Origin of the sequence: Paenibacillus amylolyticus (genome assembly GCF_001570725.1) — a bacterium.
GTDB classification, from domain to species: domain Bacteria; phylum Bacillota; class Bacilli; order Paenibacillales; family Paenibacillaceae; genus Paenibacillus; species Paenibacillus amylolyticus_A.
In genome coordinates this window covers 1-57,671 of sequence record NZ_BCNV01000013.1, presented here as the reverse complement: position 1 = coordinate 57,671, position 57,671 = coordinate 1, and the positions used below count along the sequence as shown (strand labels likewise).

56 protein-coding genes, 1 rRNA gene and 1 riboswitch (1 of these 58 running past the window's edge) are annotated in these 57,671 nt (G+C 47.7%); of the genes, 55 read left to right on the top strand and 2 right to left on the bottom strand.

The genetic code is table 11. The annotated features are described in order from the left end of the window. Positions 1–675, top strand: partial view of a 16S rRNA (cytidine(1402)-2'-O)-methyltransferase gene (gene rsmI, locus PAHA3_RS29160; protein ID WP_062838099.1) — the 3' portion only. The gene continues 210 nt to the left of window position 1, outside the view; only the last 675 of its 885 coding nucleotides appear in the window; its start codon lies off the left edge, out of view; it ends in the stop codon at positions 673–675. A 283-nt stretch (positions 676–958) separates the two neighbouring features. Here rsmI and PAHA3_RS29155 read toward each other — a convergent pair whose 3' ends face one another. Further along, entirely contained in the window at positions 959–1,213 is a 255-nt protein-coding gene (locus tag PAHA3_RS29155) for an AbrB/MazE/SpoVT family DNA-binding domain-containing protein (protein WP_024633700.1), read from the bottom strand. A gap of 317 nt (positions 1,214–1,530) precedes the next feature. Between PAHA3_RS29155 and PAHA3_RS29150 the strand changes: the two genes are divergently transcribed. From PAHA3_RS29150 to PAHA3_RS28895, 52 genes are all read left to right on the top strand, one after another. Further along, positions 1,531–2,808 (top strand): HD domain-containing protein, encoded by a 1,278-nt coding sequence (locus PAHA3_RS29150; protein WP_062838098.1) that lies wholly within the window; start codon positions 1,531–1,533, stop codon positions 2,806–2,808. Positions 2,809–3,140: 332 nt separating this feature from the next. Then, entirely contained in the window at positions 3,141–3,911 is a 771-nt protein-coding gene (locus PAHA3_RS29145; protein WP_175623837.1) for a TatD family hydrolase, read from the top strand. A gap of 241 nt (positions 3,912–4,152) precedes the next feature. Continuing rightward, positions 4,153–4,406, top strand: a riboswitch (cyclic di-AMP (ydaO/yuaA leader). Positions 4,407–4,679: 273 nt separating this feature from the next. Further along, a complete protein-coding gene (locus PAHA3_RS29140) occupies positions 4,680–5,870 on the top strand; it encodes a 3D domain-containing protein (protein ID WP_062838097.1) in 1,191 nt (396 codons plus the stop codon). Positions 5,871–6,025: 155 nt separating this feature from the next. Next, a complete protein-coding gene (gene rnmV, locus PAHA3_RS29135) occupies positions 6,026–6,571 on the top strand; it encodes a ribonuclease M5 (protein ID WP_062838096.1) in 546 nt (181 codons plus the stop codon). Between the two features lie 4 nt (positions 6,572–6,575). Next, the gene (rsmA, locus tag PAHA3_RS29130; protein ID WP_272907837.1) at positions 6,576–7,478 is read left to right on the top strand and encodes a 16S rRNA (adenine(1518)-N(6)/adenine(1519)-N(6))-dimethyltransferase RsmA; all 903 of its coding nucleotides are present in this window, start codon (positions 6,576–6,578) and stop codon (positions 7,476–7,478) included. Positions 7,479–7,537: 59 nt separating this feature from the next. Further along, positions 7,538–8,434 (top strand): sporulation peptidase YabG, encoded by an 897-nt coding sequence (yabG, locus tag PAHA3_RS29125; RefSeq protein WP_062838095.1) that lies wholly within the window; start codon positions 7,538–7,540, stop codon positions 8,432–8,434. A 153-nt stretch (positions 8,435–8,587) separates the two neighbouring features. Beyond that, entirely contained in the window at positions 8,588–8,863 is a 276-nt protein-coding gene (veg, locus tag PAHA3_RS29120) for a biofilm formation stimulator Veg (RefSeq protein ID WP_053778931.1), read from the top strand. Between the two features lie 251 nt (positions 8,864–9,114). Further along, on the top strand, positions 9,115–9,291 hold the full coding sequence (locus PAHA3_RS29115; protein ID WP_017691375.1) for a small, acid-soluble spore protein, alpha/beta type: 177 nt from the start codon (positions 9,115–9,117) through the stop codon (positions 9,289–9,291). Between the two features lie 149 nt (positions 9,292–9,440). Then, entirely contained in the window at positions 9,441–10,295 is an 855-nt protein-coding gene (ispE, locus tag PAHA3_RS29110) for a 4-(cytidine 5'-diphospho)-2-C-methyl-D-erythritol kinase (protein ID WP_062838109.1), read from the top strand. Between the two features lie 97 nt (positions 10,296–10,392). After that, positions 10,393–11,220 (top strand): pur operon repressor, encoded by an 828-nt coding sequence (purR, locus tag PAHA3_RS29105; RefSeq protein WP_062838094.1) that lies wholly within the window; start codon positions 10,393–10,395, stop codon positions 11,218–11,220. Positions 11,221–11,408: 188 nt separating this feature from the next. Beyond that, positions 11,409–11,693, top strand: coding sequence for a septation regulator SpoVG (gene spoVG, locus PAHA3_RS29100; RefSeq protein WP_017691372.1), 285 nt, complete (start codon positions 11,409–11,411; stop codon positions 11,691–11,693). An 83-nt stretch (positions 11,694–11,776) separates the two neighbouring features. Continuing rightward, the gene (locus PAHA3_RS29095; RefSeq protein ID WP_124118801.1) at positions 11,777–11,971 is read left to right on the top strand and encodes a hypothetical protein; all 195 of its coding nucleotides are present in this window, start codon (positions 11,777–11,779) and stop codon (positions 11,969–11,971) included. A gap of 77 nt (positions 11,972–12,048) precedes the next feature. Next, positions 12,049–13,440, top strand: coding sequence for a bifunctional UDP-N-acetylglucosamine diphosphorylase/glucosamine-1-phosphate N-acetyltransferase GlmU (glmU, locus tag PAHA3_RS29090; RefSeq protein ID WP_371327975.1), 1,392 nt, complete (start codon positions 12,049–12,051; stop codon positions 13,438–13,440). 100 nt (positions 13,441–13,540) lie between these two features. Beyond that, complete coding sequence (locus tag PAHA3_RS29085) at positions 13,541–14,494, top strand: ribose-phosphate diphosphokinase (protein ID WP_017691370.1); 954 nt, start codon at positions 13,541–13,543, stop codon at positions 14,492–14,494. Positions 14,495–14,824: 330 nt separating this feature from the next. Then, positions 14,825–15,010, top strand: coding sequence for a hypothetical protein (locus tag PAHA3_RS30765; protein WP_062838092.1), 186 nt, complete (start codon positions 14,825–14,827; stop codon positions 15,008–15,010). 115 nt (positions 15,011–15,125) lie between these two features. Next, positions 15,126–15,686: an aminoacyl-tRNA hydrolase gene (pth, locus tag PAHA3_RS29075; protein WP_062838091.1), complete on the top strand. Its 561-nt coding sequence runs from the start codon at positions 15,126–15,128 to the stop codon at positions 15,684–15,686. A gap of 97 nt (positions 15,687–15,783) precedes the next feature. Then, on the top strand, positions 15,784–16,014 hold the full coding sequence (locus PAHA3_RS29070) for an anti-sigma-F factor Fin family protein (RefSeq protein WP_017691368.1): 231 nt from the start codon (positions 15,784–15,786) through the stop codon (positions 16,012–16,014). A gap of 273 nt (positions 16,015–16,287) precedes the next feature. Next, positions 16,288–19,815 (top strand): transcription-repair coupling factor, encoded by a 3,528-nt coding sequence (mfd, locus tag PAHA3_RS29065; RefSeq protein ID WP_062838090.1) that lies wholly within the window; start codon positions 16,288–16,290, stop codon positions 19,813–19,815. Then, positions 19,799–20,947 (top strand): peptidylprolyl isomerase, encoded by a 1,149-nt coding sequence (locus PAHA3_RS29060; RefSeq protein WP_062838089.1) that lies wholly within the window; start codon positions 19,799–19,801, stop codon positions 20,945–20,947. The genes mfd and PAHA3_RS29060 overlap by 17 nt, the downstream gene beginning before the upstream one ends. A gap of 323 nt (positions 20,948–21,270) precedes the next feature. Further along, positions 21,271–21,813, top strand: coding sequence for a stage V sporulation protein T (spoVT, locus tag PAHA3_RS29055; RefSeq protein ID WP_036606123.1), 543 nt, complete (start codon positions 21,271–21,273; stop codon positions 21,811–21,813). A gap of 175 nt (positions 21,814–21,988) precedes the next feature. After that, the gene (locus PAHA3_RS29050) at positions 21,989–23,737 is read left to right on the top strand and encodes a putative polysaccharide biosynthesis protein (protein WP_062838088.1); all 1,749 of its coding nucleotides are present in this window, start codon (positions 21,989–21,991) and stop codon (positions 23,735–23,737) included. A gap of 158 nt (positions 23,738–23,895) precedes the next feature. After that, positions 23,896–25,389 (top strand): nucleoside triphosphate pyrophosphohydrolase, encoded by a 1,494-nt coding sequence (gene mazG, locus PAHA3_RS29045; protein WP_062838087.1) that lies wholly within the window; start codon positions 23,896–23,898, stop codon positions 25,387–25,389. A gap of 308 nt (positions 25,390–25,697) precedes the next feature. Beyond that, positions 25,698–25,970 (top strand): HU family DNA-binding protein, encoded by a 273-nt coding sequence (locus PAHA3_RS29040; RefSeq protein ID WP_017691362.1) that lies wholly within the window; start codon positions 25,698–25,700, stop codon positions 25,968–25,970. Then, positions 25,970–26,248, top strand: coding sequence for an RNA-binding S4 domain-containing protein (locus PAHA3_RS29035; protein ID WP_036606120.1), 279 nt, complete (start codon positions 25,970–25,972; stop codon positions 26,246–26,248). Before PAHA3_RS29040 ends, PAHA3_RS29035 begins: the two co-directional genes overlap by 1 nt. A gap of 174 nt (positions 26,249–26,422) precedes the next feature. Next, on the top strand, positions 26,423–26,707 hold the full coding sequence (yabP, locus tag PAHA3_RS29030) for a sporulation protein YabP (RefSeq protein WP_056697424.1): 285 nt from the start codon (positions 26,423–26,425) through the stop codon (positions 26,705–26,707). Further along, entirely contained in the window at positions 26,704–27,273 is a 570-nt protein-coding gene (yabQ, locus tag PAHA3_RS29025) for a spore cortex biosynthesis protein YabQ (protein WP_062838086.1), read from the top strand. The genes yabP and yabQ overlap by 4 nt, the downstream gene beginning before the upstream one ends. Positions 27,274–27,284: 11 nt before the next feature. Then, the gene (locus tag PAHA3_RS29020; RefSeq protein WP_062838085.1) at positions 27,285–27,620 is read left to right on the top strand and encodes an FtsB family cell division protein; all 336 of its coding nucleotides are present in this window, start codon (positions 27,285–27,287) and stop codon (positions 27,618–27,620) included. Positions 27,621–27,818: 198 nt separating this feature from the next. Continuing rightward, the gene (locus PAHA3_RS29015) at positions 27,819–28,349 is read left to right on the top strand and encodes a S1 domain-containing RNA-binding protein (protein WP_017691357.1); all 531 of its coding nucleotides are present in this window, start codon (positions 27,819–27,821) and stop codon (positions 28,347–28,349) included. Positions 28,350–28,829: 480 nt separating this feature from the next. Further along, positions 28,830–31,337 carry a stage II sporulation protein E gene (gene spoIIE, locus PAHA3_RS29010; protein ID WP_201028121.1) on the top strand — a complete coding sequence of 836 codons (2,508 nt, stop codon included), beginning with the start codon at positions 28,830–28,832 and terminating at the stop codon, positions 31,335–31,337. Positions 31,338–31,422: 85 nt separating this feature from the next. Further along, positions 31,423–32,175 (top strand): VWA domain-containing protein, encoded by a 753-nt coding sequence (locus tag PAHA3_RS29005; protein WP_062838084.1) that lies wholly within the window; start codon positions 31,423–31,425, stop codon positions 32,173–32,175. Next, complete coding sequence (locus tag PAHA3_RS29000) at positions 32,159–33,106, top strand: serine/threonine protein kinase (protein ID WP_062838083.1); 948 nt, start codon at positions 32,159–32,161, stop codon at positions 33,104–33,106. Before PAHA3_RS29005 ends, PAHA3_RS29000 begins: the two co-directional genes overlap by 17 nt. Positions 33,107–33,150: 44 nt before the next feature. Beyond that, on the top strand, positions 33,151–34,590 hold the full coding sequence (gene tilS, locus PAHA3_RS28995) for a tRNA lysidine(34) synthetase TilS (RefSeq protein ID WP_062838082.1): 1,440 nt from the start codon (positions 33,151–33,153) through the stop codon (positions 34,588–34,590). 52 nt (positions 34,591–34,642) lie between these two features. Continuing rightward, positions 34,643–35,182 carry a hypoxanthine phosphoribosyltransferase gene (gene hpt / locus PAHA3_RS28990; RefSeq protein WP_017691352.1) on the top strand — a complete coding sequence of 180 codons (540 nt, stop codon included), beginning with the start codon at positions 34,643–34,645 and terminating at the stop codon, positions 35,180–35,182. Between the two features lie 100 nt (positions 35,183–35,282). Then, the gene (gene ftsH / locus PAHA3_RS28985; protein ID WP_062838081.1) at positions 35,283–37,328 is read left to right on the top strand and encodes an ATP-dependent zinc metalloprotease FtsH; all 2,046 of its coding nucleotides are present in this window, start codon (positions 35,283–35,285) and stop codon (positions 37,326–37,328) included. Positions 37,329–37,627: 299 nt separating this feature from the next. Then, entirely contained in the window at positions 37,628–38,566 is a 939-nt protein-coding gene (gene nadA / locus PAHA3_RS28980; RefSeq protein ID WP_017691350.1) for a quinolinate synthase NadA, read from the top strand. Between the two features lie 35 nt (positions 38,567–38,601). Beyond that, positions 38,602–40,233: an L-aspartate oxidase gene (nadB, locus tag PAHA3_RS28975; protein WP_062838080.1), complete on the top strand. Its 1,632-nt coding sequence runs from the start codon at positions 38,602–38,604 to the stop codon at positions 40,231–40,233. Further along, positions 40,230–41,096, top strand: a complete 867-nt coding sequence (nadC, locus tag PAHA3_RS28970; RefSeq protein WP_062838079.1) for a carboxylating nicotinate-nucleotide diphosphorylase — start codon at positions 40,230–40,232, stop codon at positions 41,094–41,096. The genes nadB and nadC overlap by 4 nt, the downstream gene beginning before the upstream one ends. Before the next feature lie 6 nt (positions 41,097–41,102). Then, on the top strand, positions 41,103–41,873 hold the full coding sequence (locus PAHA3_RS28965) for a type III pantothenate kinase (RefSeq protein WP_062838078.1): 771 nt from the start codon (positions 41,103–41,105) through the stop codon (positions 41,871–41,873). 102 nt (positions 41,874–41,975) lie between these two features. After that, positions 41,976–42,866 carry an Hsp33 family molecular chaperone HslO gene (gene hslO / locus PAHA3_RS28960; RefSeq protein WP_268801836.1) on the top strand — a complete coding sequence of 297 codons (891 nt, stop codon included), beginning with the start codon at positions 41,976–41,978 and terminating at the stop codon, positions 42,864–42,866. A 23-nt stretch (positions 42,867–42,889) separates the two neighbouring features. Further along, the gene (locus tag PAHA3_RS28955; protein ID WP_062838076.1) at positions 42,890–43,840 is read left to right on the top strand and encodes a peptidyl-prolyl cis-trans isomerase; all 951 of its coding nucleotides are present in this window, start codon (positions 42,890–42,892) and stop codon (positions 43,838–43,840) included. Between the two features lie 345 nt (positions 43,841–44,185). Further along, the gene (cysK, locus tag PAHA3_RS28950; RefSeq protein WP_062838075.1) at positions 44,186–45,124 is read left to right on the top strand and encodes a cysteine synthase A; all 939 of its coding nucleotides are present in this window, start codon (positions 44,186–44,188) and stop codon (positions 45,122–45,124) included. A gap of 140 nt (positions 45,125–45,264) precedes the next feature. Beyond that, a complete protein-coding gene (locus tag PAHA3_RS28945) occupies positions 45,265–46,878 on the top strand; it encodes an anthranilate synthase component I family protein (RefSeq protein WP_062838074.1) in 1,614 nt (537 codons plus the stop codon). 55 nt (positions 46,879–46,933) lie between these two features. Further along, positions 46,934–47,509: an aminodeoxychorismate/anthranilate synthase component II gene (pabA, locus tag PAHA3_RS28940; protein WP_036606106.1), complete on the top strand. Its 576-nt coding sequence runs from the start codon at positions 46,934–46,936 to the stop codon at positions 47,507–47,509. A 1-nt stretch (position 47,510) separates the two neighbouring features. Next, positions 47,511–48,395 (top strand): aminotransferase class IV, encoded by an 885-nt coding sequence (locus tag PAHA3_RS28935; RefSeq protein WP_062838073.1) that lies wholly within the window; start codon positions 47,511–47,513, stop codon positions 48,393–48,395. After that, a complete protein-coding gene (gene folP / locus PAHA3_RS28930; protein ID WP_062838072.1) occupies positions 48,392–49,255 on the top strand; it encodes a dihydropteroate synthase in 864 nt (287 codons plus the stop codon). Before PAHA3_RS28935 ends, folP begins: the two co-directional genes overlap by 4 nt. Positions 49,256–49,371: 116 nt before the next feature. After that, positions 49,372–49,734 carry a dihydroneopterin aldolase gene (folB, locus tag PAHA3_RS28925; RefSeq protein ID WP_062838071.1) on the top strand — a complete coding sequence of 121 codons (363 nt, stop codon included), beginning with the start codon at positions 49,372–49,374 and terminating at the stop codon, positions 49,732–49,734. A gap of 9 nt (positions 49,735–49,743) precedes the next feature. After that, positions 49,744–50,292 carry a 2-amino-4-hydroxy-6-hydroxymethyldihydropteridine diphosphokinase gene (folK, locus tag PAHA3_RS28920; RefSeq protein ID WP_062838070.1) on the top strand — a complete coding sequence of 183 codons (549 nt, stop codon included), beginning with the start codon at positions 49,744–49,746 and terminating at the stop codon, positions 50,290–50,292. Next, positions 50,253–50,447: a helix-turn-helix domain-containing protein gene (locus tag PAHA3_RS28915; protein ID WP_235599598.1), complete on the top strand. Its 195-nt coding sequence runs from the start codon at positions 50,253–50,255 to the stop codon at positions 50,445–50,447. Before folK ends, PAHA3_RS28915 begins: the two co-directional genes overlap by 40 nt. Before the next feature lie 96 nt (positions 50,448–50,543). Next, positions 50,544–51,563, top strand: coding sequence for a tRNA dihydrouridine synthase DusB (gene dusB, locus PAHA3_RS28910; protein WP_062838068.1), 1,020 nt, complete (start codon positions 50,544–50,546; stop codon positions 51,561–51,563). Positions 51,564–51,809: 246 nt separating this feature from the next. Continuing rightward, a complete protein-coding gene (greA, locus tag PAHA3_RS28905) occupies positions 51,810–52,289 on the top strand; it encodes a transcription elongation factor GreA (RefSeq protein ID WP_062838067.1) in 480 nt (159 codons plus the stop codon). A gap of 116 nt (positions 52,290–52,405) precedes the next feature. Then, entirely contained in the window at positions 52,406–53,917 is a 1,512-nt protein-coding gene (lysS, locus tag PAHA3_RS28900) for a lysine--tRNA ligase (protein ID WP_062838066.1), read from the top strand. A 206-nt stretch (positions 53,918–54,123) separates the two neighbouring features. Continuing rightward, on the top strand, positions 54,124–55,461 hold the full coding sequence (locus PAHA3_RS28895) for a TrkH family potassium uptake protein (RefSeq protein WP_062838065.1): 1,338 nt from the start codon (positions 54,124–54,126) through the stop codon (positions 55,459–55,461). Positions 55,462–55,546: 85 nt separating this feature from the next. Here the strand turns inward: PAHA3_RS28895 and PAHA3_RS28890 are convergent, their stop codons facing one another. Next, positions 55,547–56,137, bottom strand: a complete 591-nt coding sequence (locus PAHA3_RS28890) for a TetR/AcrR family transcriptional regulator (RefSeq protein WP_062838064.1) — start codon at positions 56,135–56,137, stop codon at positions 55,547–55,549. Between the two features lie 88 nt (positions 56,138–56,225). Here PAHA3_RS28890 and PAHA3_RS28885 point away from each other — a divergent pair, with 88 nt between their 5' ends. Continuing rightward, positions 56,226–56,777 (top strand): hypothetical protein, encoded by a 552-nt coding sequence (locus PAHA3_RS28885; protein WP_062838063.1) that lies wholly within the window; start codon positions 56,226–56,228, stop codon positions 56,775–56,777. Between the two features lie 434 nt (positions 56,778–57,211). Next, a 16S ribosomal RNA gene (locus PAHA3_RS28880) occupies positions 57,212–57,671 on the top strand; the annotation flags it as partial.

Here is a 57,671-nt window from a genome sequence, read left to right as displayed (position 1 = left end):
TATCACGAGCATAATAAGGGAGCAAGTGGCCCTGAACTGATACGCTATATAATAGAAGGAAAAAATCTGGCACTCGTCAGTGATGCCGGTCTGCCAGCCATTTCGGACCCTGGTTCCGACCTCGTGCAGCTTGCGCTGGAAGCCGGAGTAACGGTTATTCCCATCCCTGGACCCAATGCTGCGTTGTCTGCTCTGATCGTGTCCGGATTACCGACGGAGCGTTTTACATTCGGCGGTTTTTTGCCGCGGGAGAAAAAGGACATGCGAAAAGTGCTGGAGGCTTTTGACGAATCCAACGGGACTTTGTTATTTTATGAATCACCTCACCGTATCCGAAAAACATTAGTCCACCTCGAAGAAATTTTGGGTGATCGCTCGATTGTCCTGGCTCGTGAACTAACCAAGCGTCATGAAGAGTTCGCAAGGGGGAGTGTGAAGGAATGCATAGACTGGCTTGAAGAGCACCCACCTCTTGGCGAGTACTGTTTGCTGGTAGAAGGCATTAAGGAAGAGGAGCGTAAGGCTGAGCGCGAAGCATGGTGGCAGCTCATGTCACTTGCGGATCACGTCAGCCATTATGAGGGTGAAGGACTTAACCGTAAAGATGCGATGAAAAAAACGGCAACCGATCGTGGTCTGACGAAGCGGGATGTATATAATGCGTTAATCGAGTAGCTAAACTAAACAAATATCTTCTGTAATGGGGAACATAACCTGAAAAGAACCTTATACCCAACCTTAGTGGAATCTTAAAAAAAGCAGAGCGGTTCAAAAAAACTCCAAATAAAATTTACCGCTCTCTCCCAGTTGGCGTGTGACAGACCCATTTTGGGTAATGGAACCCATAACAGGGCAAAAAAATACCTTCCACGGTGGGGTTCACACCGGGAAGGCCATTAAGGAATATTAAAAAGGTTAGAAATAACAATTTAGATAAGTCCAGTATACCTGTTTTTTCTTATTTTGTCACAGGTGCAGGGATTTCGGAAATACATTCGTTACAAACAATTTTACCTTTGAAGTAAGTAACGTTCTCTGCATTACCACAGAAGATACAAGCAGGCTCGTATTTTTTCAACATGATGCGCTCGCCGTCAACATAGATTTCCAGAGCATCTTTTTCACCAATACCGAGCGTACGGCGCAATTCGATTGGAATAACTACCCGTCCCAGTTCGTCCACTTTTCTTACAATACCTGTTGATTTCATCATTATAATCAGTGCTCCTCTCAGCTAACTATCATTGTCATTATTCGACATTATTTTATGTTTTATGATACTCATCATACCAACGATTCCCAAAACAGTCAACCTTAAAATTAGCTTAAAATTAAGGCTGTTTTTCACAAGGTTACTGGTGGTAAGGGATTGTAAGCCGTTTTTCGTATTTAAACATCAATGTCAGCTTTGTCGATTTGGAAAACGACAAAACTACGTTATTCGACAAAGTTCGTCATGTCGTGTCGAATCTTTGATGAATTGTAGAGATCAAAGCGTTAATATAAGAGAAATTAAAGGAGTGAGTCGATATGGAACAACGTTTAACGGAAGAGAAAGTGTTTAAAGATCCGGTACATAATTATATTCACGTGCAAGATCCAGTTATATGGGAGTTAATTAACACCCCCGAGTTTCAGCGTTTACGCCGGATTCGGCAGTTGGGAACTTCTTACCTTACCTTTCATGGGGCAGAGCATAGTCGTTTCTCACATTCACTGGGTGTTTATGAGATTACGCGAAAGATCATCTCTCAATTTGAAAGAAGTCATTATTCGGATTGGCCGAAGGAAGAAAAGATTGTAGCTCTGTGCGCAGCTTTACTTCATGATCTTGGGCATGGGCCATTCTCTCACTCCATCGAGGAAGCTTTTGACATGAATCACGAAGATTGGACTTGTCGCATCATTACAGGTGATACCGAAGTAGGGGCGATCTTAAGACGGTATGCTCCTGATTTTCCTGAAAAAGTGGCTTCTGTAATTCAAAAAACGTATGAGCAGCCGATTGTGGTCAATCTGGTGACCAGTCCTCTTGATGCGGACCGAATGGATTACTTGCTCAGGGATGCTTATTTTACAGGAGTAAACTACGGAACAATCGACCTTGATCGTATCCTTCGCATGCTGCGCCCTTATCATGGACGGATTGTAGTCAAAGATTCAGGCATGCATGCTGTAGAGGATTACTTAATGTCTCGGTATCAGATGTATTGGCAGATTTACTTCCATCCGGTAACCCGCAGTTCCGAAATTATATTGCGACAAATTTTCAAGCGAGCGAAAACACTGATACAGGAAGATTTTCAATTCCGCTTCATGATCGATCCACTACCTCAATTATTTGAAGGAGAACTTTCGGTAGAGGAATATTTACAGTTGGATGAAGCTTTGATTCAGACGGCATTTACGCAGTGGCGCAAGGAGGACGATGCTGTTCTGAGTGAGTTATGCGAACGTTTTATGGATCGCAAGTTATATAAGTATGTAGAGCTTGAACAGACCGACTTGACAATGATGGAAGAGATTCGGGAAGCTTTTGTTCAGGCAGGTCTCAATCCCGAATATGATCTTGAAATTGATTTTCCGTCGGATAATCCGTATGATGTGTTTCGTCCGGATGAATCCACGGATAAGCAGATTCTGCTGCTCGATCGACAGGACAAGTTACATGAGTTGTCAGAGGTATCCGACATTGTCCGTTCCATCAGTGGGCTGCATCGGGGAAAACATCATTTGTATTACCCGCAAAACAAGGTGGATGCGATTATTCACGAATTACCGTCCCATATACGCCCCTATTTCTTGTAATGGTGAAGATACAACTTGGTGAAGAATTTCGATATCAAAACACTTTCTAAAAGAGCTATTTTTCATGATACAGTAATCTGCTTTAATGGGGAGTATATGTAGATCGACATAATTTTGTAAAAGAAAGTAGGTTGAGTCATCATAAGTAGCGATATATAGATCTAAATATCCGTGTATCTTCTATATATTGTAGTTTGTGAACAAATGAGAGTAATGATGGGCAATCCACGGATTTTTAAAATTTTCTTTACGAAGCATTAAAATAATGGATTTTCTAAATTAAATTTCCAAGAGAAGATAGTCGTTAGTTCGACATGAAGGGAGATACAAACATGATGCTGTTCGACACACATACACATCTGGATGCACCACAATTCGACGAGGACCGCGAGGACATGATTCAGCGTGCTGTGGACGCCGGGGTTGGTCGCATGATCAACATTGGCTTTAACCGGGAGACGATTCCAACGACAATGAAACTGGCCGAAACGTATGACTTTATATATGCAGCTGTAGGGTGGCATCCGGTAGATGCGATCACGATGCAGGAGGGCGATCTGGAGTGGATTGCATCTTTATGCAAGCATGAAAAAGTAGTTGCAATCGGTGAGATTGGATTGGATTATCACTGGGATACTTCACCGAAGGAAGTGCAGCATCGCGTATTACGACAACAGATTGCATTGGCTCGTGAAGTGAACATGCCAATTGTCATCCATAATCGGGATGCACACGAGGATATTATAAGAATTTTGCGTGAAGAGAAGGCGGGCGAGGTTGGCGGTGTGATGCACTCGTTCTCCGGCAGCTGGGAAACCGCGAAAAGTTGTCTCGATATGGGCTTCCATCTGTCCTTCGGAGGTCCAATCACATTCAAAAATGCAAAGCAGCCAAAAGAGGTTCTGGAGAAGGTTCCTATGGACCGGTTTTTCATTGAAACAGATGCGCCATATTTGACACCTCATCCGTACCGTGGAAAACGAAATGAGACAGCGCATGTACGTCTGGTTGCAGAGGCAGCTGCGGAAATTAAAGGCATTTCGGTAGAGGAAATTGCTGCAATAACAACCAAAAATGCCATGGAACGATTTGGGATTCGTTAAAAAAACGAGTAAATCAGGTGAAAAAGGGAGTTAAGCGGAGTTAATTTGCTCTTTGATCCAAATAAATCAAGAATATTACAATATTTTAACCAAATATTCAGAAAAACGTACTTGATCAACGCTTTACAACATGCATCAAAACAGGATATCATCTTTTCAGTGAATTGTTGTGCGGAAAATTGGACAGATGTTCGGGGGATGAACAAAGGGACACTTTCCGAGGAAGCAACATTACTTTCATGAATCAGTCTCGCTGAGTCTCCGTTAACGGAGAGCGGGGGAACCAATAGGGCTTAAACATCGGTGTATTTGGCCGGTGCGCATCATTCGCTGACCCAAAAGCAGCGAAAGGATCTGCGAAGCCGTATTTGATTTCTTCTTTGGGTCTCGGGGTGAATTCAAGGGCGTCCGCCATGAGCGGGTGACCTAAGATAGGGCGGCTCTCTTTCGCCCGAACCCGACAGCTAACCTCGCAAGCGGAAAAAGAGAGGCAACCTCGTGCATGAATTTCCGATATTCAGAATCATTCGGAAGCCACGAAAGAGTTCCTCTTACACTCTTTCTTTGGCTTTTTTGTTTTTGAATAAAAGAAATGTTGTCATCATACGGTAGGTATTCAGGAGGATGACATCATGTTGCGAAGATTGATTCATGGTGCAGAACCGGATTATGTTGGTCCAATCTGTGTTCTGTAGAAAATTTGGTATAGTCACGTCAAAGACATCATGCATTACTTTAGACGACGAGGCTATGAAGGAGGACGGAGAAGTGGGCACATTCCAACCAGAAGAGACCCATGAGTCACGATCATCCAGTAAGTCTTTCGCGTTGCGGTGGAAGCATGAGAACATGCGTCAAATGGCATTGATCGCGATTTTCTCAATTGCGCTTACAATCATGATCTTGTTAGTCGTTTACGGTCAGGCCGGGAAACAAATTTCACTGGTTATTGATGGCAAAGCTCAGGTGGTAGAGACTCGTACAGGAATGCTTCAGGAAATGCTGGAGGAGCAGTCAATCACAGTCAGCCCTCACGATAAGGTATCCATGTCCATGAACGGGGCGATTACAGATGGAGACCGAATCGTTATTGAGCGGGCCGTTCCAGTTAACATTACGGCAGACGGAGACACCAAGACTCTGTATACAACCGATTCATCGGTACAAGAGGCAATTCAAAAGTCAGGTATTCAAGTTGCAAGTAATGACAAAGTGTATCCGGCGCTTGGAACTACAGTCAAAGCGGATATGAAAATCCGTGTAGTGCGGGTAACAAAGCGTACAGTGGATGTAGAACAACCGATCGCTTATAAAGTGATCAAAACGGCTGACCCTAGCTTGTACAAAGGGGATAACCGTGTTGTTGTAAACGGCAAAGAAGGCACACTTGTCCAGCATATCGAAAAGGTATTTCAGGATGGAGAATTGGTCTCCAAAAAAATGGTCGGCAAATCCGTCGCGAATAATCGTGTAGATAAAGTGATCGCAGTCGGCACCAAAGCAAAACCGGTCGTAAAAGAGCCTGTGATTCAGACCGTATCGGCTCAGACTTCAACTTCAACAACGAAACAGGCAACAACAACGAACTCGAAGAAAACCTCTGCCTCGGGCAGCAAAGTGATTACCGTATCCGGAACTTCTTTTAAATACTCCAAAGTACTTAAAAATGTATCCATGACTGCCTACTCTTCCGAAGAGCCTGGCATCGGCACTAAAACAGCTTCCGGTACTCGTGTAACGGAAGGGCGCACCATTGCGGTTGATCCCAAAGTCATTCCAATTGGCTGGTGGGTATATATCGAAGGTCTGGGCTTCCGTCGTGCGGAAGATACAGGCGGTGCCATTAAAGGCAACAAAATTGATGTATATTATGACAGTGTGAAGCATGCCCTGAATTTTGGACGCAAGAAAGGCAAGACGGTCTACGTGATCGGTCCGGTGAAGCCGGAAGCGAACTAAAATCGTTTTACTTTGAAATGGGAATGCTATAAAATAGTTGCATGAATGATTCATGCGGAATATGCGGCGGAGGGGTCTGAATTCAGTCTCCCCCGCCGTTTGGCAGAGAAGAGGATATTCCTCTTCTTTTTGCGTTAGAAAGGAAGAAATGGAACATGATAAAAGAAGTCATAGTGGTGGAAGGCCGTGACGATACGGTAGCCATTCGTCGGGCCGTGGAAGCCGATACAATAGAAACAGGTGGATCAGCCATCAACCAGCGCATTTTGAAGCGGATTGCGCTTGCTCAGGAGAGACGGGGAGTCATCGTACTGACAGATCCGGATCATGCCGGCGAACGCATTCGTAAAATTATTGCGAACAAGGTCCCTGGCTGCAAGCATGCCTTCATTCCAGAAGCGGATGCGACGCGCAAAGGGGACATTGGAGTGGAGAACGCCTCACCGGAGGCGATACGGCACGCGCTGGAACGCGTACATACTTCATACGAGGGTGCTCCGAGTCTGATCGATTGGGAGGACCTGATCGCGGCAGGACTTATCGTGCATCCACAGGCTGCCGCACGTCGCATGGAGATGGGCAATCTGCTAGGCATTGGATATTGTAACGGGAAGCAGTTCCACAAGCGTCTAAGTGTATTTCAGATTACACGGGAAGAGTTCTCTACAGCATTAGCGCAAATTGAACGTGAAGGATTGTGAGCATATGAAGGACATGGAAGAAACGATAGAAATTGCAACGCCCAAGCGAACCAAAGAGATTATTCAAAGACACGGATTCTCATTCAAGAAAAGTCTGGGTCAGAACTTTCTGATTGATCAAAATATACTAAACAAAATCGTGAATGCAGCCGATTTGGACGAGTCCAAGGGCGCGTTGGAGATTGGGCCGGGTATTGGAGCCCTTACGGAGCGTTTGGCTCGGGTAGCCGGTCCTGTCACAGCTGTAGAGATTGATCAGCGCTTGATCCCAATCCTGGGAGAAGTGATGCAGCCTTATTCAAATGTACGTGTTCATCATGGGGATGTGCTGAAGCTTGATCTGGCTGAGTTGTTTAATACGGATTTTGCATCCGTGGACAAAGTTAGTGTCGTGGCTAACCTGCCTTACTATGTAACGACCCCAATCATGATGAAACTGCTGGAAGAGAAGCTGCCAGTAGACAGCATCGTTGTCATGATTCAAAAAGAAGTGGCTGAACGCATGGCTGCTGCACCTGGATCAAAAGACTACGGCAGTCTGAGCATCGCGGTTCAGTACTACAGTATGCCGGAGCTTGTGTGTATTGTGCCTCCTACGGTCTTCATTCCGCAACCTAACGTGGAGTCGGCTGTTATTAAGCTGAAGGTGCGTGAGCAACCGCCCGTGGAGATTCCGGATGAAGCACACTACTTCGAAGTGGTACAGGCTTCTTTTGCCCAGCGGAGAAAAACAATCTCGAACAACCTGAAAGCACGTTTTTTCACGAAGGAGAACCGGGAACAGGCAGACATTCTGCTGGAGCAGGCAGGTATTCAACCGTCCCGACGCGGAGAGACGTTAAGTTTGCAGGAGTACGCTACACTCAGCACCGTGATGTGGGAAGCAGGGGTACGCGCCGCGCTGTAAAATTCGAATGAACCAAACCGGGTCTCTGCCCATACGATGGGGTAGAGGTGATTACGTTGATGAATATCGGAGACTTGGTCGTTCGGAAGTCATACGGCGGCGATGTGACTTTTCGGGTGGAAGGCCTTCAGTTGGATGCTGCGGTCATTAAAGGGACTGAGTTCCGGCTGATTGCTGATTCCCCGGTGGACGATTTGATACAGGTTCCCTACGAACCACAAAGCGCAAAGACCAGACAGGCGCATATTAAGGCACATCAGACCTTGTCCCGCCTGCAGCAGAATCGTATGGAACAGGCTGAGCGGAATCGTGAAGGTCTGGTGCAGGATTGGTCTGCCCAGCAGGAACCGGCTTATTTTGAAATGCCTGGCAAGGTGCTTCATCTGGACGGAGATCCGAATTATTTGAAAAAAAGTATGGATCTTTATGAGCAACTTCGTGTTCCCGCAGAGGGACAATATGTCCATGAATCGGCAATGGCAGATACCTTATACCGTTTATTACCCAAAGTACGTCCGGATATCGTGGTCATTACGGGTCATGATGGGGTACTTAAGACACGTCAGCCCTACGACTTATATAGTCTTGGTAGCTACAAGAACTCACAAAATTTTGTGTCGGCCATTCAGGTGGCCAGACAATACGAACGCCATCTGGACGCACTCACCATTGTGGCAGGAGCCTGTCAGTCCCATTTTGAGGCACTGCTGCGTGCTGGAGCGAACTTTGCCAGTTCTCCGGGCAGAATTCTCATTCATGCACTTGATCCGGTCTATGTGGCAGCCAAGGCTTCCTTCACATCTGTTAGGGATACCGTCAACATGAACGATGTCCTGCACAATACCATCAGTGGTAGCCAGGGTGTGGGTGGTGTGGAGACACGCGGGAGTTACCGGGTAGGCCTGCCGGGATTGAATGATTTATCAACGCTAAAAGTGAACCCATCGGCAGTCTGATGTAGGCCATTTAAAGTCCCAATTTGGGGCTTTTTTTGTTTGCAAAAAAATTCATTGACAACAACTTTTTGATGCTGATATAATAATTAGTTTTGATTTGACAATGACTGTAAAATCCGGTATAATGGACAAGAAAAGAGGTGGTCGTCGACAATGGCTAAAAACACGCTGTTGGATATCAAACGCAATCTCGACGCACATATAGGTCAGAAAATTATGTTGCGGGCTAATGGTGGCCGCCGTAAGACCATTGAGCGTACGGGTGTATTGGAAGAAACGTACCCTTCTGTTTTTATCGTTAAGCTTGATGAGGAGCAAGAAACCTTCAAGCGAGTATCTTATAGTTATGCGGATATACTTACGGAATCGGTGGAAGTCATGGTCTTTGACCCGGGCAGCCAGACGCATAGCTCCTACATGGAGACGTAAGTATCGTTTTACAGGCGATTCGCCCCACAAGGCGGATCGCTTTTTTGTTTTTACTAAATCCCCAATTCGCCTCCAAAGGTAAACGATACATACGCAGGAATGAGCGAGGAACGGTCGCGGCATACTACTTGGACAGGTGAAGGAACAGTTTCCTAAAGCAAATGCAGGAGCTGAACCTGGCCTGATGCTAAAATGTCCAAAACGTGAACGAACTCATTACATCATGAAATTACTTTGGAGGAGGATGGTTCATGAGTCGGAGAAGAAGAAGTGTCATGTCAGAGGATCTGAAGAATGAGCTGGCAAAAGACCTGGGTTTCTATGATACGGTGCAACAGGAAGGCTGGGGCGGAATTAAAGCCAAGGATGCAGGAAACATGGTGAAAAGAGCCATTCAACTGGCTGAGCAGGCTGCGCGCAAATCTTAATCCGGTTCAAGCAGACTGAAAAGCGGGGAAATCCGTCAGGAATAACCCCGCTTTTTCCCCTTAGATGCGGAATAGAAATGACTTGACAGCCCCATTTTGATATAATATGTTAAGTTGTCTTAGGGAAAAGGTGAGGACGGGTGAACGCCTTGAAAATTTACGAAAAAGCGCCTGCTAAAATTAATTTGATGCTGGACGTTTTACATAAAAGAAGCGATGGATTCCATGAGGTTGAAATGATCATGACCATGGTCGATCTGGCTGATCGCCTGGAAATGTCGGAGTTGCCGCGAGATACCATTTTCATCTCCAGTCAGGCTGGATATATCCCGCTGGACGAGAAGAATCTGGCCTTCCAGGCAGCCAGGCTTATTAAGGAGCGCTATAACGTGCGTACGGGCGTCCATATTCATCTGGATAAAAAGATTCCGGTTGCAGCTGGACTTGCCGGAGGCAGCAGTGATGCAGCAGCAGCGCTGCGTGGATTGAACCGTCTGTGGCGGCTGAATATACCGGATCACGAACTTCAGGAGCTTGGAGCTGAACTCGGTTCGGATGTTCCATTCTGTATCACAGGAGGGACTGCACTCGCGACAGGGCGCGGTGAGAAATTGACTCCCATACCTAATCCGCCGCAATGCTGGGTGATTCTGGCAAAGCCTCCGATCAATGTGTCTACTGCCGATGTCTACGGACGGTTCCGCAGTGACAAGATTGTTCGTCATCCGAGTGCGTCCAAAATGGAGCAGGCTATTCGTAACCAATCATTTACGGAAGTGTGCAACCAGATGGGCAATGTGCTTGAGGATGTAACGTTGAAGCTGTATCCGGAAGTTCAGCATCTGAAGGATGCCATGATTCGGCTCGGTGCAGACGGCGTGTTGATGTCCGGTAGCGGCCCAACGGTATTCGGTCTGGTCTCCAAAGAATCCAAGGTTGCCCGGATCTACAATGGTCTGCGCGGCTTCTGCAAAGAAGTATACGCTGTACGTATGTTGACGTAAAATTCGCTTTTATAATGTACAAACACGTATAAAGGTGGTATATTTTTAAATAATTATTCGGATTTGGATGTTTCCGTGATCGTGAGGATGGATCTCTGTGAAGAAGTTAAAACGAAGCGCAAGGCTGGTTGAAATGACGCAATACTTATTGTCCAGACCGCATACGGTTATTCCGTTGACCACATTTGCCGAACGCTATGGAGCCGCGAAGTCTTCGATTAGTGAAGATTTGGCGATTATCAAGGAAGTGTTCGAAGAAGGTGGGTCAGGAGAACTGCATACACTGGCTGGAGCAGCCGGGGGAGTAAGATGGATTCCGAAAGTGTCTCGAGAACTGGCACTGGCATTTGCGGAGCGACTGTCGACCCAGCTTGCGCAGCCTGATCGGATCTTGCCTGGAGAATACCTGTACATGTCCGATCTGCTTGGACAACCCGCATTGATGAATGAAGCCGGCAAGATCTTTGCAACGGCCTTTGGCAATATGAATATTGATGTGGTTATGACGGTAGAAACCAAGGGAATCCCACTGGCTTATGCGACCGGAGCCCAGCTCAACCTGCCTGTCGTGCTCGTACGCAGGGACCATCAGGCTACAGAAGGATCGGCCGTAAGTATCAATTATGTATCCGGGTCCCATAAAAGTCTGCATACCATGTCCCTGTCCCGCAGGGCAATGCGTGAGCATTCCAGAGTACTCATTGTGGATGACTTCATGAAGGCTGGGGGTACGGTGCAAGGAATGATCGATCTTTTGGCCGAGTTTAATGCTACGGTAGCCGGGGTAGGGGTACTGGTGGAATCTGGTTCTGTAGATTCAGAGGAACGCCTATTAACGGATTACGTCTCTCTGGCGAAGCTGACAGCGGTTGATGCCAAGAGCAGACACATTTCCGTCAAGCCTGGTAACTATTTCGACCTGTAGAAAGATGACGAATTTTGTGTCGGTAAAGGTTCTTTTCCATCGACCTGGCACTAACGTTGTCGAATTGTGTATTAAATAAAAAAATTCCTGAAATTAGGAAATTTTTGTGGTTATAAAAAGAAGGAGTTCGTATAGGCTGTGTGGAATTATACACCAAGTTCTGATGGAAAAAGGTGGTGAACACACACATGCAAATTACGGATGTCAGACTCCGCCGTGTTAACTCGGAGGGGAGAATGAAGGCTATCGCATCCATTACCATCGATAACGAATTCGTCGTTCATGACATTCGTGTCATTGATGGTAACAACGGAATGTTTGTTGCTATGCCGAGCAAGCGTACTCCTGACGGAGAGTTCCGTGATATCGCCCACCCGATCTCTTCCGGTACTCGTGAGAAGATTCAGGCAGCAGTTTTGACTGAATACGATCGTGCAGCAACTGAGGAAGAAGTCATTGAAGAAGGTGCCTGAGAACATTATTGGGGTTCGAAGGAAAAGAGAGCCATGTCTTATGGCTCTCTTTTCTTTTTGACCGGAATAAGATATATTCAGTATTGAGTTTATTAGCAGAGAACAAAAAGCGCATCGTGCGCTTGGTGGCAGGGCGGCATCTTAGGAATCATTGGGATTCGGTTAAGCTCGCAGGTACACGGCGTATACATATAGGTCACGATTCGTTGGTGTCCGCGTTGTTACGTGTGATTACAGAGACAGCAGGCGATGAACAGGACCGGCTTGAAGCCGGCTGAACGATACTCATTGGATATAGATCAGCAATGCAATTCAATGGGATTTTCAGAACAGGAGGTCGTTAATTTTGAAACGAATGGCAATCGTTCTTGCCGCAGGGCAAGGGAAACGAATGAAATCAAAATTGTACAAAGTACTGCATCCCGTGTGCGGTAAACCTATGGTTGGACATGTGCTGGATGCAGCACTCAGCGCAGGCGTTGAACGCAGTGTAGTTGTAGTCGGTCATGGTGCCGAAGCGGTGCAGTCATTTTTGGGTTCCAGAGCGGAGTATGCACTTCAGGCGGAACAACTGGGTACAGGTCATGCAGTGAAGCAGGTTAAATCCTTGCTTGGCGGTGAAACTGGCTCTACAATTGTAGTCTGTGGAGATACACCGCTTGTAACCAGTGAGACGTTGGAAGGTCTGATGAAGCTGCATGAGAGTAGCGGAGCAGCAGCAACAGTTCTTACGGCTCAGTTGGACAATCCCAAAGGCTATGGCCGCGTCATTCGCGGAGAAGATGGGTCTGTACAACGGATTGTGGAACAAAAGGATTGCACAGAGCAAGAAGATGCTGTGAATGAGATTAACACAGGCACATACTGTTTTGATAATGCAAAATTGTTCGCAGCCCTGGAAAAAGTGACGAACCAGAACGCTCAGGGAGAGTATTATCTCACAGACGTGGTTGGCATTTTCCGCAATGATGGAGAAGTCGTTGAGGCTTATATGTCAGATGACATCGCAGAATCCATCGGGGTTAACGACCGACTTGCACTTTCACAAGCCGAAGCCTTCATGCGTGAACGTCTCGCCGTACGCCATATGTTGAACGGTGTTACAATCATTGATCCGTCATCGACATATATCGGAGCGGATGTTACGATTGGATCAGATACCGTTTTGTATCCGGGGACGATCCTCAAAGGCACAACTTCCATTGGTGAAGCATGCCATATTGGTCCTCAGGCAGATGTGGAAGACAGTGTTATTCAGGACGGAGTTACGATTAAACATTCGGTAGTATCCAATGCCGAAATTGGTTCTGATGCAACGGTAGGTCCATATGCTAATTTGCGTCCAGGGACTAAACTGGGTCGCAACGTAAAAATTGGTGACTTTGTCGAAGTGAAAAATGCTACAATTGATGAAGGTTCCAAAGTATCTCATCTCAGCTATATTGGGGATGCCAAAGTAGGGAAAAACGTAAATGTTGGATGTGGGGCAATAACTGTCAATTATGATGGTTATAATAAAGCTGTGACAACGATTGAAGATGATGCTTTTGTAGGCAGCAACGTCAATCTGATTGCACCGATTACGGTAGGAAAAGGCGCTTATGTGGTTGCTGGTTCCACCGTTACCCATTCCGTTCCCGAGAATGATCTGGCCATTGCTCGTCCACGTCAGGAGAATAAACCTGGTTATGCGGAGAAGATTCGCGGACGTGCCAAAGCCAAGAAACAGAATGCCAAACCCCAATAAGGGGTTTTGATAACAAGATTGCCTCCCGAAGACCGGGAGGTGCCGACATGTCGCAGACGCTTATTGATTCCAATGAACCAGCACGGAGGGTTTTTATTTTATGACTTATTTTGATTCGAAATTAAAAATATTTACTTGCAATTCTAACCCCAAGCTCGCCCATCAAATTGCTGATTATATCGGGATTCCCATGGGTGAATCTCACACAACCAGCTTCAGTGATGGCGAGATTCAAGTGAAACTCTCCGAGAGTGTTCGGGGTTGTCACGTCTACATCGTGCAGTCCACTTGCTTGCCGGTTAATGACAACCTGATGGAAATGCTCGTTATGATTGATGCACTTAAACGGGCATCTGCCAAGACGATTAACGTCGTTATTCCTTACTATGGCTATGCAAGACAGGATCGCAAGGCACGTTCACGTGACCCAATTACGGCGAAACTGGTTGCCAACCTGATCGAAAAAGCGGGTGCAACCCGTGTTATCGCGATGGACTTGCATGCAATGCAGATTCAGGGATTCTTCGACATTCCGGTCGACCATTTGCTCGGCGTGCCGATTCTGGCTCAATATTTCCGGTCGAAACAGATCGAAAATCCAGTTGTCGTGTCACCTGACCACGGTGGCGTAGTCCGCGCACGTAAACTGGCTGATTTCCTGAATGCACCTCTTGCGATTATCGACAAACGTCGTCCTGAGCCGAATGTGAGCGAAGTGATGAACATTATCGGTAACATTGAGGGTAAAACAGCCATTCTGATCGATGACATTATTGACACGGCGGGAACGATTGTACTGGGAGCGAATGCTCTGATGGAAGGCGGCGTGAAAGAAGTATACGCGTGCTGTACTCACCCAGTATTGTCCGGACCTGCGATGGAACGTTTGGAGAATGCACCATTGAAGGAAGTCATCGTAACGGATACCATTCCAATTACGCATGCTAATCCGACAAGCAAACTCAAAGTGTTGTCTGTAGCGCCTTTGCTCGGAGAAGCAATTATCCGGGTTCATGAGGAATTGTCAATCAGCAAGCTGTTTGAAATTGAATAAGGATGTCTGCATAAAGTAGTAGAGGGGTTACGTTTTCCGGTTCAATGGAAAATGTAACCCCTGTCGGCGTGCCGTTTTATTAAAAGTGAAACAGACGCTGGTCAGTCCATATAAGTTTGAACTATTCATTTACACAATAACGGAGAGGGCAGAAAAGATCTGAAGAAGCGAAGTTAAAAGCTTTCTGAAAGAAAGCTGCTTCGGAAGCATATGCTTCGACTTAACAGCGATCGGAAGATGTTTCTGCACGCGCAGTGATCCAGTGTAAAATGGTTCGTTCATCTTATATGGTTAATACCCGGGGCGGGAGATAAATCGGAAACGACGCCGATGAAAGAGCGTGTCGGCAATCTCGACGAATTGATTATCGAAACGAGTGATGAGACCAATCTCAATATGGGTGTCGCGGTCGTATACCTGTACAGGTACGTGATATTCGAGATGATAGATAAAATCGCTATGTTGAGTCAGTTGTCCGTTGTCTTCGCGCAAAACCCGCTCACCTTCCTGGGTTGATAAAATATTAACTGTGAATACTACAGTAAATCGATCTTTACTTTCCTGATATTATATGAAATATAACATTCGAAGTCTATGCCTCACCTCAGGCTAATCCGAAGGAGGGAACAAGATGAAGTGGATTGTCGGACTTGGAAATCCAGGCTCGAACTATGCCAAAACCCGTCATAATATCGGTTTTATGGCACTGGATCGGTTGGCTGATCGTCATAGTATCTCCATTACACAGAGTAAATGTAAGGCGCTGATTGGAGAAGGCAACATTGGCGGTGTGAAAACTGTGCTGATTAAACCCATGACCTTTATGAACTTGTCTGGTGAATCAGTTCGAGCGTATATGGATTTTTATAAAGTTAGTCTTGAAGATCTGATTGTTGTGTACGACGACATGGATACAGAGATTGGCAAAGTCAGATTGCGTTATCAAGGCAGTGCAGGCGGACATAATGGGATCAAGTCCATTATTCAGCATACCGGTACACAGCAGTTTAACCGGGTACGCATGGGAATATCCCGGCCTGAACCAGGACATGCCATTGTTGATTATGTACTGTCGACATTTATGAAAAAAGAAAAAGAAGCCCTTGATCAGACCATTGAGCAAACGTGTGATGCCCTGGAGCATAGCTTGACTCATACGTTCGAACAAACAATGGCGAAGTTTAACGGTTAATTCTGTAAGACATACTGGTAAAATGATCAAAAAGACGGGTTCGATTCAGCCATACTGGACATACTGGACGTATAAACCATGTTCAGGAGGCATAAACATGTCAGTGAATTACGTATGTCGGCATTGCCGTACCTTTATTGGACGAATCGATTCTGCCCGGATAACGGAAGTAGAGCTTGGCTTTCATTTCTTGACCCCCGACGAGCGGAGGGATATAATAGCGTATAATTCCGGTGGTGACATTACCGTTCGGATTACATGTGATTACTGTAAGGAAGCCCTGGAGCACAATCCGGAGCTTAGTCTGCTCGCGAGTCCGCTTCAGTAGACATCGCCTGTAACAGGATCGAATGACAGTTGAGGGCGGTTGCGTAATAACGCTCCACCTTTTATAGCCTTGGCAGCCTGCTGAGGCTTCTTTTCAGTTGGAATGAAAGCCAGCGCTATCTCGAAATCAGGCTCAGCCACATCAACAGATGTGGCAATGTTGCGAGTAATCCTTTATGATGAAACAGGACAAAAAGGAATTTGTATCCATTTTAATAGTGATGCTACGCGTATGCGTGAGATAATCAAGTAAGTTATAAGAGAGGTGCCCCTTTTGTTACAAGCACTTATACAGGCTTTTTCCAAAGATCCGGACTTCGGGTCCATTACAGCCGGAATCAAGTCCGGCATGAAGGAACAATTGGTTTCAGGTCTATCCGGCTCGGCGCGTCAGATTATGCTGGCTGCTCTGCATCAGGAAATGAACCGACCATTGCTCGTAGTAACACACAATATGTTTTCAGCTCAAAAAATTGCAGAAGATTTACAGGAAGCGCTTTCACCAGATCAGGTGTTAATCTATCCTGCCAACGAACTTGTCGCTGCTGAAGCTGCTGTTTCCAGCCCGGAAACATTAGGTCAGCGTATTGATGTGTTGGTCCGCTGCGCCCAGGGTTTCAGGGGCGTTGTTGTTATTCCCTTTTCTGGCGTAAGACGTTATGTCCCGCTTCCGGAAGTGATGGCCAATGCTCGAATTTTGATTAAACAGGGCAACACACTTCAGCTAGATTCCTTCCTGTTGGAGATGGTAAAGCTCGGATATGAGCGTGTAGAGCGCGTAGAATCCCGCGGTGAGATGAGTGTACGCGGAGGTATCATCGACTTCTACCCGGTTACTTCATCGATCGCGTATCGAGTGGAGTTATTTGATGATGAGATCGACTCCATTCGGACGTTCGACCCAGCAGATCAGCGTTCGATTGAACGGATCGAAGAAATTACGGTTCTGCCATGCAAGGAGTTAATCGCAGACCGTGAACGGATGGAAAAGGCTGCCGATGCAGCTGCCATTTTACTCGAGCAACAGCTGGAGAAAATGACCGACCGGCAGGCGAAGCTGCGTCTTCGTGAAGAAATTCACCGGGAGATCGAGCTTTTGCGAGAGCACGTGTATTTCTCCGAAATGTATAAATATATTTCTCCGCTCTATCCGGAGAACAAAACGATCTACGACTATATGCCGGAAGATACCCTGCTGGTTCTTGATGAGCCTGCCAGACTATCGGAGACATCGAAACAGCTGGACCGTGATGAATCGGAGTGGAATCTGCATTTGATGCAAAACGGTAAAACACTTCCGGATCTTCCATTATCCGCAGACGGTGATGAACTCTTGTATGAGCGTCCATTCCAGACGCTGTTTATGTCGATCTTTTTGCGTCAGGTTCCACACACCCAACCACAGAACATTCTGAACTTCATTAGTCGTGGTATGCAGGATTTCCATGGACAGATGAACGTACTGAAGGCAGAGATGGAGCGTTGGCAGAAGGCTGGAGTTCAAGTGCTGATGCTGGCGAACGGTGAGGAAAGACTGGATCGGATGCGCCGCGTTCTGATGGACTATGATATTCCGGAGCCGGAGATGCTGATCGGTAACTTGCAAACTGGGTTTGAAATGCCGTCCATTCATTTGGCTGTCGTGACTGAAGGCGAGATGTTCTCGCAAAAACAGCGTAAAGTACGCAAACCAATTCGGAATGTAGACAACGCGGAACGGATCAAATCCTACAGTGAGCTAAAAGTGGGCGATTATGTCGTTCACCAAAACCACGGGATTGGTAAGTACCTCGGGATTGGTACCCTTGAGGTTGGCGGCATTCATAAAGACTACATGCATATTCTCTATGCAGGTGGAGACAAACTGTCTGTACCTATTGAACAGATCGATCTGATTCAGAAATATGTAGGTTCAGAAGAGAAAGAGCCTAAAATATACAAGCTGGGCGGCAATGAGTGGACACGAGTTAAAAATAAAGTCCGCACATCCGTACAGGATATTGCTGATGATCTGATCAAGCTGTATGCAGAGCGTCAGACATCCAAAGGATTTGGATTCGACAAGGATTCTGCAGAACAGCAGGAGTTTGAGGACATGTTCCCTTACGATGAGACACGTGACCAGGTGCGTGCGATCGAAGAAATCAAGAAGGACATGGAACAAAACCGTCCGATGGACCGTTTATTGTGTGGGGATGTTGGTTACGGCAAAACCGAGGTGGCTATTCGTGCTGCGTTCAAAGCAGCGATTGAAGGCAAACAGGTGGCTGTACTCGTGCCGACAACGATTTTGGCGCAGCAGCATTTTGAGACATTCCGTGAGCGGTTCTCCGGTTACCCGTTCAACATTCATGTGCTTAGCCGTTTCCGCTCGCGTAAAGAGCAGAATGAAACAGCCAAAGGCATCAAGGCAGGTACAGTGGATATTGTCATCGGGACGCATCGACTGCTGTCGCAGGATCTGGTGTTCAAGGACCTGGGACTGCTCATTGTCGATGAAGAACAGCGATTCGGAGTAACTCATAAGGAAAAACTGAAGAAGTTGAAAACCAATGTGGACGTGCTCACGCTGACGGCAACGCCGATTCCACGTACGCTTCATATGTCCATGCTGGGTGTGCGTGATCTGTCCGTTATCGAGACTCCACCAGAGAATCGTTTCCCGGTGCAGACCTATGTGGTTGAACACAGTCAGGCGCTTGTCCGCGAAGCGATTGAACGTGAGCTTGCCCGTGGAGGTCAGGTGTATTACCTCTATAACCGTGTTCAAGGAATTCAGGAGATGGCAGCCGAGATTTCTGAACTTGTGCCTGAAGCCAAGGTTGGTGTGGGTCATGGTCAGATGTCGGAGACCGAGCTGGAGAAGACGATTCTGGACTTCCTGGATGGTGAATATGACGTGCTTGTGAGCACAAGTATCATCGAGACCGGGGTAGATATTCCGAACGTAAATACGCTGATTGTACATGATGCGGATAAAATGGGGCTCTCCCAGCTGTATCAGCTGCGCGGACGGGTGGGTCGTTCCAACCGTATTGCGTATGCGTACTTTACGTACCAACGGGATAAAGTGCTTACTGAAGTTGCTGAGAAACGTCTGCAATCGATCAAAGAATTCACCGAACTGGGTTCGGGATTCAAAATCGCCATGCGTGACTTGTCGATTCGTGGGGCGGGAAATCTGCTAGGAGCAGAGCAGCATGGCTTCATCGCTTCCGTCGGGTTCGATCTATATTCCCAGATGCTCGCGGAGGAGATCAACAAACGCAAAGTTACGATGCTTGGCGAGGAGCCGGTACCTTCCGACCAGTGGAACACAACCCTGGATCTCAGTATCGATGCTTACTTGCCGTCCGATTATATCTATGACAGTATTCAGAAGATTGAGATCTACAAAAAAGTGGCGGTCATTGCATCCTTCGACGATGCGATGGAGCTGGAAGACGAATTGGTTGACCGATTCGGTGATCTTCCGGAGGCCGTCATCAACTTGCTGGCTGTTGCGCGGATGAAAGTATACGGCAAAATCTACGGTATTGAGTCTATTTCCCAACGTGGTGAGGACATTACCGTGAAGTTCTATGAAGGGCGCGAACATGCCTTTGAACTCTCGAAAATCGCGCACATTGGAAATCAGTTCGAAAGACGTGTACAATTTGAACAAGGACCCCATATGCTGATTCACGCTAAAGGCAAGGGGCTTGGGGATAAGCAACTGATGGAGCTGGTAGAGAAAATTCTGGAGTCCATGAAGACGGCTTTTAAATCAAAGGGGGAACTAAAAGATGTTACCAAAGTATAAAAAAGTAGGAAAAGTACTGTCTGTGAGCATGGTCGCAGTACTGTCCTTATCATTGCTTGCTGCTTGCGGCAAGAAGGAAGAAGCGAAAGCACCGGAATCGACAGATACGAGTGCTGTAGTCGCTACGTATGATGGTGGTACCATTACAGCCAATGAATTCGATATGGAACAACGCGTTATGAAATTCCTGTATCCAGAATATGCACAAATGATGGATATGGACGATTTCAAGGAGTATCTGGTGAAACAGGAAGTTGCTTATGAATACCTGAGTGGCAAAGCAAGTGAAGAAGCCAAAACAGCGGGTGCCAAAACAGCAACTGAGCAATTCGATAAAATGAAAGCTTCTGTTCAGGCAGATCAATGGACTGAGATGCTGAAAGCTCAGAACCTGACTGACCAGAACATCAAGGATTATATGACACGCATCATGACGGTAATTAAAGACAAGGAAACTGGCGTTACGGAAGATGCGATTAAGGCTGAGTTTGAGAAAAACAAAGATCAGTTCACAACGGCTTCCGTTCGTCACGTGCTGATTAACTTCACAGATCCAAAAACGCAAAAAGAGCGTAAAAAAGAAGATGCACTGAAAATTGCAAAAGAAGTAAAAACCAAGTTGGATGGCGGAGCTGATTTTGCTGAAATTGCAAAAGAATATTCCGAAGATCCGGGTTCTGCTGAAAAAGGTGGACTGTATGAAGAGACACCTGTGGGCAGCTGGGTAGAAGCATTTAAGGAAGCTGCAAAAACGTTGCCACTGAACAAAATCAGTGATCCGGTTGAAACGGAGTACGGTTACCACATCATGAAAGTGGAAGCTCGTACAGAAGCAGACTTTACTAAATTGACGGCTGAGCAAAAAGAAAGTCTGAAGAGCCAATTGGCAGCTGCTGAGATCGATACGTTCATGCAAAATGAATTGGACAAAATCGTAAAAGAAGTTAATCTGCCAAAAACAGAAAAAGCTGAAGAAGGTACGACTGAAGGCACAACAGGTACAGGAACTGAAGGAGAGCAAACAACCGAACCAAAAACGGATGACTCCACAGGTACAGATACCAAGACTGACCAAGGTACGACTGGAACAGATAAAGATGCAACGACAGACGAAGGTACAAGCAGTAAGTAATATGGCTGTGTTAGCATACGTTCAGGGGTAAATCCGCCCGAATGAGTGCCTTGTACAACAACAAATATGGACAACCATACAGAGAAGCAAGGGGAGGACTTAGGACCTCCTTCTTGCTTCTTCTTGTATATATTCAAGCCGTATGGGTATATGGTCGCCTTCTTCGAAAGTTACACAACTATATTCTCCGATGTATGTATAAGGAAATGGGAACAGATGAATACTATGGTCAAGATATCACACTAAACGTTCTGGGACTTTCCTCTACCCATTAAGGAACAGTAGTTGAAAAATCTTCTCGAGAAAGTGGGGCAACATGTGAAATGAAAGCTACTGGTATTGTCCGCCGTATAGATGACCTTGGTCGTGTGGTCATTCCAAAAGAAATCCGCCGTACGTTACGTATTCGTGAAGGTGATCCACTAGAAATTTTCGTGGACCGTGATGGAGAAGTTATTCTTAAAAAATATTCGCCGATTGGCGAGCTTGGTGATTTTGCCAAAGAATATGCAGAATCCCTGTATGAGAGTACAGGACATGTAACGATGATCTCTGACCGGGATACCATTATCACGGTGGCAGGGGGCTCCAAGAAAGAGTATTTGGACAAGCAGGTAGGCCAACTGTTGGAGGGCTGCATGGAAAACAGAAAGACCATATTGGAAACAAACAACGGTTCTTATGAGCTTAGCAAAGATCATGACGAGACGTTATCCTCTTTTGTTATTGCGCCAATTATCTCGGGTGGTGACCCCATCGGAACGGTTATCCTTTTCAATAAGGATGAATCGGTGAAGATGTCTCAGATGGAAGTGAAGATGTCTGAGACGGCTGCTGGTTTCCTTGGCAAGCAAATGGAACAATAGACAGCAGATCAACTCCTGGTGCCCTGATTTGGGCATACGGGAGTTTTTTGCTTTTTAAGGGGCAAGGTGTTGATCCGGATGATTGTCATGGGGGAGGGTTAGTCTGCGCGCCTTCAGGCAGGTATAATAGCAAGGTATGCTTAATTGAACGCAGGGACATACGCAGGAGGGAATTATGAAACAGCCGTCTACAGGCTCAAGGCTGCTACAGGGTGCATTTGTACTTGGGCTTGCCGCCATTATCTCTAAAATCATTGGTGCTTTTCAGAAGATTCCGCTGCAGAATCTGGGGGGAGACGGTGTATTTGGCATCTACAATACGGTGTATCCGTTATATATGCTCATTATCACGCTTGCTGCTGCAGGACTGCCGCTGGCCGTATCCAAATTCGTAGCAGAACAGAACGCACTCGGAAGACCAGACGAGAGCAGAAGAATTATTCGACTGTCTTCCCTACTGCTCGGGGGAATTGGAATTATAATGGCGCTCTTGATGTATGCAGGTGCGCCGCTGATCGCCGAGCTGATCGGCAACCGACATGTCGTTCCATCGATTCGCGCAGCTTCATGGGCGTTATTGTTCGTACCGGTGATGACAGGGCTGCGTGGATATTTTCAGGGATTACAGCAGATGGTGCCGACAGCGGTATCGCAGGTTGTGGAGCAGACGATACGTGTCACCGTCATGATTGTTTTGCTTCTCTGGCTGATGAGGCGGGATGCTTCGCTTGAAACTATCGCTGCTGGTGCCATGATGGGCTCCGTTGCGGGCGGAATGGTTGGGCTACTAGTCATGTTAGGGTACATGGTCCGACATCGACGGAAAGACAGGGAAGTGGTCACCGGACCATTGAATTCGGAATGGAGCAGTAGAGGTGAAGAGGTTGGAGCAGACAGGCATGAGCGTCAGGAGCATAGGCCGGTTACGTCGCTGAAGAAAACGGTGAGCGCTATTCATCCCGCTCTGGGAGAAAGGCCACGATCCAACGGGGAATGGATCAGGACGCTGCTCATGTATGCTATTCCTGTCTGTCTCGGGTCGCTGGCCGTACCGCTGATGAATCTGGTGGATACCTTCACTGTGCCCCGGCTGCTGCGGGGAGAAGGGCTGGATGAGCTCCAGTCGATGGTTTCCTTCGGCATCTACAACCGTGGATTGCCGCTGGTTCAACTGGTGACGATGCTGGCCACGTCACTATCTGTGCTGTTTATTCCGGCGATGGCGGAAGCCCGGTTAAAGGGCGGGCCAGAAGCCGTCCGGCAGCAAGCAGGCCTCGCGCTGCGCTGGTTCTGGTTGATCGGCCTGGCGGCATCCGCGGGTCTCGCGGTGCTGGCGGAGCCGATTAACCGCATGCTGTACGGAGATGCCGCAGGCACGGAAGCACTGCGGTATATGGCGCTGACGGCTGCGGGCAGCACCGTCAGCATTATTGCGGCGGCGCTGCTGCAAGGCCTCGGCGCCGTGCGTGCACCCGCGTTCAGCATGCTGGCCGCCGCAGGCGTCAAAGCGCTGCTGAACGTTATGCTTGTGCCGGCGCTGGGCATCAGCGGCGCGGCCCTGGCAGGCGCAGTCGCCTACATGCTGGCGGCTGGCCTGAATGTGGCGCTGCTGGCGCGACTTGTCGCCCTGCGCCCTGCCCCTGGCGCCGTCCTGGCGAAGCCGGCGCTGGTGATCGCCGCCATGAGTCTGGCGGCGGTAGGCACGGCCTGGGCCGCCGAAGCCGTGCTCGGCGGCATGGGCATCGCGGCCGACCGCCGGCTGGCCGCGATGGGCGTGAGCCTGCTGGGCATTGCCGCAGGCTCGGCCGTGTTCTTGCTGGCGGCGGCCCGGATAGGGCTACTGACCGCCGCAGAGCTGGCGGCCGTGCCCAAGTTGGGTCCGCGCCTTGCCAAGCTGCTGCGCAGACTGCGTGTGCTGCGCTAGCTTCATGCTCACGGTGCTTCTGCATCCAGCACTAAGAATATGCAATTATAGGATATCGAATGATTCTGGTATAATACGTGTAATTATAGAGCGCCATCCTGTTCCGATATGATGAATATGTGAGCTTGAACAGGATGGTTCGGATGGAGGTTTACGTAATGAGTGCAGCTTTAACCGTAGTTGGTCTTGGATCTGGAGATGCAGACCAACTGACCGTAGGTATTATCAAAAAAATGAAACATGCAGCTACGCTGTATGTACGCACCCTGGATCATCCCGTATTGAATGATCTGAAGCAAGAGGGGCTGGATATGACATCATTTGATGCCATCTATGAGGCGAAGTCTTCCTTCCCCGAAGTGTATGATGAGATCGCGAACCAACTGATAGAGGCCGCTCGCAAGGGCGAGGCCGGAACTGAGATTGTGTATGCCGTTCCGGGTCATCCCATGGTGGCAGAAGCAAGTGTACGTTTGCTCAAAGAACGTTGCCCACAGATGGGTATTTCACTGCGTGTCATGGGTGGAGAGAGCTTCCTGGACGAAGCCTTTATACGGCTTGGTTTCGACCCAATCGAAGGATTTCAACTCCTGGATGCCAGCAGCCTGAACACGGAATTGGTACAACCACAGCTACATACGTTGATCGGACAAGTCTACGATGTGTTCACTGCTTCGGATGTGAAGCTATGCCTGATGGAGGTTTACCCGGATGATTATCCCGTATTTGTGGGTCATGCGCTGGGTGTACAGGGTCAGGAGGTTATTCACAAAATTCCGCTACACGAACTGGACCGGATCGAAGGGTACGGCAATCTGTCACTGATCTATGTACCGAAGAACACCGATGATGCCTTGCGTCGCCGATCCTTTGCGCGTTTGCATGAGATTGTGAACATTCTTCGCAGTCCAGGTGGCTGTCCATGGGATCAGGAGCAGACACATCAGTCCATTCGCAAAAACCTGATTGAAGAGACCTATGAAGTCATTGAGACGATCGACGAGGATGACCCCGACCATATGAAAGAAGAGCTGGGTGATCTGCTGCTGCAGATTTTATTGCATTCCCAGATGGAAGAAGAGGTTGGCACATTTAATGTGTATGATGTCATCGAAGGTTTAAATGATAAGCTGATTTTCCGTCATCCGCATGTGTTTGGCGATAATCAGGCAGAAGATGCGAATGAAGCTCTTCAGAACTGGGAACAGATGAAGGCAGAGGAGAAAAAACGCAAGGGTCTGGATCAGCAGAAGGTTTCCGTGCTGGACGGCATACCGCGTGACTTGCCTGCATTGATGAAAGGATACAAGCTACAGAAGAAAGCAGCCAAAGTGGGCTTTGACTGGGATGATGTTGAAGGTGTGTTTGCCAAGATCGAGGAAGAGCTGGCGGAATTGAAAGAAGCGGTGCAACAAGGCCAGTCTGCAGAAGAGCGGAAGCTTGAACTGGGTGATTTATTATTCGCAGCTGCGAACGTTGCAAGATTCATCGATACAGACCCGGAAGAGGCACTCGCTGCCACCAACCGCAAGTTCGTTGGGCGGTTCCAATACATCGAAGAGCGTTTGCGCGAACAGGGAAGAACACCGGTAGATAGCAATGTAGAAGAGATGGAGCAATTCTGGCAGGATGCGAAGAAGGCAGGATTATAAGGGGTTCAATTTTCTGGAAAATACCGATAAACCTTATTCCATCATGCTATGCAGTGTGTTATGATATACGAACATGTGTTCATCTGTGTAAACTGGAGTTGTTGTTTAGCGACGGATGGTTTCGGGTACTGGTCTTAGACTGTCCCCTGCTGACCATCGACAAAAAGCTAAAAAAAGTCGCGGACCAAGGCAGGATTTCAGATGCCAAGCCAGAATACATGTGTAGTAACCTTACGCGAAACCAGTGGCAATCGAAGTATTGTCAGGAATCGCAGATACTTTTTTTTCAATTTGGGAGGCTTTTAAAAATGAACAAAACAGATCTGATTAACAACATTTCAACCAAAAGTGGTTTGACTAAAAAAGACGTTGAGTCCGTATTGAATGGCTTTTTGGGAGAAATTACAGATGCACTTGCCAGCGGAGACAAAGTACAATTGATCGGCTTTGGCACTTTTGAGACCCGCAAACGTTCCGGACGTACCGGACGTAACCCACAAACAGGGAATGAAATCGTGATTCCTGAGTCCACTGTTCCTGCATTCAAAGCAGGCAACAAACTTAAAGAAGCCGTAAAATAATGCGTCTTGATAAATTCCTGAAGGTCTCCCGGCTAATCAAACGCCGTACTGTGGCCAAAGACGTCTCTGAACAGGGACGTGTTCTGGTGAACGGACGTGAAGCGAAGCCCAGCGCCGCTGTTAAAGTAGGCGATGAGTTGACGGTTCAGTTCGGTCAGAAACTGGTCACCGTGAAGGTGGAACGAATTGCTGAGAGCACTAAGAAGGATGAGGCGAGTAGCCTCTACACCTTGGTTAAGGAAGAGCCGATCGCCAAGGATAACGGGATGAACTGGTAACAGTCCACCTGGTATGATTGAATACTCATTCAATGCAAGTTGAATCGAAACGTCCTCCTGTAACCGGGAAGGGCGTTTTTCTTTTATTAGATGCCGTGTTATTTGTTCAACAACGCTGGTTCTATTCCAACCTCTTCATCCATAAGCTAGGTGTAAGAAGGAGGGGTACATGCCATGGTTGAGCACGGTAAGGCCAAACAGCATCATCTGAGCATGCAGAATCGGAAACTGCTGGATCTGACAGGTGTCTCCAATGTGGAGAGCTTCGACAGTGAGGAATTTTTGCTGCAGACTGAACTTGGGCATCTGACCATCCGAGGGCACAATTTACATATCAAAAACCTGAGCCTGGAGGAAGGTCTGTTATCCATTGAAGGCACAGTCAGTTCACTCCAATATCTGGACCCCGGTTCCCAGTCCAAAAACAGTAAAGGCCTGTTTGGCAAGATGTTCCGATGAGTCCGGATACTCAATGGATCACATTGATGTGGATGCTTACTTCGGGGGTCGTGATGGGAATGGCCTACGACAGTTACCGGGTACTGTCCGGACAGCTGCGGTTTCCGAGATGGAGCATCCACACACTCGATCTGTTGTACTGGGTTGCTTCCGCGCTGTTCGTTTTTCGGATGCTCTACGCCGGAAATCACGGACAGCTGCGGTTTTATGTCTTTTTGGGGCTGATTATAGGGGTTTGCTTCTATTTTTGGCTTTTAAGTGTTACAACCCAGCGTTTTGTGGTAATGTTAATTAAACTCGCAAGAACGCTGATTCATTGGTGTGGACATATCCTTAACATCCTGATCGTTATGCCGGCTAAGGGGATTTATAAGTTAATTCGCGTATTATTCGGTTTTGTAATTGCGATACTATTATTCCTGGGCAGGCTGGTGCTGCAATGTTTGGTACCTTTCGGCAAGTTGTTCCGCTGGATGTTTAGGCCGCTCCTGAAATATTGGGTAACGCCGCATTGGATGATCCGTGTGGGTACAAGAATTGCAGCGATGTGGAAACGCTGGTTTTAAGGAGGTCCGTAATGGGTAAAACACCTGTGGGCAGATCAAAGGCTCCAACTAACCAAGGAAAATCTGCCGGTGCACGAAGGCGCCTCATGCTTTGGATGACGTTTATGATTGTATTTGTAATATGGGCAGGATATACATTCCTTGTGCAGAATGCACAAATTTCGGACAAGAGTTCTCATCTGGCTACTCAGCAAGCTTCAAAGGAAGATACGTTGAAGAAGCTGGAACAGTTGAAGTACGAAGTCAGCCGGTTGAATGACCCCGAATACATAGGACAGCTGGCACGGAAAAAGGGATATTATCTTCCTGAGGAAACGCCGATCCAGGTTGAAGAGTCAGGGAACTGATGGAATTCGGTCCATTACCGAGCTAGGTTTGTTATCCGTGTGTCTGAAGCCGTTAAACCGGAAAAAATAGGCTCTCTGATGGGGTAGTGTTCAGTTGACCTTGGTTTACGGCATAAGGTATAATTACATTAGCGCAGCATTGATTTTGGCATTCAAAAAATCGGGTTGTATATTTTTAAGGGAGGATCATTTTATTCTATGGCAATTGAAGTGGGCACCAAGTTAGAGGGCAAGGTGACAGGAATCACGCATTTTGGAGCATTTGTGGATCTGTCAGGAGGTGTCACGGGTCTCGTTCACATCTCGGAAATCGCCGACAATTACGTCAAAGATGTCAACGACCACCTGAAGCTGAATGACCTCGTTACAGTAAAGGTTATCAACGTTGACAAGGATGGCAAGATCGGACTTTCCATTAAGCAAGCTGTTGACAAACCGGTTGAGCAACAAACACAATCCAGACCCCCGAGAGCTCCTAGACCGGAACGCAGTGGAGGAGATCGCGAACGATTCAGCGGCGGAGGCCCAAGTGGTGGCCAAGGTCGTGGTGGCGGCGGCGGTGGATTTAACCGTGGTGACCGCGGAGGCCGTTCTTTCAAGCCCGCAGCAGGCAAACCTTCATTTGAGGATAAAATGTCACGCTTCCTGAAAGATAGTGAAGAGCGGATCTCTTCGCTTAAGAAGAACACAGAAGGCAAACGCGGTGGCCGTGGAGCTAAGCGTGTGTAATCTGTCTCAACCTGATCTAAACATATAAGAAAAACCGTTAGCCCTCGGGCTAACGGTTTTTTTGCGTTTACGTTCAACTTTCACAGATAAGTAGTTATTATCTTTTTTTGTAAGGTCAAGCTCCATATCCTCAGTTTTTCTGCACGGCAAAATGGAACCATAAGAACATTTGTCGTCTACCATTTTTTACCGACAGGTTTCCGTGGCATTCCACAGCTATCCTGCTCAAATGATGGCGAGGCCAAACCAACTCCGGTTCAAAATCAGACATTCCGCTTGTCGGAAACAGGTAGGAGAATGAATGAAACTACAATAAGGCCGGGGGTTTCGCACCACCGCGCCAAGCTCGTTTCTTTTGTCGTAAACTTTTTGGACCCTGCCCACCTATTCTGACAAACTACGTCTTCTAATCTATCTATAATCAGAACCATCGAGAACGAAACACGAAAATTCAAATTAATCGAATGGGGTGCCTTGAGGATGATGGAAAAGTGGAATGTCATTCAATTTCCGGGAATGAAAGCAGGTAAAGGAGGTACGGAAGCTCGGGAGGAGCTGTCGGTACGTCTGAAACAATGGCTTGGCTCCCGCAAGGCTGTCCAAATGGTTGCTTCCCGCAAATGGGTACTGCTGCTTACATTTATGGGGTTCCTGCTCGGAAAGGCGATGATTCTGAATGAATTATCACCCTTCGCCATTGCCTACTTCGCTGTGATTGCATTCATGCGCAGGGATTACATCATTCCGGTAGGTGCCGCGCTACTCGCAGGCAGTCTCTTTGCACCGTTCCCAGTACCGCTCATTGTTGCATCGGAGATCGCCATCTTCTATCTGCTCTTCCGTGGACTGGAGTCATATGATCGTGCTGAATTATCTTATGCGCCAACGATGGTGTTTACCACTACATTTATGGTGAAGTTATTCGCCGTCGTGATTGGACCATCCTTCAGCTGGTACGCAATGCTGATGCTCACGATGGATTCGGTACTAAGCTTCGTGCTCACCCTTGTTTTTATACAAGCCATACCGATCTTCACTTACCGCAAAAAAAAGTTCAGCCTAAAGAACGAGGAGATCCTCTGCCTGATCATATTGCTTGCTTCCGTCATGACGGGAGCTGTAGGGTGGACCATTCAGTCCTTGTCCGTCGAGCATATGCTCTCCCGTTATCTCATATTAATCTTTGCGCTGGTGGGCGGAGCCCCCCTCGGAGCCTCAGTTGGCGTCATTACCGGCTTGATTCTGAGTCTGGCTGACATGTCAGCAGTGTATCAGATGAGCCTGCTTGCTTTTGCAGGGATGCTTGCAGGTATGCTTCGAGAGGGTAAACGTGCGGCGGTTGCACTGGGAATGCTGCTGGGTTCGTCCATTCTATCCATATATCTGGGAGGACCGGGCGATGTCATGAACTCATTATGGGAGACGTGTGCAGCTATCGTACTATTCATGTTAACACCTAAAAGTCTGATGACGGCGATATCCAAATATGTACCGGGTACGCAGGATCATACCAAATCGCAGCATGAGTATGCCAAACGGATACGGGATATTACGGCAGAGCGGGTAACCCGTTTCTCACAGGTATTCCGTCAATTGTCCCGCAGCTTTGATCAGATGTCCGGTGCGGGAGAGCCGATACAGAAAGAAGGTGGAATGGATCATTTCATGAATGCGGTTGCCGAGGATACCTGTGCGAGCTGCTTCAAACGTGCGCAATGCTGGGATGCAAAGTTTATTCAAACCTACAAATATATGACGGACGTGATGAGTACGATTGAAGGAAATCCGGAGATCTCAGGCAAGCAGATTCCAGTGGACTGGAACAGGGTGTGTGCGAAACCGGAAGAGGTCCTTGAAGTCATGCGTGCCCAGTATGGACTGCATCAACATAACATGCAATGGAAGCGCCAGATTATCGATAGCCGGCAGCTGGTTGCAGAGCAATTATCCGGTGTATCTCAGGTCATGGAGGACCTGGCCAAAGAAATTCAGCGGGAAAGCGAGGAGATGGTACAGCAGGAGGAGCAGATTCGGGACGCATTGGAGTCACTGGGCCTCTCCATTCATTCTATTGAGATCATCAATCTGGAAGCGGGCAATGTTGAAATTGAGATTGTGCATGCATATACACGGGGATTCGATGAGTGCCGGAAAATGATAGCTCCGCTGATCTCGGATGTATTAGACGAGCATATTGCCGTCTTGCATGAGACCATGACAGATCCTCGTCAGGGACTGGCGACCGTTACGTTTGGTTCAGCCAAAACGTTCGAGGTAACCACCGGTGTTGCTGCTGCTGCCAAAGGGGGAGATGTGATGTCAGGCGACAGCTTCAGTACGGTTGAGTTAGGCAACGGTACATTCGCGGTGGCGCTCAGTGATGGAATGGGCAATGGGGAACGGGCGCGCATGGAGAGCAGTGCGGCGCTGAATATTCTGGAACAGCTGCTACAGTCCGGCATGGACGAGAAACTGGCGATCAAATCGGTGAACTCCGTTCTGATGTTGCGCTCACCTGAAGAGATGTATGCCACAGTGGATATGGCGCTGATTGATGAGTATACGGCGGAGACCACGTTTATGAAAATCGGATCGACGCCTAGCTTTATCAAACGTGGACAGGAGGTTATTCAAGTTTCAGCCAGTAATTTGCCAATCGGTATTATTAAGGATATCGAAGTGGATCTGGTGACGGTACAGCTGCAACCGGGGGATATCCTCATTATGATGACGGATGGCATCTATGATGCACCGGGGTATGCGGTGAACAAAGAGCTATGGATGAAGCGGCTCATTCAAGAGATTGATACAGATGATCCGCAAGATTTGGCCGATTGCCTGCTTGAGAGTGTTATCAGATATCAGCAGCATGAAATTTTGGATGATATGACCGTCGTTGTTGGAAAAGTAGAGCATTTCCGCCCTGAATGGGCCACACTACGTGTGCCTGGCATCAACCGGATGGAGCGTCCACGGACTGTCAGTTAATTGCATATTCTTCTGTTTGAAGTCTCTTCATTCTGGCAATGCTAGTCATAGAGTTGAAGAGTAACGAATAACGGAGGGATATCGGATGAAGCAAATCTTGTTGATCACCGACGGTTGTTCCAATGTAGGACCAAGTCCGGTGCTGGCAGCGGCCGAAGCGCAGGAAGAGGGGATTACGGTTAATGTAGTAGGCGTGATTGATTATGGAACCATTGGTGAGCTCGGTAGCAGTGAGATTGAGGATATTGCCAGAGCCGGAGGTGGAATCAGCCAAATTGTAGGTACACGGCAGCTTGCTCATACCATGCAGATGATGACAAGGAAAACGGTGGTTCAGACTATTCAGCAGGCGGTTAATAGAGAGTTAACACAAATTTTGGGAGAGAAGGAGCCCAAAACGGTAACGGATCTGGAGCCTGCTCAACGCGCCCGGGTCGTGGAAGTGATGGATGATATGGCTGAAACTACAGCCTTACAGGTGATATTGCTGATTGACGTCAGTGCCAGCATGAAGCCCAAACTGGCTGCGGTAGAAGAAGGCATTCGTGATTTAATGTTAAGTTTGCAGGCGCGTATTGGTCAGAGCAAGCTTTCCGTATTTCATTTCCCTGGGCGACACAGTGGAGAAGATGCGGTAATGGATATTGACTGGACAACGGATCCAAGCCGTGTTCGGTCCCTGTTTGGACGTTTGCAGATGAAGGGTGCAACGCCGACAGGTCCTGCAATTCAGAAGGTGATTGATTTTTATCGTTATGGTACACTGGAGAAACAGCAGGAAATAGAAGGGAACTATCGCATTGAAAGAGAAGGGATGCTCGGTGACAACGTTGTCTGACGCCTCTTTCCCGCCAGGAACAGTGGTTACAGGGAAATGGAATCGCAGTCGTTACACGATTCGGAAGCTACTGGGCAAAGGAGCCAATGGCATCGTTTTTCTGGTCCAACGGGGTGAAAATGGCAAACACTACGCGCTTAAAATGGGATTTGACCCGGTAGATCTGCAATCTGAAGTCAATGTGCTCAAATCTTTTCAACTACAGCGTAATCATGAGGCCCTTCGGCAGAGCGGCATTCCTTCCTATCTTAAAGATGTGGATGATTATGCCGTTCGTGGCCGGGATATTCCTTTTTATGTGATGCGTTACGTTCGAGGTGAGGCTCTTCATCACTTCATTCGGCGTCAGGGGACAGACTGGACACTTCTGGTTGGACTTAGACTCCTGCAGAAGCTGGCACAATTGCATCAGGCGGGATGGGTGTTTGGTGATCTCAAACCTCAGAATGTGCTGGTATCCGATTATGGGCAGGTGGAACTGATCGACTATGGCGGAGTTACGTCTATTGGTCGAAGCGTCAAACAGTTCACTGAATGGTATGATCGGGGTTTCTGGAATGCAGGTAGTCGAACAGCAGATGGTACCTATGATGTATTTGCTTTTGCATTATTGTTGATTCATGTACTTGAAGCAGACGCGCTCAAGGCATTGGCAGCCGAAGGGTTGCCGCAACTGCGAAGTGTAAATCAGCTTGTAGCGCTGGTGGAGCGCAGTGAACGACTGGGTCCTTTTCGTAACTGGACGATTCAAGCCTTGCGAGGTCAGTTTCGTGATGCAGGTCATGCGGCACAAGGATGGAAGGAAATGATGGCACGCCCCACGCCTCTCCGCCGTCGTTCCAACAGTACAACACCGCGCTGGCTTAAGAACGCATTTGCTGTATCTGTGATATTACTTATTGGGGTGCTCATCTATGCACTACGTTTCTGATCTGTGAGGGTGCATATACATAACGCAAGGAATGAGGAACAGGTATGGAGGCTTTACGCTGGAACATGCTGGTGAATAACGTGCTGGATGCAGCGGAAGAGCATCAGTTATGGGTTCCCGGGGATCGGATTGTCGTCGCAGTATCGGGCGGGCCGGACTCGGTGGCTTTTTTGCATATCATGCACGAGATCAGCAAGCGGCATGTGCCACTTGAATTGATCTGTGCCCACGTGCATCATGGCTTCCGGAGTGAATCTGATGATGAAGCGGAAAAAATGATGGAACTGGCACAACAGCTTGGTATTGCTTTTGAATGGATCAAGGCCGATGTTCCTTCATATATGGAGCTGACGGGTCAAGGACCACAGGAAGCGGCACGCAACAAGCGATATGCCTTTCTACATGAAGTGGCTGCCAAATATAATGCGGCAAGCATCGCTTTGGCACATCATGCCGATGATCAGGCAGAGACGGTCATGCTTCATTTGCTTCGTGGAACCGGCTTGTCAGGACTCGCAGGAATGAAGTTTAAAAGGCGAGAAAAAAATGTGGAACTTATTCGTCCATGCCTTCGTATAAACAAGACAGACCTTGTAGAAGCTTGTAATACCCAGGGTTTTATGTATTTCAATGATGAGAGCAACGCCTTGCGTAAATATCGGCGTAATGCCATTCGCTTGGATGTGCTTCCTTTTTTGGGGCAGTATAATGGACAACTCACGCCGTCATTGAATCGGCTTGCCGAAATTGTGGGTGATGAAGACGATTTCATGGAGCAGAGTGCATATGACACATACAGGTGTCTAGTGCAGGTGAACGGCGGAAGGCAAACCTTTGAGGTGCCTTCCTTCTTGAAGTTACATGTCGCTTTACAACGAAGGTTGATTAAACTAATATTGAATTATCTGCCTTTGGACAGTGATTTTGTCGACTTTACCCGTATAGAAACCATTCGGCGCAAGGTCATGGAGACCCATGTGACGACCTGGAGCCTGGATATAGGACAGACACTCGCCTGCACTCGGGAGTATAATCTGATTTCTTTTGGCATACGGACAGACGTACAGGATCAATCTTACGAGTATCGTCTTGCGCAATGGAGTGGAACTTATGAGCTTTCACTCACCCAAATTAACCGGTATATTCGGTTGATGTCGGTGAGTCCCGAGGACTATCATGTACCAGAATCGGCGGATCAAGCCGCGTTTGATGCGGATCAACTGCTTATGCCGCTGGTTGTGCGTTCACGGTTACCTGGAGATACCATGAAAGTGATGGGATTAAACGGAAGCAAAAAGGTGAAAAATATTTTCATCGATGAGAAAATCCCCCCATCTGTCCGTCCACGTATTCCTGTGGTATGTGATGGAGCAGGTCATATCATCTGGCTACCGGGTGTTCGACGGTCCAATGTGGCTCCTGTCAGGGATAGCACTTCCGCAATCCTGTACATGACTGTAGGCGATTCAGCGATTCAGGGGTAGTGGTTATGGTTCAGGTAAGGCTTTCATAGTATAACTTAGGGGGTTCGCACAGTTGCAGAACGACATTCAGGAAGTATTGATCAGTGAAGAAGAAATTCAGAGTAAAGTCAAGGAATTAGGCGCAACACTAAGTGCCGAATATGCAAATCGCAATCCTTTGGTCATTTGTGTGCTCAAGGGTGCGTTTATATTTATGGCTGATTTGGTTAAAAACATAACGGTACCTGTTGAAATGGATTTTATGGCGGTATCCAGTTATGGCGCTTCCACCAAGTCATCAGGTGTTGTCAAAATCATTAAGGATCTGGATGTATCCGTTGAAGGACGGGAAGTCCTGATTGTCGAAGATATTATCGACAGCGGACTTACACTCAGCTACCTGATTGAACTGCTAGAGAACCGCGGTGCCGAATCGGTGCGTGTGGTTACGCTGTTCGACAAGCCTTCAGGCCGTAAAGTGGAGTTGGAAGCTCATTACACAGGCTTTGACATTCCTGACGCGTTCATCGTTGGTTACGGTTTGGATTTTGCCGAGAAGTACCGGAACCTGCCCTATATCGGGATTTTGAAGCCGGAAGTCTACAGTAGCTAATATCCTGCCCGACCCAAGCCTTGAGCTGTTCTTGGCTTCTGTTGAGAAGCCATGTCGGGCTATGTTAAAATAATTAAAGTGTCTCGAGAGGAGGTAGGGGATGAATCGGTTCATCCGGAATTCTGGTTTTTATTTGATTCTTTTTTTAGTTGTGGTGGGGATAGTCCAGTTCGTCAGCAATGGCGGCGAAGCCACCGATAATCCTAGATATGATCAGTTGCGCACAGCGATCAAAGCCAACAATGTCTCTGAATTGACGGTTCAATTCAACGGTCAAACGTACCTCGTGACCGGTCAATACAAGAAGGCACCTGATGGCGCCAAATCAGAAAATTTCTCAACGTATATTCCTCCTACGGATGAGGCAATTAGTGAACTTGTAGCTGCAAGTGAAACTAACAATTTCCAATATCATCAGGAGCCAATGAAAGGTGACAGCATCTGGTTGACGTTGCTGACTTCCTTTATCCCTTTGATCATTATGTTCCTGCTGTTCTTCTTCCTGTTCAATCAGGCTCAAGGCGGCGGCGGTAAAGTAATGAACTTTGGTAAAAGCCGTGCTCGTCTCTATAACGAAGAGAAGAAGCGGGTTACGTTTGAAGATGTTGCGGGTGCTGACGAAGAGAAACAGGAACTTGTTGAGGTTGTAGACTTCCTTAAGGATCCTCGTAAATTTGCGGCAGTAGGTGCACGGATTCCTAAGGGCGTATTGCTCGTAGGTCCTCCAGGTACTGGTAAAACGTTGCTCGCTCGTGCCGTTGCCGGTGAAGCAGGTGTACCATTCTTCAGTATTTCAGGTTCCGACTTCGTTGAAATGTTTGTCGGTGTCGGTGCATCACGTGTACGTGATTTGTTTGAAAATGCGAAGAAAAATGCGCCATGTATCATCTTTATCGATGAGATTGATGCTGTAGGTCGTCAGCGTGGTGCTGGTCTTGGTGGTGGTCACGATGAGCGTGAGCAAACACTCAACCAGTTGCTCGTTGAAATGGACGGTTTCGGAGCTAACGAAGGTATTATCATCGTAGCCGCAACGAACCGTGCAGATATTTTGGACCCTGCCTTGCTGCGTCCAGGACGTTTTGACCGTCAAATTACGGTTGACCGCCCTGATGTAAGAGGTCGTGAAGCTGTCCTGAAAGTACATTCCCGTAATAAACCACTGACCAAAGATGTGAAGATGGATATTATCGCGAAGCGTACAACAGGTTTCTCTGGTGCAGATTTGGAAAACCTCTTGAACGAAGCGGCATTGCTTGCAGCACGTCGTAACCGTAAAGATATTTCCATGAAAGAAGTTGACGAAGCGATTGACCGTGTCATCGTCGGTACGGAGAAGAAAAGCCGTGTCATCAGTGATCGCGAGAAACGCATCGTTGCTTATCACGAAGCAGGTCATACCATTGTAGGATACTTCCTCGAACATGCTGATATGGTACATAAAGTGACCATTATTCCGCGCGGACGTGCGGGTGGATATGTAATCATGTTGCCAAAAGAAGACCGTATGCTGGTTACCAAGCAAGAATTGTTGGATAAAGTAACCGGACTCCTCGGAGGTCGTGTAGCTGAAGAATTGTTCATCGGAGAAATTGGTACTGGTGCATACAGTGACTTCCAGCAAGCGACAGGGATTGTTCGCAGCATGGTTATGGAATACGGTATGAGTGAGAAATTGGGACCTATGCAATTCGGAAGTTCACAAGGACAGGTATTCCTTGGTCGGGATATCGGTCATGAACAGAATTACTCAGATTCCATTGCTTACGAGATTGATCAGGAAATGCAACGCTTTATCAATGAATGTTATGAGAAATGTAAGGACTTGCTTGTTAAACATTCAAAAGAGATGCATCTGATCGCTCAAACTTTGCTTGAGGTAGAGACTTTGGAAATGGATCAGATCAAGCAATTGATCGAAACAGGTTCTTTGACGCCAAAAGCAGAGAATGACAATGATGGTGAAGGTACGCCAACTGAAGGCGGAGAGCCAATCATCGACAACATCGGTGATGTTCGTGTTCGCATTCAAGGTAAAGATGAAACGCCTGAGCCACCAGCCGGAGATATTCCGAACGAAGCTCCGAATCTGGAAAAGGGTAATAACAATAACCCGGATGATGGCGGAACGAAGCCAACGTCTTAATGAATATTACATCTGGCTAGGACAGCAGGTGAAATCAAGAGAGCCCGCGGGCTCTCTTTTTTTGTCCATTATTTTAAAAACGGATAGATAAAGATAAACGGGAGTTAGATGGCGAACCAGTTAGTAAACGGGTGGTTACGGTGCAGTTCTGGGCCTTTTTCATTTATTGACAGAGTCGTGAACGTTGTGTAAATTAGTTGTTAAACCGCTTGTGATTCGTTTCTCAAGCGAACATAACGACTTAGGATAGCCCTACGAAACAGCGCATGACGCTGTCCCGATAAAGGAGAGGATCAGAGGTGGAAGCTCTGGCTTTAGAGCGCAAGGCTGAGATGAACCGCGAGCTGCGTGAGCGGCTTATGGAGTTGAAGAAGGAACGTAATGCCATTATTCTTGCCCATTATTACCAACGTGACGAGGTACAGGAGGTTGCTGACTTCCGTGGAGATTCGTTTCTATTAGCCCAGAAGGCAGCACAAACAGATGCAGATGTGATCGTATTCTGTGGTGTTCACTTTATGGGTGAAAGCGCTAAAATTCTGGCGCCCAACAAAACCGTTATTATCCCGGATGAGCGTGCGGGTTGCCCGATGGCAGATATGGTAAATGTGGATGGACTACGCAAATTGAAAGCACAACACCCTAATGCCAAGGTGGTTACGTATATCAATTCCTCGGCTGAGATCAAAGCAGAGACCGACATCTGTTGTACATCGGCGAATGCGGTCCGGGTTATTCAATCGGTGGATTCTGACGAAATTATCTGGGTACCGGATAAAAATCTGGGACATTATGTGCAGCAGCATACAGACAAAAAAATGATTATCTGGGAAGGTTACTGCAACACGCACGATATGCTCACAGTCAAAGATGTGGTGGAGATGAGAGCCAAGCATCCGAATGCTGAGTTTGTTGTCCATCCAGAGTGTCGCCCTGAGGTTGTAGAGATGGGTGATTTTGTAGGCAGTACAACAGCCATTCTGGAGTATTGCAAAAATTCATCAGCGAAAGAATTTATCGTAGGTACCGAAGATGGTACCGGATATCAGCTGCGTCTGGATAGTCCGGATAAACAGTTTCATTTTGCGACCAAGTTCCTCGTATGTCCCAACATGAAGGTGAACAACTTGAAGAAACTGGTTAAATGCCTGGAAACGATGAAGCCGCAAATCTATGTGCCACCGGCCGTTGCCGACAAAGCCAGAGAATCACTAGAGCGCATGTTATTGGTGAAGTAGAATGCGCTACTCTTGCTCCAAGACAGGTGAATAACATGATACCGCAATATTTAGTTGATTTCGATCTGTCTGCGCTACCTATGGTAGAGACGGATGTACTGGTTATAGGCTCAGGAATTGCTGGTTTGTTCACCGCCATTAAGGCAAGTGAGCAACAACGCGTATTAATGATCACGAAGAAGTCATTACTTGAAAGTAACACCAGGTATGCGCAGGGAGGCATCGCTGCGGTTATTGCTGAAGATGATTCGCCTGCTTACCACTCGCAGGACACACTTGTAGCAGGAGCGGGCTTGTGCCGCTCCGAGGCGGTAGAAGTATTGGTGAATGAGGGTCCGGACGGAGTGAAGGAACTGATTCGTCTGGGTACGTTGTTTGACCTGGAGAACGGCGAGTTGGCGTTGACGCAGGAAGGTGCGCACAGCCACCGCCGTATTTTGCATGCCAACGGGGATGCAACGGGATATGAGATTGTACGTGCGCTTGCGGTCGAAGTGAATGAACACCCCGGAATTGAAGTATGGGATGAGCATTTTGTTATTGATCTGATTACGGATCGAGATCGAGGGGAATGCATCGGCGCTCTGATACAGAAGGATGATGGATCGAAGGTGTTCGTGAAGGCACAGGCAACCGTTCTCTGCTCTGGTGGGGCAGGACAACTGTACCGATACACGACGAATCCGGATGTAGCTACTGCCGATGGTGTAGCCATGGCCTACAGGGCTGGGGCTATCGTTCGTGACATGGAATTTATCCAGTTCCACCCCACATCTCTTTGTTATCCGGGTGCGCCACGGTTTCTTGTGTCAGAAGCCGTACGTGGCGAAGGAGCATATTTACGCAATGTGAAGGGCGAACGCTTCATGGATCGATACCATGCCCAGCTTGAACTGGCACCACGCGATATCGTGGCACGAGCGATTGTTAGCGAGATGGAGTCTACCAACAGCACTTTTGTGTATTTGGACATTACACACGAACAGCCAGAAATGATCAAGCATCGATTCCCTACCATATATGAGACTTGTATGCGTTATGGATTGGATATGACAACGGACTGGATTCCCGTTGCACCTGCTGCCCATTACATGATGGGCGGAGTGAAAACGGATCTTAGCGGAGAGAGCAGCATCTCCCGGTTATTCGCTTGTGGTGAGGTGTCTTCTACAGGAGTGCATGGAGCTAACCGTCTGGCAAGCAATTCCTTGTCAGAAGCGATTGTATTTGGCCGGAGAATTGTTGATCGCATTCGATCTCTTCCTTCGCTTGGTTCATTACAAGTAAGAGGAACTGCGACTGCATCTGTGGATATGAATAGCAAGATTATGAAAGAGCAAAAGCCAATATCGGAAAGACGCTTACGACTACAGAAAATGATGGTTCGTCAGGTAGGCTTGCGCCGGAATGGTGAGAACCTGCAGAAGGCTATGGACAAGCTGCAACAGGAATTGCAATTTTTTGATCAGACACTTACCCATAAGGAAGAGCTGGAGTATGCCAACCTTCTGACCTGTGCCTGGTTAGTCACTAGCGGAGCATTACACCGCGAGGAGAGTCGGGGAGCTCACTATCGAGAGGACTTCCCGGCACGTGACGATATCGTGTGGCAGAAGCATAGTCTGCAGCAGCGAGAACAAGCGATTGTGGAGGAATTAATGTCATGATACTGAACGGATATAATGATGGGCTTATCGAATCAATTAAAAACTGGCTTCGGGAAGATGTTGGTGCAGGTGACGTTACAACCAGTGTAACGATCCCAGCAGGAAACCAATCCAAAGCCATTATACATGCCAAAGACAATGGTATTATTGCAGGCATGACCGTAGCCGAACTCGTATTTCAGGTAGTCGATCCTGGTCTTGTATTTACACCAAAGGTAACTGACGGAGACAAGGTTAAGCATGGCACGATTCTGGCTGAGGTAGAGGGAAGTACACACTCACTGCTTACGGGGGAACGACTGGCACTCAACTTGCTGCAGCGTATGTCGGGAATTGCTACGCGTACGCGTACCTACGTGGATGTGCTGGATGGTCTTGAGACCAGGTTGGTGGATACACGTAAGACAACGCCTGGTCACAGGTTACTTGAGAAATACGCGGTACGCGTGGGTGGCGGAGCGAATCATCGTTTTGGACTCTACGACGCCGTTATGATCAAGGATAACCACATCAAGGGCGCAGGCGGAATTACCGAAGCGGTACAGCGTGCGCGAACCGTTATTCCACATACGATGACGATTGAAGTGGAGACGGAGAATATGGAGCAGGTGAGAGAAGCCTTGCAAGCCGGGGCAGATATCATTATGCTGGATAACATGCATCCAGAGCGGATGCGTGAAGCAGTTGAGCTTATTCGTGAACGGGCTCCGCATGTGAAGGTTGAAGCATCAGGTAACGTCTCTCTCCAGACCATTCGTGGAATTGCAGAGAGCGGTGTGGATGTAATTTCGGTTGGCAGGTTAACCTATTCTTTTGAGAGCCTGGATATCAGCCTGGATTTAAATGAAAAGAAAGAGGGGTGAACCTCTTTGATTCTAGTTGTAGACGTGGGGAACAGCAATATGGTGCTCGGCGTATATCAAGGCCGGGAGTTGCTGCACCACTTTCGTCTGAGTACATCACGTCAGTCAACAGTGGATGAATACGGCGTATTGATTTATAATTTATTTCATATGTCCGGCATCAGGGCAAGCGACATCGAAGGTGTCATCATCTCATCTGTGGTTCCGCCACTGGTGAATGTGATCGAAGCGATGTGTGAGAAATATGTGGGCAAAAAACCGTTACTCGTTGGGCCTGGTATCAAAACCGGCCTGAACCTGCGATACGAGAATCCACGTGAAGTGGGTGCAGATCGCATTGTTAATGCAGTGGCAGCCGTTGAGAAGTATGGCGGCCCTCTCGTCGTGGTCGATTTCGGTACTGCAACGACGTTTGACTGTATTGACGAGAAAGGTCATTATCTGGGGGGAGCCATTGTACCTGGAATTCACATTGCCACCGAAGCACTCTACGAGCGGGCGTCCAAGCTGCCTCGTATTGAGCTGGAGAAACCCAAGAAGGTCATTGGGCGTAATACTATTCATGCGATGCAAGCGGGCATTATCTATGGCTATGCAGGACAGGTAGATGGTATTGTAGAGCGCATTCGCGAAGAAATGGGAGCTAAGCCCAGAGTCATTGCAACGGGTGGTCTCGCTACACTAATCGCGGAAGAAACCCGTAGTATAGAGGAAGTTGATCCGCTGCTTACGCTTGAAGGGCTGCGTATTATATATGAGCGGAACCGGGAAAGGTGAGCATAAAGACGGCATACAGCGGCTGAGATTACAGCTTAAGTGTTGTGCCGTTTTTTCTGTGTTATTACTATTATGGCGATACGCCAAAGGAGGCTGAATGACTTGGAAAACAACAACAAGCATGACCGGTTAATTCGTGGTACAGCAATGAATGGAAAGGTAAGAGCCTTTGCTGTCCAGACGACACAACTGGTTGAGGAACTACGCAGAAGACATGATACGTTTCCCACGGCTACAGCTGCCATGGGGCGTACGGTTACAACAGCAGCTATTATGGGTGCGATGCTCAAAGGTGATGAGAAGCTAACGATACAAGTCAACGGTGATGGCCCCATTGGACAGATTGTAGCTGATGCCAATGCGAAAGGTGAGGTGCGGGGGTATGTTTCTAATCCGCATGTACATCTGCCAAGCAATAGTGTGGGAAAACTGGACGTTGCAGGCGCAGTTGGAACCGAAGGCTTCATCAACATAACGAAAGATTTGGGATTGAAAGAGCCATACCGTGGCAGTGTGCCTATTATCTCAGGAGAACTGGGCGAAGACTTTACTTACTATTTTGCCCAATCGGAGCAGACTCCTTCTGCTGTAGGCGTTGGTGTGCTCGTCGATACGGATAATTCCGTTATTGTCGCAGGCGGATTCATTATGCAGCTGTTACCGGGATTGACAGATCAAGAGATCACAGCGATCGAAAATGCCATTGGTACGTTGCCACCAGTGACAACGTTGCTGGATCAGGGACTTGAACTGGAAGAGTTGCTTCGCCGGTTACTACCGGATGTACAGGTGATGGAAGGGTTGGATATTCAATTCAGCTGTGAGTGTTCACGTGAGCGGGTAGAGAAGACGCTAATCAGCCTGGGCCAAACGGAGATGGAGCAATTAATTGAAGAAGAGGGCCGTGCTGAAGTAGTTTGCCAATTCTGTAATGAAGCTTATGACTTTAACAAAGAACAACTTGAGACCATCCTAGAGCAAGCCAAGAACTGATCTATGCGGGGACGGGATGCGGAATGACAAGACAGGAAAAAGGGTTGTGGACAGCTGTAATTGTCTTGACGCTGGGCATGCTGGTTATGGGAACGGTGATGGCTATGCATGGTCTCAGACAGGGCAAAGACGAGGCAGATGCATCCCATGATGCCAATACGGAAGAAGGAAGCACCGTAGCGACGATCAACGGAGAAGTCATCACGGACAAAGAGTGGACCGATGCGCTGAAACGACGTTACGGCAGTGAGTTATTACTCCAGATGTTAAACCGTAAAGCAGTATATGCCGAAGCAATTGAACGCAAGCTGATCGTCACTCCCCAAGAGATTGCAAGAGAACTTGCGGCCGCGATGGATGGGTACGATTCAGAGAAATCGTATTTTGATGAAATGAAGTCCCAGTTGGGCTTGTCGAAACAGGAGCTTGAATTGGAAGCTGGCTATAGGCTACTGCTTGAGAAAATCGCAACGATCGGCATACAGATCAAGGATGCAGATATTGAGCATTACTGGACTGAACACCGTGAGGATTACGTTTCCCCCGAGAAATATGACTTGTCCATCATCGTAGTGAAGGAAGAGGAGGAAGCCGATTCCTTACTGTATGCGTTGGAGAAGGGGGAAGATTTTGAAGCAGCTGCCCGCAGTCAATCGACAGACAGCTTCTCTCGTGATGTTGGTGGCAGGCTGGGATGGATTGAGCGCAATGATCCATTCCAGTCAGAAGAAATCCTTCAACTCGCTGCCGGGCTGGATATAGGAGATATGGCTGGTCCAGTTCAAGTGGAAGAGGGCTATGCTATTATCAGACTTAATGATAAAGAAGAACGCCAGGTGCAGTCGGCCGAAGAGGTCCGTGAGGAGATTCGAATGCAACTGGCTCTGAGTCAGGCTGATCCGTTGCCGCAGGTAGAGCAAATGCTGCGCAACAAGTATGAAGCCGTGATCCTGTCCGAGATTCCTGCCTCCTGAATGCAATGGAAAAGATTGTCTCGTACTACTGCATCTTGATAAAAATACTCTGTCTGCGGTCTTAGGGCCGAAGGCAGAGTATTTTTTTTGAGTACTCATATTGACAATAAGGGTTAACGTTGATAAGATGAAAATAATAAATACCTACTCGTTTACTCGGATATAAAAGCGTTATTTATGAACAAAGAAACTTTCGGAAACCTCCGCCCTGTCTAGAAATCTTAGCAGTAAGGGATAGGATCAACAGGATTTCCGCAGTTCTTCTATAACATCCAGAGGCTATCGGCCGCACAGTATAGGTTAACAGGACTCAAGTTTTATTCATCCACTAAGGAGGGCATTCATATGGCTAAAGTAGTTAATAACGTAACAGAACTCATCGGAGGTACTCCGCTTGTTCGTCTGAACCGTATCGTACCTGAAGGCAGTGCTGAAGTATTCGTGAAGCTGGAGTACCAGAATCCAGGTTCAAGCGTGAAAGACCGTATCGCAATTAGCATTGTGGAAGAAGCGGAAAAAGAAGGCAAGCTGAAACCAGGTGATACCATTATCGAAGCAACAAGTGGTAACACAGGAATCGGACTCGCGATGGTGGCTGCAGCCAAAGGCTACAAGTCCGTTATTGTAATGCCTGAGACGATGAGCTTGGAGCGTCGCAACTTGCTTCGTGCGTATGGTGCTGAGCTTGTGCTTACACCGGGAGCCGAAGGTATGAATGGTGCTGTTAAAAAAGCTGAAGAACTGCTGAAGGAAAACCCATCCTATTTCATGGCTGAGCAATTTAAAAATAAAGCTAACGTGAAGATCCACCGTGAAACGACTGGCCCTGAGATTGTTGACGCGATCCAATCTGTGGGCGGTACGTTGGATGCTTTCATTGCGGGAATCGGTACAGGTGGAACAATTACAGGAACAGGTGAAGTGCTGAAAGAAGCTTTCCCTGGTGTTAAAATTGTTGCAGTTGAGCCAGCAGCGTCGCCAATTCTGGCGGGCGGCAAACCAGGACCTCATAAGATCCAAGGGATTGGTGCCAACTTTATCCCTGAGATTCTGGATCAGGAAATCTATGATGAGATCATTCACATTGAGAATGATGATGCATTCGAGACGGCTCGTCAGGTAGCGAAGGAAGAGGGCATTTTGTCTGGTATTTCTTCCGGTGCGGCAATCCGTGCAGGTCTTCAGGTTGCGAAACAGTTGGGTGAAGGCAAACGCGTTGTCGTGATCGTGCCAAGTAACGGCGAACGTTACCTCAGCACACCACTCTACAACTTCGAAGCCTAAGCCTACAAATGACAAAACCAATCCTCCTTGCCCGTATGACGGGTATGGAGGATTTTTGGCGTAATGCTTTTAAAAGGGGCGGCGCTTTAGTATACTATCAGACAATAGAACTAGCGACAGATGGAGGGCGGCAAACCGCAATGACACACCTGATGACAACATACGCCGACTGGATGGAGTGGGCTGGACAAGGCTGGACCATGATGCCCTATATCACGAAGTCGGATGAGGGACCGTATCATGGCGGTTTACCGTTATCGTGGGAGGCAGCCTGGCAGCAGGCGTCACCATACGCAATTGTGCTGGAGAATGGCAAAGGCGGAAGATATACATTTCTGGGTCTGGACCCCGTATCTGTTATTTCCGGCAAGGGTCAAGAAGCGGTTATTCATGATGTGACGCAAGGAACCACCTCGACAGACAGCGGCAAGCCGCTTGATGTATTGAAGAGATGGACAGCGCCTTATAGCGCACCTAAAGTTACTGGGGCCCCAGACTTTGGGGGTGGCTACGCAGGTTATCTCAGCTATGATGTAGCAAGATCGTTGGAGAAGCTTCCAGCTTTGGCTGAAGATAACCCGGCTCTGCCGGATTATTGGTGGATGCGTTTTGAAGAAATATGGGCGTACGACCATCAGCAACAGGCGCTTTTCTGCATGGTTCATCTGGCTATAGAGCCTAATCAGAACGAAACCGATATCCGTGGTCTATATGCAGTGGCCGAAGCACGAGCGACAGCGATGCAGCAACGATGGCTTCATATTATGGGATTTGCACAGGCCGAAGAACAACAGCAGGCGCTGGAACGCCGCAATAGGCAGGTCAATCGTACCCCGCAGCCTGAGGATGCGGAAAGGGAATCCGAAGGGTGGGAAACCTCCTTTCCACAGGAAGACTTTGAAAAGGCTGTACGCACGGTACAGGAATATATCAGGCAGGGTGATGTGTTCCAGGTGAATCTGTCCTTAAGACAGGAAAAGCGGCTTCATTCAAGCGCTGAGCATATTTATGAATGGCTGCGTCTTGTGAATCCATCACCGTATATGGGTATGCTGCGTAGCCCGGACTTCCAACTGGTAAGCGGGTCTCCCGAACTTCTGGTCAAAGTGGAGAATGGCAAAGTCAGTGCACGTCCCATCGCAGGGACCCGAAGAAGGGGCCGTGATGAAGCAGAGGATAAAGCTATGGCGGATGAACTGCTCAGCAGTGAGAAGGAACGGGCAGAGCATATTATGCTCGTTGATCTGGAACGTAATGATATCGGACGGATTGCGGCCTACGGTTCGGTTCATGTGCCTGAATTGATGACCATCGAGAAGTATTCCCATGTCATGCATCTCGTTTCCCAAGTGGAAGGCAGGCTGGCAGAAGGGTTATCCGTATTTGATGTGATCGCTGCGACATTCCCGGGTGGGACGATTACAGGAGCGCCCAAAGTGCGTACCATGGAGATTATCGAGGAGCTTGAGCCTGTGCGGCGTGGGCCTTATACGGGTTCCATCGGTTGGATGGATTACAGTGGAAATATGGAATTGAACATCGTCATTCGTACGCTTGCCATCAAGGATGGTATTGGTTATGTACAAGCTGGTGCAGGTATTGTTATTGATTCCGACCCATATCGGGAATACAAGGAATGCCGCAACAAGGCAAGAGCGATGATGAGAGCTGTGAACTACAGCGAAGAGGCGAAAGCGGACAGAGCTGTCGAACAAGAACAAGCGAAACGAACGGAAGCTGTTAAACTAAACTAAAATAAAACGAAGCAACCGTCACTTGCGTTGACGGAAGATGAGGAGGAGCAGGCATATGATACTGGTTATCGACAATTACGATTCCTTCACGTACAACCTGGTTCAATATCTGGGTGAACTGGGTGAGACGGTGGAAGTTCGCCGCAACGATGAGATTGATTTGGCAGGTATAGAGGCATTGGCGCCTGATCATATTCTGATTTCTCCGGGTCCTTGTACACCGAATGAAGCGGGCATCAGTCTGGCAGTCATCGATCACTTCAAGGGAAGCATTCCGATCTTTGGTGTGTGTCTGGGACATCAGTCCATTGGACAAGCGTTTGGTGGCAATGTTATTCGTGCGGAGCGCATGATGCATGGCAAAACATCCGAGATGCACCATAATGGAACATCTGTATTTGCCGGATTACCTTCCCCATTCACAGCTACCCGTTATCACTCCCTGATTGTGGAGCGCAGCAGCTTGCCTGACTGCCTGGAGATTACAGCGGAGACAGCTGAAGGTGAAATTATGGGTCTACGTCACAAAGAATATGCGATTGAAGGGGTGCAATTCCACCCGGAATCCATTATTACAGACCACGGACATCAGATGCTTCGCAACTTCCTGTCCCAACAGGTGAAGGTATAACATGCAATATGCCGCGATAAACGGAGAGTTGGTCAATATGGCGGCAGCCGTGGTTCCTGTAACGGATCACGGCTTTTTGTACGGACTTGGGTTGTTTGAGACGTTTCGGACGTATCAGGGGGTTCCTTATCTGCTGGAACGGCATCTGGAGCGGATGGCTTCAGGGTGTGAAGAACTGGGCATTCCTTTCATAACGACTGCGGCAGAGGTGACAGATTGGATTCAACGCTTGATGGATGCGAACGGACTTCAGGATGCGTATGTGCGATACACGGTATCAGCCGGTGAAGCACCGCTAGGCTTACCTTCTGGTGATTATTCGAAGCCGAATCATATTGTACTGGCAAAAGCATTACCTGAACCTTCTCCCTCTTTATATGAGAGCGGCAAAATGCTTCAACGGTTGTCTACACCTCGCAACACGCCTGAAGGAGAAGTGCGGTTCAAGTCGCTCCATTACATGAACAACATTCTGGCGAAACGGGAGCTGAACCGGTACGGGCAGTATGTGCAGGGGGCAGAAGGGCTACAATTAACCCGTGATGGTCATGTCGCTGAGGGTATTGTGAGTAATGTATTTTGGGTACGGGAAAATGTGCTCTACACGCCAGCGCTCTCAACCGGCATTCTGCCGGGCATCACGAGAGCCGTGGTACTTGAGATCGCTATGCAGCAAGGAATTCCCTGCATAGAAACGCTAGCGGCTTGGGAGGATCTCCTGCAAGCCGATGAAATATTTTTAACCGGCTCGGTGGCTGAACTGGTTCCGGTTACAACTCTGCGTGATCAGGAAGGAATCGAAACGATAATCAGCAACGGACATATAGGCCCGGTTACAGCAGTCCTTCTGGGTATGTACCGGCAGAAAGCGGGGTATACTTCATGACACTTACACCTGTCATCTATGAACGGAACTATGCATGGGGGCCAGCTGAGTTGAAGCTGGGTACAAGAACACAGATCATGGGCATTCTTAACGTCACGCCTGACTCGTTCTCGGATGGTGGACGTTATACCAACGTGGAGCGGGCGGTTACCCATGCCAAGCAGATGATGGAGGACGGGGCGGACCTGATTGATATCGGTGGGGAGTCCACCAGACCTGGTTCAGCAGTCGTCAATGCCGATGAAGAGCTGAGCCGGATCATTCCGGTTATCGAAGCATTACATCAGCAAGCCCCGCACATTCCAATATCGGTGGACACGTATAAGGCTGATGTTGCGCGTCAAGCTATTCTAGCGGGTGCCCATATCATTAATGATGTGTGGGGTGCCAAGGCAGACCCAGATATGGCCCGCACGGCAGCAGAGCTCGGGTGTCCCATCATTCTGATGCATAATCGGCAGGAGAGAGATTATACCGATTATCTGAGTGATGTCGTGAGCGATTTGCAGGAGAGCATACAGATTGCGTTAACAGCCGGAGTGAAAGCAGATCAGATTATCCTGGACCCCGGCATTGGTTTTGTGAAGGATCTGAAGGAAAATCTGGCACTCATGTCATCACTCGGTTTGCTCAATGAAATGGGATATCCCGTGCTGTTAGCCACCTCACGCAAAAGATTCATCCAGAACACCCTGGATGTCACTGCGGATGACGCGCTGGAAGGAACGGCTGCAACCGTTGCATTCGGCATTGCCCAAGGCTGCCAGATGGTTCGGGTTCATGATGTGAAGCCGATTCGGCGGACGGCAGACATGTGTGATGCCATGTTGTATGCTTCTCCGGGTATACGGAGGAAATAATGCTGGCGGGTCCGAGTGACCTGTCCAGTGGAAGCGCAGCGTTTTTCAAAGGCGAAGCAAAGGGAGAACTTCAAATAGATTAAAATTTCAATATATATAGAGGGCAGGCGGATCGTATGGATAGAATGGTATTGCACCGTATGGAGTATTACGGATATCATGGCGTTTTTGCAGAAGAACGGAAGCTTGGGCAGCGGTACTATATTGATCTGGAGATTGATATGGACCTCAGTGAGGCTGGACGTAACGATGATCTGACCAAAACGATCAACTACGCAGAGATCCATGAGCTGGTAAAACAGATTGTTGAAAATAAATCATTCCAGTTAATTGAAGCTTTGGGCGAACATATTGCATCTTCTTTACTAGACACTTATACTATTATCAATGCATTGACAGTCAAGGTGACGAAGCCACATCCCCCATTCGATATTCATTTTGAGGGCGTAACGGTAGAGCTTCGCCGCACAAGAAAGTGAGAACCGATCATGATTGCACATTCGACCTCTGAATTTTCAGAGGCTTATATTGCTTTAGGGGCCAATTTGGGTGACCGGGAACAGACGCTGCTTGAAGCATTGTCTTTGCTGGATGAACACCCTCATATATCCGTTCTGCGCTGTTCTGCGCTATATGAGACGGAACCTGTAGGATATGTAGATCAGCCCGCTTTTCTGAATATGGCAGTCGCCGTAAAGGCGATGCTGACACCGGAGCAGTTGCTCACGGAATTATTGGATATCGAGAACCGACTCGGTCGTGTTCGTGATATTCGCTGGGGACCGCGCACTGTTGATCTGGACCTGCTCTGGATGCACGGGGAGACGAGAGATACCGAATTGCTACAATTGCCTCATCCCCGTATGGGCGAACGGGCTTTTGTGCTGGTACCGCTGTCGGATATCGTACCGGAGGGCGAGGAATCAGGTCTATATACCTTTGTACACTCATCGTTGTCTGTACTGGATGGAAAGGATGGAATACAGCTTTGGAAAACATGCAATTGGCCAATCGAATCCGGGCATTCCGGAAGCTGAAAGGTTTAACACAACATGAACTTGCTGCCGAGACCGGCATCTCGCTGGCCATTCTGGGAACTATTGAGCGGGGAAACCGTAAGGTAACACCGCAAGAGTTGGATCGAATTGCCGGAGTGCTGGCGATCAGTATCGAGGAGTTGCAGGGCAAGTAAGACCGTTTTGTTTTCGTCTAGCTACAACAACAGAGACATCGATCGATCTTTATATCGTGATATATACAGAATTAAAAAAGGAGTGGAACGACTACCGTGCTTAACATTGGTGGCATTGAAATGAAAAACCAGGTCGTACTTGCGCCGATGGCTGGCGTATGTAATCCGGCTTTTCGTTTGATCGCAAAAGAATTCGGAACAGGCCTCGTATGCGCGGAGATGGTGAGTGGCAAAGCCATCGTCCATGGTAATCAGCGTACACGCGAGATGTTGTTTGTAGATGAGCGTGAGAAACCGCTGAGCCTTCAGATTTTTGGGGGAGATCGTGATTCCCTTGTAGAAGCAGCCAAAATCGTGGACAAAGAAACGAATGCAGACATCATCGACATCAACATGGGATGCCCTGTGCCAAAAGTGACGAAATGTGATGCAGGTGCACGTTGGTTGCTTGATCCGAATAAAATCTATGAGATGGTATCCGCTGTCGTGGACGCGGTCGAGAAGCCGGTGACGGTCAAGATGCGTATCGGCTGGGATAACGAGCATATCTTCGCGGTTGAGAATGCGCTCGCGGTTGAACGTGCTGGTGGACAGGCGGTAAGTGTACACGGTCGTACGCGTGAGCAACTCTATACAGGGACAGCTGACTGGTCACACATCAAAGATGTAAAAGAGGCGGTCTCTATTCCCGTGATCGGCAATGGTGATGTCCATACTCCAGAGGATGCACGCCGTATGCTGGATGAAACAGGTTGTGACGGAGTTATGATTGGTCGTGCCGCCCTGGGTAATCCATGGATGCTGTATCGTACCATTCAATACTTAAGCACGGGTAAATTGCTTCCTGACCCGAATGGTGAAGAGAAGATCCGTGTTGCCATCCTTCATATGGATCGCCTGATCGCACTCAAGAACGAGACGGTTGCTGTACGGGAGATGCGTAAACATCTGGCTTGGTATTTGAAAGGCTTGAAAGGATCTGCCCGCATCAAGGATGTTATTATGGAAGGAACCAAGCGGGATGAGATGGTACAGATTCTGGAGAACTTTGTGGGTCAGTTGAGAAGCGAAGGTAATTTGGAGTCAGAACCGGTAATTGCCGGAAATGCATCTTAATTAAGACTGTAAAACGTTTACAGCTATAGAGGACGTAACATTGACTTTTCGAGATCGTTCCCCTATACTTTCACAGTATAAATTCGCCATGTGCGTTAATTAAAGGCTAGTCATCAGGAGGAATATTCTATTTCTCTGGAGAACTTCATATAGTTTTGAAGATGTATGCGGGCGGAGCTATGTAATTAGAACTGATTCCGTTGCCGTACAATCCAAATTATTCCCATGACAGGAGAATCGGTTGAGATGAGCGACAAGGAAGTTATCCTTACACCAGAGGGACTTAAGAAGCTGGAAGAAGAACTGGAAACATTGAAATCAGTGAAGCGCCGCGAAGTGGCTGAACGGATTAAGGTAGCCATCGGGTATGGAGATATCAGTGAGAACTCTGAATACGAGGATGCCAAGAACGAACAGGCCTTCATTGAAGGTCGTATTATTACTTTGGAGAAAATGCTTCGGAACGCACGCATTATTAACAGTGATGAGATTGACACCGATGTCGTGAGTGTAGGTGCAACAGTTACTGTGGAAGATTTGGAATTCGGTGATATCACAGAATATACAATTGTAGGTTCTGCTGAATCTAACCCGCTGCAGAACAAGATCTCAAACGAAAGCCCTGTTGGTAAAGCGATCCTGGGCAAGAAAAATGGTACAGTTGTTGATGTAAGTGTGCCTGCTGGCGTAATTCAATATAAAATTATAGACATTAAAAAGCTATAGCAACGAAGCAGTTGGGCACGGTAAACAAAAGCTTCCTTAGGGAAGCTTTTTCAACATTTGAGGAATAGCGTCCTCTCGCGATGCCTGCAATGTAAATAAGGAGATGAATACAGATCATGACGGATGAAGTCTTGAATCAGGAAACCGAACTTAGCGAGCTTTTACAAATTCGCCGTGACAAATTGGACGAGCTCCGCAAATTGGGAATCGACCCTTTTGGCCAAAAATACGTACGTACCGAAGAAGCCGGCTCCATTCTGAAGAAGTATGAAGAACTGACCAAGGAAGAGCTGGAAGAGAAGCACATCGAAGTCAGTATTGCCGGACGGATTATGGCGAAGCGGGGAATGGGTAAGGCAAGCTTCGCACATATTCAGGACCTGAGCGGCAGAATCCAGATCTATGTTCGTCAGGATACCGTGCCTGAAGACAAGTATGCGGCATTCAGCCTGCTGGACCTTGGCGACATTGTTGGGGTAACAGGCGTGATCTTTAAGACCAAAACAGGTGAAACTTCTGTCAAAGTTAAAGATCTTGAAGTGCTGTCCAAATCGCTCTATCCGCTTCCGGATAAATTCCATGGTCTCACGGACGTTGAGCTGCGTTACCGCCAGCGTTACGTTGACCTGATTATGAGCCCGGACGTACAACAGACTTTCATCACACGTTCCAAAATCATTCAATCGATGCGTCGTTACCTCGATTCCCTTGGATATCTGGAAGTGGAAACACCTACGTTGCATACCATTGCCGGGGGAGCCGCAGCACGTCCGTTCATCACGCATCACAATGCGCTAGATATGGAACTGTACATGCGGATTGCGATTGAGCTTCACCTGAAACGTCTGATTGTTGGCGGACTGGAGAAGGTATATGAGATTGGCCGTGTATATCGAAACGAAGGTATGTCCACACGTCACAATCCGGAGTTCACGATGATTGAATTGTATGAGGCATATGCTGACTACAAAGATATCATGCATTTGACGGAAAATTTGGTTGCTCATATCGCACAAGAAGTACTGGGCACACAAGTGATTCAGTATGGAGATTATGAAGTGGATCTTAAACCGCAGTGGCGCCGTGTTACGATGGTGGATGCAGTTAAGGAAGTTGTTGGCGTAGACTTCTCTGTACACATGACGGATGAGGAAGCACACAGCTTGGCGAAGGAGCATAAGGTTCCGGTGGAGAAGCATATGACATTCGGTCATATTCTGAACGCATTCTTCGAAGAGTTTGTAGAAGAGACGTTGATTCAACCGACATTCATTATGGGACATCCTCTTGAAATCTCACCGCTGGCGAAGAAAAACGATGTGGACCCACGCTTCACGGATCGCTTCGAGTTGTTCATCGTTGGACGCGAGCATGCCAATGCCTTCACAGAGCTGAATGATCCAATCGATCAGCGTCAGCGTTTTGAAGCTCAGATGCTGGAGAAAGAACATGGGAACGACGAGGCTCATGAGATGGATGACGACTTCATCCGTGCGCTCGAGTATGGTATGCCGCCAACAGGCGGACTGGGAATCGGGATCGATCGTCTGATCATGCTGCTTACGAACTCCCCGTCTATTCGTGACGTACTGCTCTTCCCGCACATGCGTCCTCGTACACAAGATTAAATAAGGAACGTAGTATACGTTCATAATAGAAGAGGAACCTGCCGTTCAGTATCATGCTGGGGCAAGTTCCTCTTTAGGTTTACATAGGCGCTAAAACGGAAGTTTGTCAGTAGGTCTTCCTGTTCATATTGCGCCACTATGGGAGCACAGCTTCTTGCATTTGTTTAGATTAACCTGTTCGTATTTTGTTAAAAGAGGTGCCCTTCATGAAGTTCAGGCTTCACTTTGCCAAATTCTTATCACCCCCGTTAATCCTGGTCGGCGGATTTCTGCTTATTATTGCGATTGGAACGGTGCTTCTCATGTTGCCCATCTCCAACCAAAGCGGTGAGCATTTGGCGTTTATTGATGCTCTCTTTACATCAACCTCTGCCGCATGTGTGACTGGATTAGTCGTTGTGGATGTTGGGACGACGTTTAACTTGTTTGGTCAGATCGTCATTATGGTGTTGATGCAGCTCGGTGGACTCGGCTTCATGACCATGGCTACCCTCTTTGCGCTAGTATTGGGCAAGCGAATCTCGCTCAAGGACAGGCTGTTGCTCAAAGAAGCCATTAATGCAGACAGTATGGAAGGGATTGTACGCATTATCCGCAAGGTGCTAATTTTCTCCTTTACCATTGAAGGGGTGGCTGCTGTCATACTGGCGCTGCGCTGGGCAACGGAGATGCCGTTTGGCCAGGCCGTATACTATGGAATATTCCACTCCGTTTCATTGTTTAATAATGGCGGTTTTGATTTGTTCGGCAACAGCTTTCAATACTACACCGGAGACTGGATATTCAATTTGACCGCTTCTGTGCTCGTTGTCTCTGGTGGACTTGGCTTTGTTGTGTTAAATGATCTGTTTGAGTATCGCAAACGTCGGCGTCTATCCCTGCAGTCCAAACTGGTGCTGTCTGTGTCGGGAGCTTTGATTGGTATAGGAGCGGTTGTACTGTTTGTTTTTGAATTCACCAACGGACACACACTGGCTTCACTCACCTGGAGCGAGAAGATCTATGCGTCCTTCTTCCAGTCTGTCTCTACACGTTCGTCCGGAACAAGTACCATCGATATCACGGAGATGAGGCAGGCTACCCAATTCTTCTTCATCCTGCTGATGTTTATCGGGGCTTCCCCGGGATCGACAGGGGGCGGAATCAAGACGACTACATTCCTGATCATGATCGGTGCAGTGTATGCCATGATTCGGGGGAATAAGGATATCGTATTTTTCCGCCAACGTGTCCCGAAGGAGCTGCTTATGCGGGCGTTGACCATTATTATGGTTTCGCTGATCATATTCATGATCGTGGTGATGCTTCTGCTTACGACAGAGGATGCACCATTCCTTTCACTGATGTTTGAAGCTGCATCGGCAATTGGTACGGTGGGGCTTTCGGTGGGAGTAACTGATGAGTTGACCAATTGGGGAAAAATCATTATCACCTTTACCATGTTTGTAGGTCGGATTGGGCCATTAACCATCGCGTATGCCCTTCGTCCGCGCAAAGAGAAGAAACTGTATCGTCATCCGGAGGGCCGGATCATTATCGGATAAAAAGAAAAACCGTCAGACATTCAGAACTAACTCCTGTGATCGTAACAGGCTTTAGTCAAAGCGAATGTACTGCGGTTTTTTTTGTTTAACGACACAAGGAAGCAAGATGCAAGGTGAGAATATCGTCCATGAGCTTGGCATTCATCTGATCGGGTCTAAGCACAGTATGTATACCCAAGCCATCCACCAGTGCATACAATCTCTCGATCTCCAGTTCTTTGTCCAGATCAGGTCTGGAGAGATCAAGCTTAATCAGGTAAGTGATAACAGAGCCTACAGCTTGTCTGAGTTCATCATACACTGTATCGGCAAGTTCCTTGAGTGTAGAATCCGTTTTGGATCTGGCTGTAAAAGCGTACCACACCTCCATTTCGGCCAGTTTTTCTTCCGTGTTTGGTAAGAATTCGAACAATAGGCATTTCATATTGTCCATGGGAGAGCCGGTGAAGGACATTTGTTGGACTCGATGGGATACCCGTTCGGATACCAGATTCATAGCATATAGTAAGAGTTCCGACTGTGTAGAAAAGTAGTGACGCATCGAACCGACCGAAATTCCTGCTTCTTCAGCGATATTCCGAACAGAGGCCTGTTCCATACCATCTCTTCGTATAATACGCCAAGCTGCTTCGGCCACGAGCACACGTTGTTTATCATGATCAACAATTTTAGGCATAGGAAGATTATATCACTGTTGATTATTATAATACAAATGTGCTAAATTGTATTTAATACAATTGTATTATAAAAGGAGAGAACGATAAATGATTGGTTATTTCATTATAGGGTGTGAGATTGCCTTCTGGGTGTTTGTGTTTGCGGGTTTGAGTGTCAGGTATCTTCTTGGTATGAAAAGATTAGGCATCGGTTTGTTGATGGCAACACCTATTGTGGATCTCTTGTTGCTGGTAGCTACAGTGATGGATCTTCAGCGCGGAGCTACAGCGAGCGTGATTCATGGTATTGCCGCGGTGTATATAGGGGTAAGTATTGCTTATGGTCATCAGATGATTGCTTGGGCAGATCGATACTTCCTATATTGGTTCAAAGGCGGAGAGAACCCTCGTAGTAGCAAGTTATATGGCAAAGAACATGCAAGTCGTGAGCGTAGTGGATGGTTTAGACATCTTTTGGCTTGGGCTATAGGCAGCGCATTTCTATTCGCCATGATATGGTGGATTGATGATGCTGAACGGACAGCCGTCTTCTATAATTTGATTAAGGTGTGGGGAACCATACTTGGTATCGATTTTCTGATAAGCTTTAGCTATAGTTTATGGCCCCGAAAGGTTCCAGTCCGAAATATTAAACAATAAAAAACATATGGACGTGCATACAAACATTCTAAATTGGGAGAATACTACATGTACGTCCAAGTAGTATCATCATAGATAGTTTAAATTCAAAAAAAGACTTGCAATCAAAATCTGTACATGGTATATTCTAATTCCGGCCAAGAAAACACGGTTTACACGGTGCGGTAAGCGAATGAAATAAGCTTCGAAAGAAACTTAAAAAAAGAGCTTGCAAAGTTGGTTCGGATGTGATAAGATATAAAAGTTGCTGAAGAGAACGACATTCGGTAACGAAACAAGTTTGATCTTTGAAAACTGAACAACGAGTGAGTAAACATTCTGCTTGCAGAATAAACGCGAAAGTTGAGACAAGCCTTGGCTTGGATCGGCTGGAGCACAAATGAGATTTTTAATCTCGTCAGATTCAAAATGAGCTTATCGCTCTTTTCAATACTTTATTGGAGAGTTTGATCCTGGCTCAGGACGAACGCTGGCGGCATGCCTAATACATGCAAGTCGAGCGGACTTGATGAGAAGCTTGCTTCTCTGATAGTTAGCGGCGGACGGGTGAGTAACACGTAGGCAACCTGCCCTCAAGTTTGGGACAACTACCGGAAACGGTAGCTAATACCGAATAGTTGTTTTCTTCGCCTGAAGAGAACTGGAAAGACGGAGCAATCTGTCACTTGGGGATGGGCCTGCGGCGCATTAGCTAGTTGGTGAGGTAACGGCTCACCAAGGCGACGATGCGTAGCCGACCTGAGAGGGTGATCGGCCACACTGGGACTGAGACACGGCCCAGACTCCTACGGGAGGCAGCAGTAGGGAATCTTCCGCAATGGGCGAAAGCCTGACGGAGCAATGCCGCGTGAGTGATGAAGGTTTTCGGATCGTAAAGCTCTGTTGCCAGGGAAG

Bases quoted from the DNA above. Each gene is read 5' to 3' on its own strand.
- PAHA3_RS29155 (WP_024633700.1), bottom strand. From the start codon at position 1,213: ATGATGAAATCAACAGGTATTGTAAGAAAAGTGGACGAACTGGGACGG.
- PAHA3_RS29150 (WP_062838098.1), top strand. From the start codon at position 1,531: ATGGAACAACGTTTAACGGAAGAGAAAGTGTTTAAAGATCCGGTACAT.
- PAHA3_RS29145 (WP_175623837.1), top strand. From the start codon at position 3,141: ATGATGCTGTTCGACACACATACACATCTGGATGCACCACAATTCGAC.
- rnmV (WP_062838096.1), top strand. From the start codon at position 6,026: ATGATAAAAGAAGTCATAGTGGTGGAAGGCCGTGACGATACGGTAGCC.
- rsmA (WP_272907837.1), top strand. From the start codon at position 6,576: ATGAAGGACATGGAAGAAACGATAGAAATTGCAACGCCCAAGCGAACC.
- yabG (WP_062838095.1), top strand. From the start codon at position 7,538: ATGAATATCGGAGACTTGGTCGTTCGGAAGTCATACGGCGGCGATGTG.
- veg (WP_053778931.1), top strand. From the start codon at position 8,588: ATGGCTAAAAACACGCTGTTGGATATCAAACGCAATCTCGACGCACAT.
- PAHA3_RS29115 (WP_017691375.1), top strand. From the start codon at position 9,115: ATGAGTCGGAGAAGAAGAAGTGTCATGTCAGAGGATCTGAAGAATGAG.
- spoVG (WP_017691372.1), top strand. From the start codon at position 11,409: ATGCAAATTACGGATGTCAGACTCCGCCGTGTTAACTCGGAGGGGAGA.
- glmU (WP_371327975.1), top strand. From the start codon at position 12,049: ATGGCAATCGTTCTTGCCGCAGGGCAAGGGAAACGAATGAAATCAAAA.
- PAHA3_RS29085 (WP_017691370.1), top strand. From the start codon at position 13,541: ATGACTTATTTTGATTCGAAATTAAAAATATTTACTTGCAATTCTAAC.
- PAHA3_RS30765 (WP_062838092.1), top strand. From the start codon at position 14,825: ATGAAAGAGCGTGTCGGCAATCTCGACGAATTGATTATCGAAACGAGT.
- pth (WP_062838091.1), top strand. From the start codon at position 15,126: ATGAAGTGGATTGTCGGACTTGGAAATCCAGGCTCGAACTATGCCAAA.
- PAHA3_RS29070 (WP_017691368.1), top strand. From the start codon at position 15,784: ATGTCAGTGAATTACGTATGTCGGCATTGCCGTACCTTTATTGGACGA.
- PAHA3_RS29060 (WP_062838089.1), top strand. From the start codon at position 19,799: ATGTTACCAAAGTATAAAAAAGTAGGAAAAGTACTGTCTGTGAGCATG.
- spoVT (WP_036606123.1), top strand. From the start codon at position 21,271: ATGAAAGCTACTGGTATTGTCCGCCGTATAGATGACCTTGGTCGTGTG.
- PAHA3_RS29050 (WP_062838088.1), top strand. From the start codon at position 21,989: ATGAAACAGCCGTCTACAGGCTCAAGGCTGCTACAGGGTGCATTTGTA.
- mazG (WP_062838087.1), top strand. From the start codon at position 23,896: ATGAGTGCAGCTTTAACCGTAGTTGGTCTTGGATCTGGAGATGCAGAC.
- PAHA3_RS29040 (WP_017691362.1), top strand. From the start codon at position 25,698: ATGAACAAAACAGATCTGATTAACAACATTTCAACCAAAAGTGGTTTG.
- PAHA3_RS29035 (WP_036606120.1), top strand. From the start codon at position 25,970: ATGCGTCTTGATAAATTCCTGAAGGTCTCCCGGCTAATCAAACGCCGT.
- yabP (WP_056697424.1), top strand. From the start codon at position 26,423: ATGGTTGAGCACGGTAAGGCCAAACAGCATCATCTGAGCATGCAGAAT.
- yabQ (WP_062838086.1), top strand. From the start codon at position 26,704: ATGAGTCCGGATACTCAATGGATCACATTGATGTGGATGCTTACTTCG.
- PAHA3_RS29020 (WP_062838085.1), top strand. From the start codon at position 27,285: ATGGGTAAAACACCTGTGGGCAGATCAAAGGCTCCAACTAACCAAGGA.
- PAHA3_RS29015 (WP_017691357.1), top strand. From the start codon at position 27,819: ATGGCAATTGAAGTGGGCACCAAGTTAGAGGGCAAGGTGACAGGAATC.
- spoIIE (WP_201028121.1), top strand. From the start codon at position 28,830: ATGATGGAAAAGTGGAATGTCATTCAATTTCCGGGAATGAAAGCAGGT.
- PAHA3_RS29005 (WP_062838084.1), top strand. From the start codon at position 31,423: ATGAAGCAAATCTTGTTGATCACCGACGGTTGTTCCAATGTAGGACCA.
- tilS (WP_062838082.1), top strand. From the start codon at position 33,151: ATGGAGGCTTTACGCTGGAACATGCTGGTGAATAACGTGCTGGATGCA.
- ftsH (WP_062838081.1), top strand. From the start codon at position 35,283: ATGAATCGGTTCATCCGGAATTCTGGTTTTTATTTGATTCTTTTTTTA.
- nadB (WP_062838080.1), top strand. From the start codon at position 38,602: ATGATACCGCAATATTTAGTTGATTTCGATCTGTCTGCGCTACCTATG.
- nadC (WP_062838079.1), top strand. From the start codon at position 40,230: ATGATACTGAACGGATATAATGATGGGCTTATCGAATCAATTAAAAAC.
- PAHA3_RS28955 (WP_062838076.1), top strand. From the start codon at position 42,890: ATGACAAGACAGGAAAAAGGGTTGTGGACAGCTGTAATTGTCTTGACG.
- cysK (WP_062838075.1), top strand. From the start codon at position 44,186: ATGGCTAAAGTAGTTAATAACGTAACAGAACTCATCGGAGGTACTCCG.
- PAHA3_RS28945 (WP_062838074.1), top strand. From the start codon at position 45,265: ATGACACACCTGATGACAACATACGCCGACTGGATGGAGTGGGCTGGA.
- pabA (WP_036606106.1), top strand. From the start codon at position 46,934: ATGATACTGGTTATCGACAATTACGATTCCTTCACGTACAACCTGGTT.
- PAHA3_RS28935 (WP_062838073.1), top strand. From the start codon at position 47,511: ATGCAATATGCCGCGATAAACGGAGAGTTGGTCAATATGGCGGCAGCC.
- folP (WP_062838072.1), top strand. From the start codon at position 48,392: ATGACACTTACACCTGTCATCTATGAACGGAACTATGCATGGGGGCCA.
- folB (WP_062838071.1), top strand. From the start codon at position 49,372: ATGGATAGAATGGTATTGCACCGTATGGAGTATTACGGATATCATGGC.
- folK (WP_062838070.1), top strand. From the start codon at position 49,744: ATGATTGCACATTCGACCTCTGAATTTTCAGAGGCTTATATTGCTTTA.
- PAHA3_RS28915 (WP_235599598.1), top strand. From the start codon at position 50,253: ATGCAATTGGCCAATCGAATCCGGGCATTCCGGAAGCTGAAAGGTTTA.
- greA (WP_062838067.1), top strand. From the start codon at position 51,810: ATGAGCGACAAGGAAGTTATCCTTACACCAGAGGGACTTAAGAAGCTG.
- lysS (WP_062838066.1), top strand. From the start codon at position 52,406: ATGACGGATGAAGTCTTGAATCAGGAAACCGAACTTAGCGAGCTTTTA.
- PAHA3_RS28895 (WP_062838065.1), top strand. From the start codon at position 54,124: ATGAAGTTCAGGCTTCACTTTGCCAAATTCTTATCACCCCCGTTAATC.
- PAHA3_RS28890 (WP_062838064.1), bottom strand. From the start codon at position 56,137: ATGCCTAAAATTGTTGATCATGATAAACAACGTGTGCTCGTGGCCGAA.
- PAHA3_RS28885 (WP_062838063.1), top strand. From the start codon at position 56,226: ATGATTGGTTATTTCATTATAGGGTGTGAGATTGCCTTCTGGGTGTTT.